The 57,671-nt window shown below is 51.9% G+C and carries 48 protein-coding genes and 1 other annotated feature (2 of these 49 cut by a window edge); of the genes, 9 read left to right on the forward strand and 39 right to left on the reverse strand.

The genetic code is table 11. The annotated features are described in order from the left end of the window. On the forward strand, positions 1 to 986 hold the 3' portion of the coding sequence (locus AB1S56_RS21335; protein ID WP_340870448.1) for a Glu/Leu/Phe/Val dehydrogenase dimerization domain-containing protein. It extends 55 nt beyond the left edge of the window; 986 of the gene's 1,041 nt are visible here — the last part of the coding sequence; its start codon lies beyond the left edge, outside the window; the stop codon is at positions 984 to 986. Positions 987 to 1,003: 17 nt separating this feature from the next. Here the strand turns inward: AB1S56_RS21335 and AB1S56_RS21340 are convergent, their stop codons facing one another. The 13 genes from AB1S56_RS21340 to AB1S56_RS21400 all read right to left on the reverse strand — a co-directional run bounded on the left by AB1S56_RS21340 (position 1,004) and on the right by AB1S56_RS21400 (position 20,039). Then, positions 1,004 to 1,963: an acetylxylan esterase gene (locus tag AB1S56_RS21340; protein ID WP_340870447.1), complete on the reverse strand. Its 960-nt coding sequence runs from the start codon at positions 1,961 to 1,963 to the stop codon at positions 1,004 to 1,006. A 68-nt stretch (positions 1,964 to 2,031) separates the two neighbouring features. Further along, the gene (locus tag AB1S56_RS21345) at positions 2,032 to 2,781 is read right to left on the reverse strand and encodes a TIM barrel protein (protein ID WP_340870445.1); all 750 of its coding nucleotides are present in this window, start codon (positions 2,779 to 2,781) and stop codon (positions 2,032 to 2,034) included. Between the two features lie 172 nt (positions 2,782 to 2,953). Continuing rightward, positions 2,954 to 3,952 (reverse strand): cell wall hydrolase, encoded by a 999-nt coding sequence (locus AB1S56_RS21350; RefSeq protein ID WP_340870442.1) that lies wholly within the window; start codon positions 3,950 to 3,952, stop codon positions 2,954 to 2,956. Between the two features lie 215 nt (positions 3,953 to 4,167). Beyond that, entirely contained in the window at positions 4,168 to 5,079 is a 912-nt protein-coding gene (locus AB1S56_RS21355) for an aminoglycoside phosphotransferase family protein (RefSeq protein ID WP_340870440.1), read from the reverse strand. Between the two features lie 702 nt (positions 5,080 to 5,781). Beyond that, the gene (locus AB1S56_RS21360; protein WP_340870438.1) at positions 5,782 to 6,027 is read right to left on the reverse strand and encodes a hypothetical protein; all 246 of its coding nucleotides are present in this window, start codon (positions 6,025 to 6,027) and stop codon (positions 5,782 to 5,784) included. 115 nt (positions 6,028 to 6,142) lie between these two features. Next, positions 6,143 to 6,664 carry a tail fiber protein gene (locus tag AB1S56_RS21365; RefSeq protein ID WP_340870436.1) on the reverse strand — a complete coding sequence of 174 codons (522 nt, stop codon included), beginning with the start codon at positions 6,662 to 6,664 and terminating at the stop codon, positions 6,143 to 6,145. Between the two features lie 19 nt (positions 6,665 to 6,683). Continuing rightward, complete coding sequence (locus tag AB1S56_RS21370) at positions 6,684 to 7,184, reverse strand: tail fiber protein (protein ID WP_340870434.1); 501 nt, start codon at positions 7,182 to 7,184, stop codon at positions 6,684 to 6,686. A 15-nt stretch (positions 7,185 to 7,199) separates the two neighbouring features. Then, the gene (locus tag AB1S56_RS21375; RefSeq protein WP_340870432.1) at positions 7,200 to 7,718 is read right to left on the reverse strand and encodes a tail fiber protein; all 519 of its coding nucleotides are present in this window, start codon (positions 7,716 to 7,718) and stop codon (positions 7,200 to 7,202) included. A gap of 30 nt (positions 7,719 to 7,748) precedes the next feature. After that, positions 7,749 to 12,350, reverse strand: a complete 4,602-nt coding sequence (locus AB1S56_RS21380; protein ID WP_340870431.1) for an S-layer homology domain-containing protein — start codon at positions 12,348 to 12,350, stop codon at positions 7,749 to 7,751. A 265-nt stretch (positions 12,351 to 12,615) separates the two neighbouring features. After that, a complete protein-coding gene (locus AB1S56_RS21385; RefSeq protein WP_340870430.1) occupies positions 12,616 to 15,546 on the reverse strand; it encodes an S-layer homology domain-containing protein in 2,931 nt (976 codons plus the stop codon). Positions 15,547 to 15,688: 142 nt separating this feature from the next. Next, on the reverse strand, positions 15,689 to 16,858 hold the full coding sequence (locus AB1S56_RS21390) for a response regulator (RefSeq protein WP_340870429.1): 1,170 nt from the start codon (positions 16,856 to 16,858) through the stop codon (positions 15,689 to 15,691). Between the two features lie 19 nt (positions 16,859 to 16,877). Further along, positions 16,878 to 19,382 (reverse strand): ATP-binding protein, encoded by a 2,505-nt coding sequence (locus AB1S56_RS21395; RefSeq protein ID WP_340870428.1) that lies wholly within the window; start codon positions 19,380 to 19,382, stop codon positions 16,878 to 16,880. A 6-nt stretch (positions 19,383 to 19,388) separates the two neighbouring features. Next, on the reverse strand, positions 19,389 to 20,039 hold the full coding sequence (locus AB1S56_RS21400; protein WP_340870427.1) for a hypothetical protein: 651 nt from the start codon (positions 20,037 to 20,039) through the stop codon (positions 19,389 to 19,391). 218 nt (positions 20,040 to 20,257) lie between these two features. Between AB1S56_RS21400 and AB1S56_RS21405 the strand changes: the two genes are divergently transcribed. From AB1S56_RS21405 to AB1S56_RS21415, 3 genes are all read left to right on the forward strand, one after another. Then, positions 20,258 to 24,487: a glycoside hydrolase family 9 protein gene (locus AB1S56_RS21405; RefSeq protein WP_340870425.1), complete on the forward strand. Its 4,230-nt coding sequence runs from the start codon at positions 20,258 to 20,260 to the stop codon at positions 24,485 to 24,487. A gap of 585 nt (positions 24,488 to 25,072) precedes the next feature. Next, a complete protein-coding gene (locus AB1S56_RS21410; RefSeq protein WP_340870423.1) occupies positions 25,073 to 25,753 on the forward strand; it encodes a DUF4386 domain-containing protein in 681 nt (226 codons plus the stop codon). A gap of 213 nt (positions 25,754 to 25,966) precedes the next feature. After that, entirely contained in the window at positions 25,967 to 27,388 is a 1,422-nt protein-coding gene (locus tag AB1S56_RS21415; RefSeq protein WP_340870514.1) for an RICIN domain-containing protein, read from the forward strand. 54 nt (positions 27,389 to 27,442) lie between these two features. Here the strand turns inward: AB1S56_RS21415 and AB1S56_RS21420 are convergent, their stop codons facing one another. The 6 genes from AB1S56_RS21420 to AB1S56_RS21445 form a co-directional block, all read right to left on the reverse strand. Continuing rightward, on the reverse strand, positions 27,443 to 27,661 hold the full coding sequence (locus tag AB1S56_RS21420) for a hypothetical protein (RefSeq protein WP_367903386.1): 219 nt from the start codon (positions 27,659 to 27,661) through the stop codon (positions 27,443 to 27,445). A gap of 172 nt (positions 27,662 to 27,833) precedes the next feature. Beyond that, positions 27,834 to 28,952, reverse strand: a complete 1,119-nt coding sequence (locus tag AB1S56_RS21425; protein ID WP_367903387.1) for an RNA-guided endonuclease InsQ/TnpB family protein — start codon at positions 28,950 to 28,952, stop codon at positions 27,834 to 27,836. Positions 28,953 to 28,978: 26 nt separating this feature from the next. Continuing rightward, complete coding sequence (locus AB1S56_RS21430) at positions 28,979 to 29,317, reverse strand: NUDIX domain-containing protein (protein WP_340873739.1); 339 nt, start codon at positions 29,315 to 29,317, stop codon at positions 28,979 to 28,981. Positions 29,318 to 29,416: 99 nt separating this feature from the next. Then, the gene (locus AB1S56_RS21435) at positions 29,417 to 29,968 is read right to left on the reverse strand and encodes a histidine phosphatase family protein (protein WP_340873738.1); all 552 of its coding nucleotides are present in this window, start codon (positions 29,966 to 29,968) and stop codon (positions 29,417 to 29,419) included. Positions 29,969 to 30,003: 35 nt separating this feature from the next. Further along, positions 30,004 to 30,459: a VOC family protein gene (locus tag AB1S56_RS21440; protein WP_340873737.1), complete on the reverse strand. Its 456-nt coding sequence runs from the start codon at positions 30,457 to 30,459 to the stop codon at positions 30,004 to 30,006. Between the two features lie 47 nt (positions 30,460 to 30,506). Further along, positions 30,507 to 30,734, reverse strand: a complete 228-nt coding sequence (locus AB1S56_RS21445) for a hypothetical protein (RefSeq protein ID WP_340873736.1) — start codon at positions 30,732 to 30,734, stop codon at positions 30,507 to 30,509. Between the two features lie 19 nt (positions 30,735 to 30,753). Between AB1S56_RS21445 and AB1S56_RS21450 the strand changes: the two genes are divergently transcribed. Then, the gene (locus tag AB1S56_RS21450; RefSeq protein WP_340873735.1) at positions 30,754 to 32,055 is read left to right on the forward strand and encodes an IS1380 family transposase; all 1,302 of its coding nucleotides are present in this window, start codon (positions 30,754 to 30,756) and stop codon (positions 32,053 to 32,055) included. Between the two features lie 173 nt (positions 32,056 to 32,228). Here AB1S56_RS21450 and AB1S56_RS21455 read toward each other — a convergent pair whose 3' ends face one another. The 5 genes from AB1S56_RS21455 to AB1S56_RS21475 all read right to left on the reverse strand — a co-directional run bounded on the left by AB1S56_RS21455 (position 32,229) and on the right by AB1S56_RS21475 (position 34,930). Continuing rightward, complete coding sequence (locus AB1S56_RS21455) at positions 32,229 to 32,543, reverse strand: hypothetical protein (RefSeq protein ID WP_367903388.1); 315 nt, start codon at positions 32,541 to 32,543, stop codon at positions 32,229 to 32,231. A 55-nt stretch (positions 32,544 to 32,598) separates the two neighbouring features. Then, positions 32,599 to 33,168, reverse strand: coding sequence for a hypothetical protein (locus AB1S56_RS21460; protein ID WP_340873734.1), 570 nt, complete (start codon positions 33,166 to 33,168; stop codon positions 32,599 to 32,601). 122 nt (positions 33,169 to 33,290) lie between these two features. Continuing rightward, on the reverse strand, positions 33,291 to 34,172 hold the full coding sequence (locus AB1S56_RS21465; RefSeq protein ID WP_340873733.1) for a pentapeptide repeat-containing protein: 882 nt from the start codon (positions 34,170 to 34,172) through the stop codon (positions 33,291 to 33,293). 53 nt (positions 34,173 to 34,225) lie between these two features. Then, complete coding sequence (locus AB1S56_RS21470; RefSeq protein WP_340873732.1) at positions 34,226 to 34,621, reverse strand: DUF4259 domain-containing protein; 396 nt, start codon at positions 34,619 to 34,621, stop codon at positions 34,226 to 34,228. Between the two features lie 15 nt (positions 34,622 to 34,636). After that, entirely contained in the window at positions 34,637 to 34,930 is a 294-nt protein-coding gene (locus AB1S56_RS21475) for a hypothetical protein (protein WP_340873731.1), read from the reverse strand. Positions 34,931 to 35,169: 239 nt separating this feature from the next. Between AB1S56_RS21475 and AB1S56_RS21480 the strand changes: the two genes are divergently transcribed. Then, positions 35,170 to 35,622: a hypothetical protein gene (locus AB1S56_RS21480; RefSeq protein WP_340873730.1), complete on the forward strand. Its 453-nt coding sequence runs from the start codon at positions 35,170 to 35,172 to the stop codon at positions 35,620 to 35,622. Between the two features lie 110 nt (positions 35,623 to 35,732). Here AB1S56_RS21480 and AB1S56_RS21485 read toward each other — a convergent pair whose 3' ends face one another. After that, entirely contained in the window at positions 35,733 to 36,560 is an 828-nt protein-coding gene (locus AB1S56_RS21485) for a reverse transcriptase domain-containing protein (RefSeq protein ID WP_367903389.1), read from the reverse strand. 146 nt (positions 36,561 to 36,706) lie between these two features. Here AB1S56_RS21485 and AB1S56_RS21490 point away from each other — a divergent pair, with 146 nt between their 5' ends. The 3 genes from AB1S56_RS21490 to AB1S56_RS21500 are packed head-to-tail and all read left to right on the forward strand — an operon-like array spanning position 36,707 to position 39,918. Further along, positions 36,707 to 37,945: a tyrosine-type recombinase/integrase gene (locus AB1S56_RS21490; RefSeq protein WP_367903390.1), complete on the forward strand. Its 1,239-nt coding sequence runs from the start codon at positions 36,707 to 36,709 to the stop codon at positions 37,943 to 37,945. Continuing rightward, a complete protein-coding gene (locus AB1S56_RS21495; RefSeq protein ID WP_340873785.1) occupies positions 37,938 to 38,924 on the forward strand; it encodes a tyrosine-type recombinase/integrase in 987 nt (328 codons plus the stop codon). Before AB1S56_RS21490 ends, AB1S56_RS21495 begins: the two co-directional genes overlap by 8 nt. Next, on the forward strand, positions 38,905 to 39,918 hold the full coding sequence (locus AB1S56_RS21500; RefSeq protein WP_340873783.1) for a site-specific integrase: 1,014 nt from the start codon (positions 38,905 to 38,907) through the stop codon (positions 39,916 to 39,918). Before AB1S56_RS21495 ends, AB1S56_RS21500 begins: the two co-directional genes overlap by 20 nt. Positions 39,919 to 40,000: 82 nt before the next feature. Here the strand turns inward: AB1S56_RS21500 and AB1S56_RS21505 are convergent, their stop codons facing one another. The 14 genes from AB1S56_RS21505 to AB1S56_RS21570 form a co-directional block, all read right to left on the reverse strand. Further along, positions 40,001 to 40,648, reverse strand: a complete 648-nt coding sequence (locus AB1S56_RS21505) for a reverse transcriptase domain-containing protein (protein ID WP_367903391.1) — start codon at positions 40,646 to 40,648, stop codon at positions 40,001 to 40,003. Between the two features lie 689 nt (positions 40,649 to 41,337). Next, complete coding sequence (gene asd, locus AB1S56_RS21510; protein ID WP_340873441.1) at positions 41,338 to 42,426, reverse strand: aspartate-semialdehyde dehydrogenase; 1,089 nt, start codon at positions 42,424 to 42,426, stop codon at positions 41,338 to 41,340. 106 nt (positions 42,427 to 42,532) lie between these two features. Next, positions 42,533 to 42,794, reverse strand: a binding site (T-box leader). Positions 42,795 to 42,882: 88 nt separating this feature from the next. Next, positions 42,883 to 43,596, reverse strand: a complete 714-nt coding sequence (locus tag AB1S56_RS21515; RefSeq protein ID WP_340873442.1) for an MOSC domain-containing protein — start codon at positions 43,594 to 43,596, stop codon at positions 42,883 to 42,885. A gap of 536 nt (positions 43,597 to 44,132) precedes the next feature. Beyond that, complete coding sequence (locus tag AB1S56_RS21520; protein WP_340873443.1) at positions 44,133 to 45,017, reverse strand: ROK family protein; 885 nt, start codon at positions 45,015 to 45,017, stop codon at positions 44,133 to 44,135. A 93-nt stretch (positions 45,018 to 45,110) separates the two neighbouring features. After that, positions 45,111 to 45,878 (reverse strand): 3-oxoacyl-ACP reductase family protein, encoded by a 768-nt coding sequence (locus AB1S56_RS21525; protein WP_340873444.1) that lies wholly within the window; start codon positions 45,876 to 45,878, stop codon positions 45,111 to 45,113. A 34-nt stretch (positions 45,879 to 45,912) separates the two neighbouring features. Beyond that, positions 45,913 to 48,159 (reverse strand): FAD-dependent oxidoreductase, encoded by a 2,247-nt coding sequence (locus AB1S56_RS21530; protein ID WP_340873445.1) that lies wholly within the window; start codon positions 48,157 to 48,159, stop codon positions 45,913 to 45,915. A gap of 7 nt (positions 48,160 to 48,166) precedes the next feature. Then, the gene (locus tag AB1S56_RS21535) at positions 48,167 to 49,336 is read right to left on the reverse strand and encodes a mandelate racemase/muconate lactonizing enzyme family protein (protein WP_340873448.1); all 1,170 of its coding nucleotides are present in this window, start codon (positions 49,334 to 49,336) and stop codon (positions 48,167 to 48,169) included. 25 nt (positions 49,337 to 49,361) lie between these two features. Then, a complete protein-coding gene (locus AB1S56_RS21540; RefSeq protein ID WP_340873450.1) occupies positions 49,362 to 50,207 on the reverse strand; it encodes a carbohydrate ABC transporter permease in 846 nt (281 codons plus the stop codon). A gap of 18 nt (positions 50,208 to 50,225) precedes the next feature. After that, positions 50,226 to 51,107 (reverse strand): sugar ABC transporter permease, encoded by an 882-nt coding sequence (locus AB1S56_RS21545; RefSeq protein ID WP_340873451.1) that lies wholly within the window; start codon positions 51,105 to 51,107, stop codon positions 50,226 to 50,228. Between the two features lie 70 nt (positions 51,108 to 51,177). Next, the gene (locus AB1S56_RS21550) at positions 51,178 to 52,524 is read right to left on the reverse strand and encodes an extracellular solute-binding protein (protein WP_340873453.1); all 1,347 of its coding nucleotides are present in this window, start codon (positions 52,522 to 52,524) and stop codon (positions 51,178 to 51,180) included. A 167-nt stretch (positions 52,525 to 52,691) separates the two neighbouring features. Continuing rightward, a complete protein-coding gene (locus AB1S56_RS21555) occupies positions 52,692 to 53,990 on the reverse strand; it encodes an extracellular solute-binding protein (RefSeq protein ID WP_340873455.1) in 1,299 nt (432 codons plus the stop codon). 12 nt (positions 53,991 to 54,002) lie between these two features. After that, positions 54,003 to 55,469: a helix-turn-helix domain-containing protein gene (locus AB1S56_RS21560; protein ID WP_340873457.1), complete on the reverse strand. Its 1,467-nt coding sequence runs from the start codon at positions 55,467 to 55,469 to the stop codon at positions 54,003 to 54,005. Next, positions 55,444 to 57,234, reverse strand: coding sequence for a sensor histidine kinase (locus AB1S56_RS21565; protein ID WP_340873459.1), 1,791 nt, complete (start codon positions 57,232 to 57,234; stop codon positions 55,444 to 55,446). Before AB1S56_RS21565 ends, AB1S56_RS21560 begins: the two co-directional genes overlap by 26 nt. Before the next feature lie 130 nt (positions 57,235 to 57,364). Further along, positions 57,365 to 57,671, reverse strand: the 3' portion of a protein-coding gene (locus AB1S56_RS21570; protein ID WP_340873460.1) for a zinc-dependent alcohol dehydrogenase family protein. Its footprint extends 701 nt past the window's final position; only the last 307 of its 1,008 coding nucleotides appear in the window; its start codon lies off the right edge, out of view; it ends in the stop codon at positions 57,365 to 57,367.

Genomic DNA, 57,671 nt, shown 5'->3' on the forward strand with positions numbered 1-57,671 from the left:
TAGGCTTCAAAGCGATCATTGCGGTTCATCATACGAAGCTGGGCCCCGCGCTGGGAGGCTGTCGGATGATGGATTATGGGAATGAAGAAGAAGCGGTCCTGGATGCTTTGCGCCTGGCAAGGGGCATGACGTACAAATCAGCGCTGGCTGGCATTCCATATGGTGGAGGCAAGGCAGTCATTGTTGGACGGCCGGGAACGGCAGTGAACCGGGAAGCCTGGTTTCGTTCGCTGGGCAAGCAGCTGCATAAGCTGAACGGCTTGTATATAACGGGTCTGGATCTGGGCTCGACCGTGCAGGATATGGATGGGGTGCGGGAGGAAACAGCCTATGTGACGGATACGACAGGCTCGCTGGGAGCGGACAATGAACTGACGGCCACGATGACCGCATATGGAGTATTTCTCGGCATTCGCGCCTCGCTCAAGCGGGCTTATGGATCGGAATCGCTGCGCAACAAGGTGATTGCCGTGCAGGGACTCGGCAAGGTTGGCTTCAAGCTGTGCCGTTACTTGCAAGAGGCAGACGCCAAGCTGATCGTTGCCGATATCGACGCCGCACGAGTCAGACTCGCTGCCGCCTCATTCGGGGCATTGGCCAGCTCGCCTGAGGCTATTGCCGCTGTCCCCTGCGACGTATTCGCGCCTTGCGCGCTCGGCGGCGTGCTGCACGAGGGAGCAATCGCGGCGCTGGACTGCGCCATTGTCGCGGGTGCCGCGAACAACCAGCTGGCAACACCTGAGGATGGCGAGCGAATTCACGGGCGGGGCATTCTCTACGCGCCGGACTACGCGATTAACGCTGGAGGCATCATCGTGACCGCCGCAGAGCTGGAAGGCGCGGATGCCGCTAAAGCGAAGTCCGATACGGAACGAATCTACGGCAGCCTGGAGCGAATCTTTGCCGAGGCGTCCCTTCGCGGACTGTCAACGGCAGCGGCCGCTGACCAAATAACAGAAGAGCTGCTTGGGAAGCAGCTCTTCTGAATATTTGATCCATTTCATCAGTCACGCAAGAAAAATTGCAGCGTCTTATCGATCGAGCCCGGCAGGTGCTCATGGCCAAAGTCTGGATAGATGACCAGGTCCTTCGGAGCCGTCATCTTGTTATAAGCCGCGAACTGCGTCGACGGCGGGCAGACCGTATCCATCAGCCCCACAAACATAAGCACTTCGCCCTGAATGCGGTTCGCCAAATATTGAAGATCGATATAACCCAGCTTCTCAAAAATATCGTTCTCACGCTCATGCAGCGGGTCAAAATGGCGGAAATAGGTGCGCAGCTCCTGATAAGCGTCCTTCGCCAAGTCCATCTCCCACGTGCGCTTGAAATCGCACAGGAAGGGGAAGATCGGCGCAAGCTTCTTCACGCGCGGCTCCAGCGCCGCACAGGCGATGGTCAGCGCTCCGCCCTGGGAGCCTCCAGCCGCGTAGACACGGTCCGAGTCCACCTCAGGCAGTGACATGGCGATGCCTGCGAGCTGCGCGGCGTCGAGATAAATATGACGGAACAGCAGATTGTCCGGATGATCGCTTAGTCCGCGGATAATGTGGCCGTTAAGCGTAATGCCTTTGACTCCGCCGACGTCTTCGGAGCTGCCGCCTTGGCCGCGGCAGTCCATTGCCAGGATGGAGTAGCCAATGGATGTATACACAAGCTTCTCATGCCAGTCTCCCGCATTACCGGAATAACCATGGAATTGCACCACAGCAGGATGCTTGCCCTGCGAGTTCCGCGGCCTTGCATATTTGGCATGAATACGCGCACCGCGCACGCCTGTGAAATACAGGTCGAAGCATTCAGCATGAGGAGTCTGGAATGCGCTCGGCACCAGCTCCACCTGTGCGTCAACGGCACGAAGCTCGGCAAGCGCCCTCTCCCAATACGCGTCGAAATCGGCAGGTCGCGGGTTGCGGCCCTGGTATTCTTTTAATCGGTCAAGCGGCATGTCTACTAATGGCATGAATGTTCTCTCCTTGTTGAATGTTAGATATAACGCTTTGTCACTTTAAAGCTATGCCTCTTCACATTCTAAACGGTTCTGAGCAGTTGCTCAAGCCCATCGGCCGGATTTGCCTGCGGAAAATATTCGAGCCCTACATACCCGTCATAGCCGGACTCCCGAATCGCGGCAAAGATGGCGTCATAATCCATCTCCCCGATATGAAGCTCGTGGCGCCCCGGATATCCCGCAGCGTGGAAATGGCCGATGCTTCCGCCCCCCTCGAGAATATCCGGAATAACCTCGCCCTCCGTAATGTACTGATGATAGATGTCGAACAGGAGCTTAACAGCTGGCTCGTTGACTTCCCGAATGATGGAGAAGGCCTCGTCCGAGCGGTATAGGAAATACCCCGGATGATTGACCTTAATATTAAGCGGCTCAAGCAGCAAGATCATGCCGGCTTCCGCCACAAGCGGCGCTGCCGCCTTCAAGCCTTCCACCACGGAGCGGTGCTGCACCTCTCTCGGCACATTCATCTCATTGCCCGTCGTCGTCAGAATACGGCTGCAGCCCAGGCTTCTCGCCACCTCAATCGTCTCCACAATTCCTGCCAGGTACTGCTCTCTCTGAGCGGGATCCACCAGGTTGTTATGCTTGGCCAGAAGCGTCGTAAGCGTCATACCCAGCTCGTCCTTCGTGCGACGAATGGCTTCCAGGTCCTTGTCCGTCCACGACCAGAACTCGAACGCCACCCCTCCGGCTTGATGAAGGGCACGAATCGCTTCAGCCGAGGGCTGCTTGTTGTACAAGGCGTCTATACATACGGAAAATTTCATTGTTATCCTCCTGTCGTAGGGCATCACCCGCGTTAATCTCTACAGTAACAGTCAACAACGACTATGACAATCTTTAATATAGGGGCGTTTGCCGGCAAAAAAGCCAGGCCCAAGGAGAATCTAAGATCCGCCTCGACGCCTGGCTCTTGCTGTCTATCTTCGAACGATCCGCTTACTTGGCAAAGCTGTGATGCCCGATCGTCACCACAACGTCCAAACTTTTGAAGAAGGAGCTTTTCGACACCTTTGGGTTGAAAAAATAAACGGCATTCTGCACATTGTTTTTACCATTCAATGCGTCCTTAGCCGCTCTCAGCACGCTGGCGTTCGGCTTGCTTTTGTCCAGCAGACCGTTATGAGCGGGTGGAAATTGCTTGCCGGAGTAGATGACGCCCTTGATCGTGCCCGGGAATCGGGCGTCCTTCATGCGATTCAGAATGACATTCGCTACGCCAAGCTGCCCCTCGTACGACTCGTTCCCCGCCTCAACCTGTGTGATCTTGGCTAGAAGCCAATAGTCCTCTTCCGTAAAAGCTTTGGCCGGTCTCGACAATACGGACGGGATGACGACTCGCACCTTCGCGCCGACCTGGAGCTCGGCTCCGGCATCCAGCTCGTTGCGAGCCAGCAAGGCCGCACTGCTGCTGCCTGTCTCCACGCTAATATCCGCGAGTCCGTATCCTTCCGTTACGACAGCCGCCTCAACGGTCGTGAGCTCCGCTGTATTCTCGGCGTCGTTCCACTTCACCTTCGCATGCAGCAGCTCTGCCGCATCCCTCAGCGGAATATAAATTCTCCCCTCCGCAATAAAGGGCGGCTCCGTCAGCAAGTACCGGCCTTCGTTAAAGTATACGACCGGAACCTCGTCCCCAAAAACAACCTTATCTCCTAGCTTCGTATGTAGCGTCGCTTCTTGCGTTGCGGCGTTCCAGGTTATCTTCGCGCCGAACAACTCGGCGACTCTAGCCGCAGGCAGGAACAGCCTGCCATCAAGCTTTCTAATGGGGTCGGCCAGCTTCAAGGCCTCGCCATCAAGCTTAATCGTGACGTCTGTCGCCACCGCCGCCTCGCCTTGCGCGGCCAATGCCGATAACGGCATGATGCTAAGCAGGAGCATCGCCCAAATCGCGATGATGAAGCGCCTGCCGCTTCGCTTGTATCCTCTGTCCATGACTACCTCCCGTTAATTGGAATGTTACCGGTCTTTCGTCATCCGAGCTCTGGCAAAATTATAACACGGTCAAATCGAGAAAAGGATTAACCTTTTCACAGAATTCGGGACAAGGAGGCGTATTCCGCTCACCAGTCAGACCGTTCAACCATAAAAAGCAGGCCGCTGGGGCGGCCTGCTTCAGGTGAATTTGTGAGGTTGTCGCAGGATAATTCCTAATCCAGAAGCTTGGCAAAGCGCTCCGTCATATGGATGCCTCTATGCCAATCATTCCCTACGTCTTCTATAGTCCAGCAGGCTTCAAGCACACCACGAGCTACGCCCCACATTGCAATTCGGAGTGGGTCAAGTTCTAGCCGATCTGCTATTATCGCCATTCGATTCCGCAACACCTGCTCGCTATCACCGCCACGATCCTCATAGTTCAATAGAAACTGAATAACATCGAAGTGGATATCGCCAACTAGACCTTTCGGATCAATAACAACCCATTGCTCATCGCCATGGCGAAGTATGTTTTCATGATGCAGATCACCATGCAGCAGAGTAGATTCTTTTGTCGTCGCGATGAGATAAGCCAGGCATTCCTCGGCATTTTCCACCCAGCTTTCCGGCAGGGGACCGGTAATGTGTACGTCGCTGAATCGCTCGCGGTATCGCTCAATTGCTCCAAAGTGCTGCTTCATGGACGGATACTGACTATTGGAAGGTGTTGAATGATGAAGGCGGCGAAATACTTGGCAAAAGATTTGGGTGGCAAACACGTCATCCTCTATTGTAGATAACGGCAGACCTGGGTCAGCCCCCTCCAGCAGGACTGCGCCACATTTTTCATCTGCATCAAGCACCTTAATCGCTCCACGACCCTCAAAAGCGCGAAGCACACTAATCTCTCTTGAAAGCTCGTCCTTCATGAAGGACGATTTAAAGACAGCGGGACTACCATCGCCGCGCTTTCCTCGGAGGACAAAGTTATAAGTTAATCGTGGATATGGCGCTTCCGGGTAAAAATCGAATCTTCTTGCAAAGTCGGACATTAACTCTGGCAGCGCACCAGCCCAGGCGACACCTTGCTCACCGTGGAGTTCTTGCATTCTATCTAAAAATGAATCTGGAATCACAATCATAATCGCAGTTGCTCCTTCCGGTGAAGTCGTTCAGACACCCGTCGCAACAACGATCTCTCATGTCGCTATCGCGCGCCAACAGGCCTCAACTGGCACATTAACGACTCCGCGTGTCGTTGATACACGATGTTAATGCTACTCCAAAGCAGCAGCGATTACTGGTGTCGTTATCGAGTGACTTTGCTGCAATTGCGAAATTTGTTGCGGACGGAGCAGGGTTTGAGCATTTAGACGTGCCAGGAACGTCTATTCCTGCGGATGGAGCTGAGTTTGTGCATTTAGACGTGCCAGAAACGTCTACTTCTGCGGACGGAGCCGGGTTTGTGCATTTAGACGTGCCAGGAACGTCTATTTCTGCGGATGAAGCTGAGTTTGGGCATTTAGACGTGCCAGGAACGTCTATTCTGCGAATGGAGCTGAGTTTGTGCATTTAGATGTGCCAGGAACGTCTATTCCTGCGGATGGAGCTGAGTTTGGGCATTTAGACGTGCCAGGAACGTCTATTCCTGCGGATGGAGCTGAGTTTGGGCATTTAGACGTGCCAGGAACGTCTATTGGCGCCGAAGTCGGCGCTGGTCCTTCGACGGCGCAGGGGCCGGCCCGGCGCCGGCTCCTTCACCGCCCTCGGGCCGGCCTCGACGCCAGCCCAGGCGGCAGCGGCAGCGCCAGCCTCAGCCTGCCGCCCGGGCTGGCGGCACGCGTTTACGACTTGTCCAGGTTGTCGCCGGAGGACCCGGAGGCCGGACCTGGACCCTTCTTGGCGCCGAAGTAGTCTCGGCGCGAGCCATCGCGGTACGGCGTGCCTCCGATGATCGCAAGCGCGATAACACTTAGGCACAGACCCAGGCCGAACCACAGCAGGGGGCTGCGACCGCGCCGTGAGGCCATAAACGCGCAGCAGCATGCTATAACTAACATTGGAATGATTAGTTCCCATATTGAATTCATTACGGAATCGCTCCTTCATCGTCATCATCATCTACCAATTATACCACGACAGATTGGAGTCCAATAGCAAGGACGGCATCCGATGTTATCGAATGCCGTCCCGTCCATGCATAAGTTATGGTCTTTGAGGATAGATGCCTTGCAAGGCGATGATATAATTGACGCCCAGATACGGCTGCATATTATTATGCGGCTGACTGCCGCCCGTCGGAGATAACGCTCCCGGATTCATCGCCGCATCGGGTGCCGTCCCATAGACGGGATACGCGCCGCGACCTTGCACGATGCCAGCCCAGACGGCATTTTCCGGGGAGCCGCTGCTGCCAGAGGTTGCATATTGGGGCACATGGGTATGCGCCGGCATCTCCGCAGGCTGCAGCGTCACATTCGGAGCACCCCCTGCTTCGCCTAATGCGTGGTGGCTAAGTCCAGCTCCCTGACCCTGCTGCATGGGCGCCCTTCCCCTCAAATCCGGAAGAGCGAAGGTTGTTCTGCCATCTCCGCCATACGTTGTGCCTAATAAGGAAAACAAAGCCGTATTCTGCGCAATAGCGATCAGCTGGCCATCGCACTTGGCCCAGCCCTTCGGTGCAAAATTTCCGGAAACCATTCGAATCTCGCCCACAAACGCTTCCATTGTTCAGCCTCACTTTCTCCTAATTATGCGTCGGGAAAAGCCCCACCACGCAGATGCAATAGTTCATGGCCAAATATGGCTGCATATTGCTGTGCAGCTGGCTTCCGCCTGCAATACCGATCGCGTCGGCTCGCAATGTCGTGTTCGCTTCAGGTGAGAAGACAGGTGTGCCATTGCCTGCCCTGCTCCAAACATTGTTGAAGGGAGTATACTGAGTGGAAGCCACATCGCTGGCCGATACAGTATGTGTGTGACTCGGTATTTCGTTCATAGTCAGCGCATGCGTCTCCTCCCCTCCCCTTTGGCCCCATTCGATTCCTTTGCCGGCATGCACCGGTGCCCGCCCCCTCAAGTCAGGCAATGCGAAGGTCGTTCTTCCGTCTCCGCCATACGTTGTTCCCAGCAAGGAGAACAACGCCTGATTCTGACTGATAGCCAGCAGCTGCCCTTGGCACGGCAGCCAATTTTTTGGTGTGAAGGCGAAGCCAAACAGCTTTATTTCTCCGATATAGGATTCCATCTTCTGAAGCACCTCCTAATTGGACTGAGGATAAATGCCTGTGGTCGCAATAATAAAGTTAAGCGCCAAATATGGCATCATGTTGTCATGCGGCTGGCCGCCGCCTGCACCTGATAAGGCTTGTGGATTCATATTGCCTGCCGCCGGGCTAGTGGAATACGTATTTTGCGTGGCATCGCCCGCCCAATAAGCGCCTGCAGGCCCTGCAGCGGTACCCGCAAGAGAATGAGCATGAGCCGTGTGCGTGTGCTGAGGAAGCTGGTTCTGCGTAAGCTCTACCTTCTCCGTCCCCGCCATCGCGCCCAATGGAAAATGTGTGCCGGACGTTGGCGCAACGCCTTGGCCTATGGGTAGACGACCAGTCAGATTCGGCACAGCGAATGTGGACAAGCCATCTCCGCCATAAATGTTGCCAAGCAGCGAAAACAACTCCTCATACTGCGAAATTGGAAGCAGGGCACCATTGCACAGCACCCAGCCCTCCGGAGCAAAGTTGCCTGCGAACATACGAATTTCTCCTACATATTGATCCATCCCCGCAATCCCCTTCCTTTAGAACAGAAATTAATTCATAAACTGGCCAGCCTGCAAAAGCTTGACGACTACGGAGGCCAGCTGCTCTCTCGTCATTGGCGCGCCCGGCAGCAGCTCGCTGCCGTTGCCGTTCACAATGCCTAGCAGTATCGTGAATGAAGCAGCCTTGGCCGACCAGTCCTGCAGATCGCCTTGGTCCTTGAACGCTGCCAGTGCAGCTGCCTGCTCCTCCTCCGTATAGGCAGGCTGCAGCTCCATTAACCGGAACGCGCGGGCTAGAATGACCATCGCTTCCTCACGCGTGATTTGCTCGTCAGGGCGGAAGGTGTGATCCTCATACCCGTTAATTAATCCAAATGCCTGAGCGGCCGCTACGGAATCGGAGTACCAGGCATCGCCTTCTATATCGCGGAACGTGCCTGCGCGATCCACGTTATACAGCCCAAGCGCTCCTGTCAGAATCGACGCAAATTCCGCCCGGGTTACGCTTCGTTCAGGTGTGAACTTGCCCCCGCCCGTTCCTTGGACGACAAGGCGTGAAGCCAGCTCATCGATGAATGGCTTACCCCAGCCAGCCACATCCTGGAAGGAGGTCTCATAAGCGATCAACATAAACACGCCTCCCGCAAAGCTGTGCACCCTCATCTGAAGCTGGCCGTCCCGGTATTCCATCCTTGTCGGCACATGAACAACCTGGTCATTCGGCAGCAGCAGAACAGCTGTTGTCGGCCTCTGTCCCTTCAGCGCCTCGTCTCCATACGTCACCGTCAAATAACCCTTCACACTATTTAGCTTCGTTCTGCCCTCGGCGCTCTGCCTGTATAGCTGGTAAACCATTGGATTTCCAAGCAAAGCAAACTCCTTATCCTTCGCTATGCGGTCCAGCTTGCCAGCCGTCGCCTCATCCGCCCTCTTGATCTCCAGCACGAGCTTGGAGTCTCCTGCGCTCCAGCCGCTCAGCAGCTCGTCGATTGCGTGGGAGGATAAACCGAGCCTTACACTGCCCATATGAACGATAAGCGTCTTGGCTCCTTCATCCAGCAGCTCCAGCAGCCTCTCATCAACGCCAAGCTCCGCGCTGTCTATCTTGTCGCCAAGCTCTATCACAATGACCTCATCCGTAGATTTCCCAATCACGTCAGACAGACGATCACCATCCAGCGTAATAACAATGACCTCACGCCCGTCACGAAGCTCGCTTGTGGCATCGACGCCCGGAACCCCGGATAAGCCTTCAAGGGTTACGACAGGCTTTGGCGGAGGCGGAGCAATGATAACAATCGGCGCATGATTCACAATAGTCACCACAGCGGGTGGAGAATCATCCGTCCCATCATTCGCCTTATACGTAAACGTCACGCTGGAATAGTGGCCCGGCTCCGGTGTGTAACGGAACTGCCCTGTTGCCGTATCGAGCGTTATCGTTCCTTTTGAGGGGGAATCCACAGTCGCATACGTTAGAGCATCGGACTCCACGTCGACCGCCTGAAGCTGGCCGTCAACAGGCTGCCCGCTATAAGTCGTGAACTGCAGCTCTTCGGCAGACGGCACATCATTCACCGAAGACACGGTAAGGTCCATATCGGCTGAGGAGGCGGCTGCCAGCCCGTCGGCGGCTGCCGTCCATTCGAAGGATGTGGTTCCGAACCAATGCGCAGCCGGCACAAATTGCAGCTTAGCCAGATCGGCAGGCACAAGCTTGTCGCCGGCTGCTACCATTGCGCCATCCAGCTGCAGATTTCCATTTGACGGAAGCGACAGAATGGTAATGGCATCTACCGGAATGCCATCGGCATTGGCATAGATGAAATCGGCCGTCTCGAAATCAATGAGTTGGTCCTCCATGCCCGTCACGCTGCTATTTGATGCAGTTGGAATGGAGCGATAGAGAATGGAGTCGCTAATGGCTGCCGCATTCACATTGCCGGCTTGGTCCTTAAGCTCCATATATACTGTTTTGGCTCCATAGCCAGGGGAAAGTGCCCAGCTCCGCGATGAAGCAGCCGCCTCCCATGCCCCCCATGATACACCGTCATTCGAGAGCCGCAGCTCCAGGTCCGTCGCGTCTGCAAAGGAGATATTCAGCATGACGTCCAGGCTTGTCGAAGCTGCTGCCCCGTCATGAATAGTGAGGCTCCCTGTGGGGGCCGTCCGATCGATGGTAAATGCCATTAATGCTTCATTGCCATAATCATCAATGACCCGAAGGGAATAGTGTCCATCAGCCGACACGATGGTTCCGCTGGTGAATGGCTCCCCGTTCAATGTCGCTGTCAGCACGGAGTCAGGATTGGCATCCCAGTAGGCCGGCGTTACCGCTGTGCCGTAGAACAAGCCATTCGTTACGCCGCTTATAACAGGAGGCGTTGCATCGATGCTGAATGACATCGCCGTCGTGTTGCCCGCCGAGTCGATGACGTTCAGCGAATAGCTGTTATCCGCCGATATCGTCCCTCCGCTTGCAAAGGGCGTACCGTTAAGCGTTGCGGAGCCTTCATTAAAGGTGACGGTAACGGGTGTATTTCGTTTGTCCCCATGGTTAACGCCGCTAATGATTGGACTCACCGTATCCAGCTCAATGGTATCCGACCAGTTGCTGATGTTGCCCGCTGAGTCGCGCAGCTGCATATACACCGTCTTCAAGCCGTCTCCCTCGGTCAACTGCCAGCTGGGCGATGGCTCCACAGCGGTCCAATCATCCTCCGTCCATCCGGAGCCCGTGTTCGACAATCGCATGGCTGCCGCATCGGCAGGCACAATTGTGAGTGTAACGTTTCGGGAGCTCGTAGCCTCCATACCGCCCTGAATCGTAATACTGGCCGGCTGTGGAGCCACCGTATCAAGTATTATGGAGTGGGAATACGAAGACACATTCCCTGCAGCGTCTCTGATGTCCAGGTGCACTACCTTACCGCCGTCACCATCCGAGAGTGTCCAGCCCCGCATAGCGGCTGCCGGCTCCCACGCTGCGACTGCCAGCTCTCCGGCTGAATTCGCCAGTCGCATCTCCATGGCGTCCCCATAGACAATCTGCAGATGGACAAGCGGCCCCGTGGCGTATGCAACACCATTGTTAATCGACAATGATCCCGTTGGCGCGGTCCTATCCAATGTAATGGCATCGCTGGCTGAGCTTATGTTGCCAGCAGCGTCCCGAAGCTCCACGTGGACAGTCTTGAGACCGTCTCCCTCGGACAGCGTCCACGAATGCGTAGCAGCCGCTGGTATCCAGCCGCTCCAGCTTACGCCGTCATTCGAGAATCTCATCCCCTCGGCATCGTCGTAGTCTATCAGTAGACTGACTTGGGACGAGCGGGTATAGTCCTGTCCGCCGTCAATGGACAGACCGCCTGCAGGCTTCGTTGTATCAAGCACAATCGTTGCTTGCCGCACACTGGATTCCAGTCCATCGGCATCCCTCGCTTTGACATGCACCGTCTTCGTTCCATCTCCCGGCGTGAGCGTCCATGGCACAGAGGGGGCCGCAACAAGCTCCGACCAGGTCAAGCCATCGTTCGACAGGAGCAGCTGCGATACGTTGTTCTCCGGGTCCCAATAGGCGACAGCCACCATAATCGACGTGGCATTGGCAGCAGGCGCGCCTTCATTCAACTGGACAGCGGAGAGAGACGGCGCCTCCGGCACATTCGATACTTGAACGGTTATCATTTGCTGAAAAGTATGGCCCGCGGAGTCGGTCACCTGCACTTGAAGGCTGTAGCTGCTCTTGGTCTCGTAGTCGAACACCTCCTGGCTCAGGAGCTCGTTGCCGACAATGGAGAAGCTGGAAGCGTCGCCGCCAGGCACAATTGAATAAGTAAATGTTTCTCCGGCATCAGGATCGGTGGCGCTGAAGGTGCCGATTGTTGTTCCTGTGGCTGTATTTTCCGCTATCGTGTTAGAGGTCAGTGATAGAGCTGTTGGAGGGAAATTCGGCGAGTATTCATAGAGGAGGTACGGAACGCCGGTATAATCAGGAAAGCTGTCGGCATCGTTAATTTCAAAAACATGAAAGTAGTCCGCCGCACTGGGGTCTGGTTCGTTTTTGTCCGCAAGGGTTGGGCCATCCAGCACGAATGTGGCGAAGGTGTCAGCGAGCTGCTCCTCGATAAAGGCCGTCACATCAAAGCTCGCGGTTAATGGAGGCTTCGATCCTCCGCCGCTGTAATAAGCAACATATGCGTCATAAGCTATCGTCTTGGTCTCGATTAGATCGGTTAACCTGTTCACTTCCGGTACATCGCTTAGCCCTCCCGAGGCTTCTGTCCAGTCATCGTCCTCCGAGCCGTACAGGTGGATATAAGGATCAATGGTAGACTGATTGCGCGCTACCCGGCCATTCAGCAAAGGAATAACCAGCTGCACGGATTTCAGCTTGCGCGCAGGATCAATTGTGCCAGCCAGCTGAAACTGGAGGTGCATCGCATGCTGCCCATACCCTTCCCAATAGCCAATATAATTGCTTCCCCCTTCCCCGTTGTACGAGCTTGAATCATCGTTAAACTTATCGAGCTCGGGATAAATGGTGCCTGATTCGCCGGCGGCGCTGACCATTATGGCCGAACCGATGGGGTTCAGCAGCATCAGCAGCATAGACGATGCCAATAAACTTGCCAGCTTGTTTTTCATCATTGCCTCCTTATCATTTTTTATAAAAAATGTATGCAATCTGCCAATCTATGATGCTGGTTTTCCTATTCCATAGATTAACATAAATTACCTAATAGGAACATACATTTTACCAGAAAATCCATATGTTATCGACTTTCCCTGACACAAACGGCCGTTCCATATGAACGGCCGCATGCTTGACTATGATAGGAGGCTGGAGGATGACGAGCTCTCGCTCCGCTATTATGTTTGATTGGTTCGTTTTGCTGTCCTCATCGTTCTCAGTCTAGTTGTCTAGCTTCTCTACTACGCGCACAATCAGCTTCATTGCTTCCGCTCTCGTGGCGGAAGCGCTAGGCGCGAATACGCCGGAGCCCTTGCCCTGCATCATGCCGCGTTCCTTCAGCGACTCCGCCGCACTCTTCGCCCACGCCGGAATAGCCGCATCGTCTGCAAAGCTTGTCGTCAGGGCAGACTGTCCTCCCAGCCCCAGCGCGGCTGCGATGACGACAGCCATGGCCGCCCGGGAGATCGGCTCGTTCGGACGGAAGGTGCCGTCCTCGTAGCCATTCACATAGTCGGCAGCCGCAGCAGAGGCTACAGCCTCCCTTGCCCAGTCGGCGATTGTCAGCCCATCGGCAAAGCCTGGATCCTCTTCCGTCTTCGGCAGCTGCAGCGCGTTCGCCAGCATAACCGTAAATTCCGCTCTCGTCACGGTACGCTCTGGACGGAAGGTGCCATCTCCGTAGCCGGAGGCGATCCCAAGAGCAACGGCCTTCTGGATCAGCTCCTGGGCCCAGTGGCCATCCGTATCGCTGAACGTCATGGCAGGGGATTGCATATCATCAACGGCCAGTACAGCAAATTTCGTAAAATGATCCACCTGCGCGGAAACCCGGTCCCCCTGAATCGTCGCGCCTGTCACTTCTACCCATTCCTTCGCCAGCTCGTCATAGTAGAACACGCCGACCCGCTGTCCGTCCTTCAGCTTGTCGGGATTAAAGCTGAAGCTGACGGTGACCGGATGGAGGAAATTGTCTGTCATGTCCTTGAGCAGCTCATATACAGCGCCGCTAAGCAGCGTGTGCCCCTGGAGCAGCTCCTCCGCTTTGACTGCTTTCTCGATGGTAATCGTCATCGACCGATTGGCCGCGCCCTTCGGTATTTGGACGGATGCTTCATGCCCTAGAGCAACCTCGCCAGCTTCTCCCGCTGGCAGTGTAAGCCGTCCAAGCCCGTTCGCTGGAGCTGTCGGAGGCGCAGGAGGCACATAACCAACCTCTGGCTCCGCTCTCTCGAAGCGCTCGTACACTCGAATCCGGCTTGTGTTATCCTGCTCTTGCCTTTCCGTCACGTAAAACCTTCCGTCAGGCGCTACAACAAAGGACTGCGGAAAAGCAATTTCCCCCTCGTTATCTCCCCAGGTCGCAAACAGCTCGCCGTCCGAGCTATACTGCCGAATGCTGCTGCGGAGCGGATCCAGCAAATAAACAGAGCCCTCTCCGTCAGCCTCAATGTTGTATCTCGGCGCAAACGGAGTCCAATGCCACTCCTCTCCCGCTATTGCCGTAGACCATTCCGACACGATCTCTCCGCTGACATCATAAGCTGCGATTAGACCCGTCCATTCGTACAATACAAACACATGGCCGTCGCTGCTTACAGCCATTCTTGCCGGGCTTCTAAGCTCAAACCCCCAATCATCTTCCCACTCCCATTCCTCTTCCTCTTCCTCTTCTACCACTTCTTCCTGCTCCTGCTCCTCCTCATTCTCATTCTCTTCTTGTTCCTCATTATCTCCACTGGGTGTGGCAGCTTCTAACGGCCATTGCAGAAGGAACTCGCCGTCAGCGTTAAACTTCTGAATGCGGTCAAAGTCCAGAACGTAGAGACTGCCTTCGGCATCCAGACCGATATCGCCCATTTGGCCGAACTGTCCTTCTCCCTCACCCTGCGTGCCCCAGTAGGCAATGAGCTCGCCGTTCGCATCGAGCTTCTGAATTCGATAATTTCCGCTGTCAGCGACATACCTATTGCCTTCACCATCAACGGCGACATCCGTCGGATACAGGAACTGGCCAGGGCTGCTCCCCGCCCCTCCTGAACCGTTCATGAAGCTGCCGGAGGCATTGAACTGCAGAAGCATGTGGCGGCCGGCTTCAAGAATATACAGCTTCCCCTCATCATCCACAACGCCCTCTCCCCACATTGGGCTCAGGCCTCCGTACTGCCCGAACGCGGCTTGGAACGCGCCATCCGGACCGAAGGTTTGAACACGCGAATTTTGCCCGTCCGCAATGTGTACATTCCCTTCAGCATCAACGGTTAATCCCCAGGAGAAACGGAATTGTCCCGTCTCGCTTCCTTCCGAGCCCCATTGGGCCAAGAAGCCTCCCTCGTCATCGAACTTCTGAATACGGTGGTTATAGCTGTCCGAGACATAGACATTGGCGCTGGCGTCAACCGCAATGCCCATTGGATTGAACAGCTGTCCGTCCTCGCTGCCTTGCGTGCCCCAAGACGTCAGAAATTCGCCTCCCGCACTGAACTTGATGACGCGATGCAGATAACGATCCGCTACATACACGTTGCCCTCCGCATCCACCGCGATTCCGTCCGGATTTAACATTTGGCCATCGTCAGCGGAGCCGTATTGTCCCCATTTCAGAAGGAGCTCGCCTGATGCATTAAACTTTTTAATGCTGCCATTCATATCCGATACGTATACGTTGCGGCTCGCATCCACCGCAAGCCCGACAGGCTCATTGAATTGATTGTCCGCCGTTCCCTGGCTTCCCCACTGCCCTATATACGCGCCATCCGCGCTAAACTTCTGGACCCGGTTATTGAGCTCGTCCAGCACGTATACATTGCCCTCAGCATCCACTTCCACCTCTGCCGGCTCATCAAACTGCCCGTTGCCGCTGCCGTACGTGCCCCACTTGAGCAGGAAGCGGCCTTCCTCGTCAAACTTCTGAATGCGATGGTTGTATTGATCCGCGACATATCGATTGCCCTCGGCGTCGACCGCCACATCGGTAGGAAGGTCGAATAAGCCATGGGTAGGCAGCTCGAAGCCTCCCTGCTTGACTACTTCATCCAGTCCCGTCACCATAGCTGCCCGCACTGTGGCAAGCTCTGCGCCCGGCGCGATCGTGCCGACGAATATGGCAATCGCAAGCCATCCACAGAACCTTTTATTATTTCGTTTCCGCATGCTCCTAATCCCCCAGATTGTTCATTTGTATCTGTAGCCGGGAACCAAGCCAGCCCCTCTGCCAGATACTCCTCCATTGTAGCGGCTTGTCCTTTTCACAAACTGAAAGAAACGCGCTTCATGTCAGGTTTTGAAGGAAGGATTAAGAAATAGGGCCACGCCCATTGCGAAAATATCCCATCGGGTCCGCAGCCACCTTGCGGTAATCCAGCTCCTCGGCACCCTCCGCGTCCAGCAGCTCCGCCATCATAGCGCAGTACTCCCGCGCATCCGCGCTCCTGCCCGAGAGCAGCAGCAGCGCGGCCAGCTTCGCGTGGAAGCGCTCATCCAACGGGTGCAGATGCACCAGCTTCTGCATCGGACTTAGCGCCAGCTCGTGCCGCGACTGCCCGGCATAGGCGTCGACCATCGCCTCCAGCAGCCCTGCGTAGCCAAGCTCCAGCTCCGCCTGCCGTGGCGCCGCCCAGCCATAGCCGCTGCCCGAGAGATAGCCGTCGCCATACAGCTGAATGGCCCTCACCAGCTGCGCAAGCGACCCCGTGCGCTCGTATTCACGCACCGCCAGCTCATATTCGGCTACGTCGTCTTCGATGGCGCATGGCCACTGAAGCCGATAGCTGCCTCCTGCCGTCTTCATCTGCTCGATCGCTCCGTGCAGACCGCACGCCTCCAGATCCTTGCGCAGCTGATACACCGTCGAATGCAAATTAGTCTGCGCGCGATCTGCGTCGCGTCCCTCCCACAAGGCATCCAGAATGTACGACTTGCCGACCGCCTTGTCCCGATGATGATGCAGGAGCGCCAGCAGCTCCCTGCTCTTCGAATTGCGGAACCGCACCTGCTCCCCCTTCTCCGACGCAATCGTAAAGGGTCCAAAGCTGCTTATGTTCCACTTGTGCTTATCCGTTGCCGGAGCCCCAGCCGCGCCCGACTGAGAATGGGGACCGCGCCGCTTCTCCAGCCTCTCGAGCGTACGCATTAAGTCCTCCGTCGTAAACGGCTTAAGCACATAATCGATGGCCTCCACGCCAAATGCGTCAAGCGCGTATTCCTCATACGCCGTCAAGAAGGAGACGTACACCTCCGGACGGATCTCCTTCAGTCTTCCCGCAACCTCAAGTCCATTCATTCCGGGCATCTCGATATCGAGGAGCACAAGATCGACCGGCTCCGATGTCGTCAGCATATGCTCCAGGAACAGCTTCGGACTGTCGAACAAGCCTCCTACCTGTACCCCCTCCAGCGTCTCCAGCAGCTTGCCCGCTCTTCGCAGCGCAGGCAGCTCATCGTCCACCGCAATGACGCGTATCATACCTATCCCTCCATCATCTCTATTCCGACACGGCCGTCCGCGGCACGCGAAGCGTGACCGTCGTCCCTACACCGGCTTCGCTGGCGATTACAAGGCCTGTGCCGAATTGCCGGACAAGCCGCTTATGAATATTGCGCAGGCCCACGCCGCCTTCTCCCTCCGGCTCGCGGGTAAGCAATGTCTCGCAGACATTAGCAGCCATGCCAGCTCCGTCATCCCTTACCATAATCACAACCTCCGATTCATCACGGCGAATGGCAAGGGTTAGGGTGCCGCCACCCTCCCGCTTCGTCACTCCATGCCTGACGGCATTCTCCACAAGAGGCTGCAGGGTCGTCGGCGGCAGGAGACAGTCCGCATCGGCTTCCACCTCATACCTGACGTGCAGTCGTTCACCGAACCTTGCGCGCTCGATTTGCAAATACGCCTCTGTCAGCTCAAGCTCCTTGCGCAGCGGCACCAGCTTCTGCTTGTTCCGGAAGTCGAAGCTTCCTCGCAAATATCGGCTGAGATGAATCAGCAGATCATGCGCCGTCTGGGGCTCGTCGAGCGATAGAGCAATAATCGTATTCAGCGCGTTGTACAAAAAATGAGGCTTAATCTGCGCCTGCAGAAACGCCATCTCCGAACGAACCGCATCCTCCGCCGAGCGCTTCATCTCCAGCAGCGTTCTGGCTCTCGCCCGAAGCTCATGGGGATCGAAGGGCTTCGCCGCAAAGTCATTAGCGCCTGCTTCGAAGCCGTACATCACGTCTGCCGGATCGCTTCTGGCCGTCGTCAGCAGAATAGGCAGCTCGGACAGGCCATAGCTCTCCCTGATTCTCCGGCAGGTCTCATAGCCGGACAAGCCCGGCATCATCACATCCAGAATGACTAGCCCGATACGCCCGTCATCCTCCTCCAGCGCTCGCAGCGCCTCCTGTCCGCTGGGCGCCGTCCGCACCTCGTAAGGCTCCCCCGCGAACAATGACGTCAGCACCCGCAGATTCACCGGATCGTCGTCGACGGCGAGAATCGCTGCCCCAGGCGCCGCTGCCGTGACGGCGGCTGGCTGCTCTGTGACAGGCTTATTCGCCGCCGCAACGGCAGGCATACCCTCTCGATACGGCTGAGTCGTCTCCCTCACCGCTCTATCCGCAATTGGCAGCGTGAAGGTAAACACGGAGCCTTCATGCTCCGTCGACAATACGGAGATGCTGCCGCCATGAAGCTCCACCAGCCGCTTCGTAATGCCAAGGCCCAGTCCGGTGCCGCCGTATTCTCTGGCTACTGGCGAGCCTAGACGCTCATACGATTGGAAGATGGTATCCAGCTTGTCCGCCGGAATGCCAATGCCGGAATCCGCGATGGCAATGTGCAGCAGGCCGCCCTCCTCCCAGCCGGAGACGACAATCTCTCCCTCCTGCGTAAACTTAACGGCGTTGCCAATCAAGTTGTACACGATCTGCAGCAGACGGTTCTCATCCGCCAGCGCCGGAGGCAGCGCATTAGGCCACTCCAGGCGGAGCGTCACCGGCTTCTGCCCGATGTAATGGCGGAATACCTCCTCCTGCGCGGACACCGCCGCTTGTACGTCGACCCGGCCAAGCTGGAGGCGGATTCCGTTATTTTTTAACAGGGACAAATCCAGAATATCGTTAATCAGATTGTTCATGCGCCGCGCCACCGACACCACTACATCCAGTTGCTCTGACTGCGCGCTCCCTATTGGGCCGAATTTGCCCTCGGACAACGCCTGGGACAAGTTCAGAATGCCATGCAGCGGCGTCTTGAGCTCGTGCGAGGTGTTAGCCAGAAACTCGTCCTTCAGTTGGTTCATCGCGATCAGCTCATTGGACATCTCTCCGATGGTGCGGTACGCATTCGTAAATCTGCGAGCCAGCTCCAGAGCCTCGATAAACACAAGCAGAATGAAGCCGTAAGGGACCAGCTGCGCGTCAACCGCAACAATCCAGCCCAGGCTGTACAAGATGTCATGCACCGCAGCCGCCACAAATACAAGCCAGCCCGTCAGCTGCAGCAGCGCTCCGTCCCTGCCCCTCCACAGGGCCAGGAAAAAACCGGTCAGTATATAAGCAAGAACGAAGAGGGAGACCATTCTGAAGTACCCAAGCAGGCTGGTGTAGATTTCCGCCGGGAGGAGCAGAGCAGCCAAGAAAGCCGCGCCGATCCATACAAGAACCTTGGCCAGCTTGGCGCTGAACTCTGCGGGATACAGCTCTCGCACGAACAAGACCGCCATCGTCACACCGCCGTAATAGGTTAAGTACTCCAGCATAATGAGCAGTCGAATAGAAACGTCAGGGTACAGCTCTACCAAATAAATCCCGCCTACTACCCACTGGCGAAGCGCGCCAAGCAGGCAGCAGATGCCGAAGTAGAGCGTAGACCGCTCCGAACGCCGCAGCAGAAATACAGATATTTGGTATAAGCCGAGCAGTGCGCAGCCGCCGAACACCGCCATACCGACGAAGCCGTCCCGTTTGTCCGAAGCCAGCATCTGCTCCTCGGAGCCCAGCGCCATGCTGAACTAGATGCCGCCTTCCGGATAGATCACGTTGGAAACCTCAATGAGCAGCTCAAACTCGTCTGCCTGAGGAACAAACGTAACGGTCTGCGGGTTGTAGGCCGATCTCGTCTCTTCCCTTGAAGGGCCAACGATACCCGCTCCCGCAACCTCCCTTCCATCCACGAGCACTTTGTAAGCAGGGGCTATGGCCGGTATTTGCAAGCCGAACGCTCCATCATGCCCACGAGTCAGCACCTGAAGCTTATACGTCGCATAACCGCGTCCCGGCAGACCGATCGTCTCCCACTCTCCGGGAACCTCAATAGTCACAGGCTCGCCCAGGCTCTCCTCTGGAGATCCCCCCGCCAGCCTCTCCCAATAGAGATCCCACTCCCCGTTCAGCCTTACAGGACCATCCTCCTGCAGGCTCCAATCGCGCAAATCCAGCACACCCTTGCTTGCCTTCGGCGCCAGTCGATCACCGCTGCCCGCTAGGCCCGGTATGACCATAGCGGCAATGAGCAGGAGCAGCAGCCCCATTAGGGAGGCCATCCGAAGCCTACGCTTGTCATTCGATATTGTTGTGGAGATCAAATCCTCATCCGCCTTCATTCTATGAAATAACCCTATCATACCGCACAGCGCGATGCCTGTGCAGATTTCCTTTCTCATCGTTGTGTCCCCCCGCGCCAATGGGGGCTGACTTAACAGTTTGTCAGCGCGGACTCCTTGCAGACTGAAAAGAAAGCGCAGCATGTCAGGTTTCTATTAGAGGATCTATTAACCTGCGAGAATCCGTCACAACTTGACAGATTTACATCATCGCCATTTCAGCAGCGGATCGTTATGATCTTCCCGTAAGCGATTACAATTTTGATAGGAGGAATGAAATGATGTCCGCAGGCTACAGAAGGAAAGGCAGAGTGATGAGAGGTATTTGTCTTGTTCTAGGCTTCGCCCTGCTGCTCAACGCGCTGGCTATTGCACCTGGCGCGGTCTCTGCCGCCGTAACCCCGCTCCCCGGTCCTGGCAATCCGCTGCTGTACGATGATTTCAACGGCGCCGGCTTGTACAAGGTGAATTGGTTCAACTGGTACAACCAGAACGGAGGCTCCGGCACATTCACGAAGACAACCGTCGATTCGAGGCAGGTCGGCAAGTTCACACAGACGCCTGCTTCGGCCAGCTCTTGGGCGAAGTTCCAGCCGATGAACGAGTCCGTGAATCTAACGGGCTACCGCTATTTCAACGTCACAATGAAGAACCCCGGCTACGCCGACTCCCTTATTCGCATTGCGCTTAACGACGGCTCAGCCAACTACAATCTGACAGGCGGCTGGGTGTCCATTCCAACCGACTGGACGACAAGCACCTTCGACCTGGACACGCTTGCGCCCAACCTTAACAAGAAGACCGCCAAGGTGGAAATTTGGCTTCGGCAAGCGGGCGGCGCTTACGGCGAGACGCTTATCGACGATATTTTTGCTTCGACGGGCAGCAGCGGCACCGCTCCAACGCTGACCGGCAGCATGACGGCTAATACGACGGGCACCTACAATCAGAGCACGCCGTTCACCTTCCGCGCCACTTACACAGACGCCGATAACCAGAAGCCTTTTGCCATGCAGGTGGTCATCGACAATACAACGACCTACGACATGATGGAGGTCGACAACGGCGATACAAACTTTACGGATGGCAAGGAATATTATTACATCACCAAGCTTCCCGTCGGCTCCCATTCCCATTACTTCCGCACAACGGATCTCACCTCCGATGAAGTGGCGACGACTTCCGTCGCGCAGCCTACGGTCGCCTTCTCGAATCAAGTCATTGACGTCGTCGTCAGCCAAGCCGGCTACAACGCGTCGGGCTTCAAGAACGCCAAGGTCACCTCGGATCAGCCGCTCACTGACTTGTCCTATCAGGTGAAGAGCGGCTCGACCGTCGTCGCCTCCGGCAATATGACATTTGAAGACGTCACCTGGAACAAACATGTCTATTCCATCGACTTCACCTCCGTGACCGCAACCGGCAACAGCTATACGGTCGTCAGCAACGGCATTACGTCCTATACATTCCCGATCCAGACCAATATATGGACGAACTTCAAGGATGAGATGACGGCATTCTACCGTCTGCAGCGCGCAAGCGTAGCGACTGAGGATGCCTACCCGACCGGCTACAGCAGCGTGGCTCCGTCCGCCAAGCTCTATCATCCGGCTGGGCATCTCGACGACGGCGCGTCGGCCGATGGATTAACGCATTATGATCTGACTGGCGGCTGGTACGATGCCGGAGACTACGGCAAGTATGCCGGCAACCAGTGGGTTGGCACCCAGATCGCGCTTGCCTATATCCGCCATAAGGATGCGGCCAGCTCGAAATTCGACAATGACGCTAACGGCTTACCGGATCTTGTGGACGAAGCCATATTCGGCAGCGAATATTTGATCAAGTTCGCTAACCAGCTGGGCGGAGCGCTGTACGACCTCAGGAACAACGCCGGCTCCTTCATCCACCCGCACAAAACAACGGACAACATTAACGGCACGGCGGATGACCGCAAGCTGGCCGGCATTGGCGTCGCGGGTTCGGCCAAAGCCGCGGCCACCTTGGCTGCAACGGCGCGCGCGATCCACACCGCCATCGCCGAAGGCGATGTCGTCTCCTCGGAGATCGCAGCGCTTGAGGACTTCGCCGATGACTGCGAAGCGGCCGCTCTTGTGTTCTACAACTACGTGGTAGCCAATCCAGAGGGCGTCGTCGGCTCCTATGCCACACGCGGCGGCATACCGAACGCCAAGCTGCTTGCTGACGTCGAGCTGTATTTGCTCACGAACGACGTCGCTTACAAAACTGCGGCAGCGACGAATATTAACACTCTGACGTTTGCCGACCTGTTCGCGACCAACTACTGGGATATGAGACCGATGGCGCTGGCTGAATTCTACCCCGCGGCCGACTCCACGACGCAAGCGCAGATCCAGAGTCTGCTCAAGCAGCAGCTTGACTTCTTCCTGTCGTCGACGGACGATACGCCTTACGGCGTGCTGAACCAATTCAAAAACTTCGGCGTTAACGAGCCGCATATGTCTTATGTCGGCGACGCGATGCGTTATTACGAGCTGTTCGGCGACCCTTCGGCGCTGCGCGCCGTCGAGAAAGGCATGTACTGGGTATTCGGCGAAAACCCCTGGAATATTAGCTGGGTATCCGGCATAGGCTCGGACTTCGTAACTTATCCGCATACAAGGTATGACGAGGGATCCAACACCAGCGACAAAGGCGGCATCGTCTTCCCAGGCGCCATGCTGAGCGGACCGAATATGAAGGATACCAAAGACAAAAAAAGCGTCAGTCCTTGGTACGAGGATCGTTCGCTGCACCTCGACGATACGAACCAATGGCGCTACAACGAGTTCAGCGTCAGCATTCAAGCCGGTCTGCTCTATACGGTCATGGCGCTTGCCGCCAATGAATCCGCCAGCTCCGCCGGAGCTGCGGCCCCCGTCCAGCTGCCGACCCTGTCTCCGGTTATCGGCGACTTCGTGCGGGGCAACGTAACCGTATTCGCGGGACCGGCGACGGGCTTGACGGATATCCAATACAGCACGACAGGCACCTCCGGCACCTTCCTGCCTATGACGCCATCCGGTCCCGCTTATTCAGCGGTCGTGGACGAAAGCGCAGCCGCGCCGTACGCCAACAAACGTGTGGATGTGAGAGGCACGGATTCACTTGGCAATCATACGTACAGCTCGACGCATTACACGGTTGCGGCTCCTCTGCCGGATCCGTCGACGCCGCTTCTGTACGATGACTTCGGCACTGGCGGACTGTGGGGCTCCACGGGAGGCAACAGCCGATGGGTGAACTGGTACACGCAGAATGGAGGGACAACAACCTTCGCCAAGGCAGAGGAGGATGGCCGCACGGTAGGCAAGTTCACGCAGACGCCGGCATCTGGCACCTCGAACGCGAAGTTCCAGCCTTGGCACGACAGCGTGGATCTATCCGGCTACCGCTATCTGAACTATACAGTGAAGAACGCAGGCTACCCGAATCTACGCATGAAGATTGAGCTGAACGACGGCTCTCGCACGTATAACTTAACCGGCGGCTGGGTTTCCGTGCCGACGACATGGACAGACCTTCAGATCGATCTTAACGCCCTGTCTCCTGCTGTGAACAAGCAGCGGACGACCATGTCCATCTGGCTGAACCAGACTGGAGGCACATATGGCGAAATGTTCATCGACGAGATCAAGGCGACCAATACAGCCAGCGGCTCGGCCCCTGCTCTGACAGGAGCATCTGTGGATCTGGCATCCGGCGATACGGATACAAGCTTCACGTTCGGGGTCACGTATACGGACGCCGACAATGACAAGCCATTCGCCATGGAGCTGGTGCTGGACGGCGTCATTCATGTTATGAACGAGGTCGATCCTGGCGATACGACCTACACCGACGGCAAGGCGTATACGTACACGACGAAGCTTCCTCTCGGCATCCATTCGTATTACTTCCATACGACGGATACGAACTCGGACGCCGTCAGCAGCGCCGTTCAGATCGGTCCGACTGTCAGCCAGACGCTGTTCTTCGATGACTTCTCCGACGGCAACGCAAACGGCTGGACAACGACCAGCGGAACCTGGTCCGTGCAGTCTGGCCAATACAGCGGTCAAGCGGGCAGCGGCAACAGCTACTCCATCACGGGCGAGTCCTCCTGGACCGACTATACGCTGGAGGCCAAGGTCAATGTGACCAACAACACCAACGGCAACAAGGACGCGGGACTCGTATTCCGCTATACCGATGAGAACAACTACTACATGCTGCTGCTTAAAAATAATGACAAGACCGGCAAGAAGATGGAGCTGATCAAAAACGTGGCAGGCGTCAAAACGTCTCTCGGATATGCGAATCCGAGCATCGCGGCCGATACGTTCTACACGTATAAGATCGTGCTGAACGGCGCTGACATCTCCGTCTACAAGGATGGAGCGCTCCAGTTCTCCGCTGCGGACAGCACCTTCGCAAGCGGCAAGATCGGCGCCCGAACCTATGCCAATACGAAAGCTTATTTCGATGATGTAACGGTGACGCATTAACCATCCTGCTGCGGCTGGATGACAGCAGCCTGAAGCTTAAATTCAATTGACACCAAAAAGCGGTAGCCATGGACGTTAGCAACGTCCTGGTCTACCGCTTTTTGGTTATTATCATGCTTGCCGCTGCTTCAAGCGTTCAATTTTAGCATAGGCATCGACGTCATGGTTAGATCTACATGTAAAAAGAACTTTACACTATGTATAGTTTAGTATACTATATGAAAGAAAAACGACTGACGGCGTCCTTGATAAAAACTTTCGCCATAGTCATCATCTCGACCGGGCTTCTAACGGTCAAAAACTTCCTTTAAACTAATCAAATCGGCCATCCAAAGTTGTAACGGTCATTTTCGAATGTTAGAACGATAATTGAGGTAAAGTCGGAGCGTTTAGGAGGGCTAAGCGTCAAGTTTGCCCGTTACAGGCTGGAAAGCGCTACATTCGAGCTCTAAGCGCATTTTTTGTCCGTTAGCGTTGTGGCGTTCGAACCACGTGAAAATGTTATACATTCTGGCGGTAAAAAATACAAATCATTGTTGAGAAGGCTTAATCAAGCAAGATAACAAGCAAAAAGGAGCTGTTATCATGAGAGCATACAGAAGGACAGCTATCTTCCTAGGGATATTGTTAGTATTGAATCTTGTATTTGGGATATTTAGTTCTGTCCCAGCGTTAGAACAACCAGACTATCTTTACAAATTGTCAGAGATTGAACTGCAGGTTTTGGTTGCGGTATTTTGTCAAGCAGCAATGGCGATCGTATATGTGCTTTTAACAGTCGTGTTTTATCCAATACTAAAGTCTTATAACAAAAACCTGGCAGCGGGATACTTTGGCTTCAGAATACTTGGAGCCGGATTTCTTTTTGCTGGAATCGGTTCACTGCTTCTCTTGCTCGTATTAAGTCAGACTGTTGCAACTGCTCATGAAGTCGATTCAACGTATTATGAGCTATTGGCCGAATTGCTTAGACAAGGCAGAGATATCCTGAATCACATTGCCATGATATTGCCATGGAGTATTGGCGGAATGATTCTTTACTTCTGCTTATACAGGAGTAAACTTGTTTCAAGCTGGTTATCTATTTGGGGTATGATTGGGTCTCTATTTACTTTTGCAGCGACCATATTGTTGATGTTAAACATCATTAAAATCGTGAACCCCATTTACTTTATTCTGAATGCGCCATTAGCCGTCTGCGAAATAGTATTCGCTATCTATTTGATTGGTAGAGGCTTTCATTCTATTGAAACACAATCTAATTAACGAGGAGATCGCTAATGAGTGTATAAATCCTGCAGCCTAGGACGTAAGTATTTAATCTCTGCGATACCGCAATTTTTACAAAAGTCGTAAAAATATTAGGATGTATTGGAAAGCAAGCTATGACACAATATTCATGGAAGCGCTTCCGTAAGCCATTGTTCATGATTACCCAATTCTAAGGAGGAATGAATAGTGACTCGTAAGATACGCTTTTTGAGCGTCTATTTGCTGCTGCTCAGTTTGGTCGGCGCATTATTCGCCATTCCCGCTTCGGCTGCCCCCGTTACCATTGACAACGGCATTCAATTCAAGGACACCAGCGGCAACCCCATTCAAGCCCATGGCGGCGGAATGCTGAAATCTGGCAGCTACTATTATTGGTTCGGCGAGAATCGGGATGGCACCAACTACGTCTCCGTCTACCGGTCCACTGATCTGAAAAATTGGCAATTCCGGGCACATGTGCTCAGCAAATCATCGCATGCCGAGCTGGCCACGGCGAACATCGAACGGCCAAAAGTCATTTATAACGCTTCTACAGGCAAATATGTGATGTGGATGCACAAGGAGAACGGCGTGGATTACGGAGAAGCTCGCGTAGCCGTAGCCTCTGCCTCCAATATTGAGGGGCCTTACACCTACCATGGCAGCTTCCGTCCGTTGAATTACGACTCTCGTGATATGACCGTCTATAACGATAACGGGACCGCCTACCTTATTTCCGCGACACAAGTGAACGCAGACCTGAACATCTATCGTTTGACCTCTGATTTTCTCGGCGTTGATTCGCTGGTAACTACCCTATGGGATAATCAATATCGCGAAGCACCTGCTATCTTCAAGCGCGGCAGCACCTACTTCCTTCTCACATCTGGTGCGACGGGCTGGAATCCGAACCAGGCCAAATACGCGACGGCAACCAGCATCGCTGGGCCTTGGAGCTCGCTGTCGAATGTCGGCAACGCCAATACTTATCAATCGCAATCGACCTACGTGCTTCCGGTAGAAGGCACCTCCGGCACCTCCTATCTGTATATGGGAGACCGCTGGGCAGGCGCTTGGGGCGGACCGGTGAACACATCGGAATATGTATGGCTGCCGATTACCTTCCCGACTTCTACCTCCATGTCCCTTAACTGGTCTGATCAGCTCACCATAGACGCTGCAGCAGGCACGATTACCGGTACAAACAATCCGCCCGTTAACACGACATCGTGGTACAAAATCACCAATCGAAACAGCAATCTCGTTCTTGGCGTGACCAACGGCTCGACAAGTAACAACGCAGTCATCGAACAATATTCCGATGGCGGCTGGACAAGTCAGCATTGGCAATTCACTGATGTAGGCGGCCGTTACTACAAGATCAAAAACCGCAACAGCGGCAAGGTGCTCGACATCCCGAGCTCTTCTACTGCTGACGGTACTAACGTGATTCAGTATACGGACAATGGCGGCTTAAACCAGCTCTTCCGCGTGCTGAGCACTGGCGACGGGTACTTCACAATTATGAACGTCAAGAGCCGCAAAGTCATCACGATCACAGACAGCTCAATCTCCAACGGTGCAGATGCCATACAGATGACGAACGATGGCGGAACTGATCAGCATTTTACATTCCAGACCACGAGCTAGCTGAAGCAGCCAGCACGATAGAGCCCGCGAAGATCGCGGGCTCTTTGACTTATGCTACCACTTACTGATGTAGCCCGTTTTTTTCAGATAGTGCTTAGTGAAGGGATTGATATTATCGATGGGTTGATCCAGTGAAAAATATTGCAGTTCATAACTTTCATGGTCATTAATCCTCGGATGTCCCAGTACCTCTTGGGCTTCAAAGATGGCCATCACATTGTAGATTTCATCACCGTTTGGATATTTGTAATACATCTCCTTGCCAGACAACATCGTAGTCAATGACCCCCACTTAACTAACGTTTGAAGTGGGAGCTTGTAACGACCCGATCGTACGAACGTCTTGCGACTCCGATCTTTTGGCGTTCCGAAGAACGTGGTGTTACATCCTCGAGTAAGTCTTCGCCTACCAATGGGCAGATTGACAGCTGCCCTGCAAGCCTAGTCATGCTAAGCCTGCACCTTCAAGAAGGTACTCTTTTCCCTTCAAACAGAGATTCATGGCGCCGATCCGGTCATCATTGCTTGCATATCCGCATGCCTGGCAACGAAAGCGATGCCTGCGTTTATCCCGGTTTTCTTTGGCCGTGTGGCGGCATAGGGGACACGCTTGCGAAGTGTGCTTCGGATCCACGGCTATCACCATCGATCCTGCAAGCTTCGCCTTATACGTCACCATCTGACGCAGCTGATAGAAAGCCCACGATACCGTCACATACCGATGCTTCAGCTGTGCCTTTTCCGCCCTGCGGCGGATCCCTGTCAAATCCTCCAGCACAAACAGCGTATTCGCCCCATATCGGGTAACGAGTGCCTTACTTACCTGATGGTTCACATCGGTCATCCAGCGGTTTTCTCGTTCTCCGATTTGCTTCAGCCTGCGGCGGGACGAAGCCGTTTGTTTGCGTTGCAGCTCGGAACGCAATCGTTGGTAGTTGGCTCGTTTGTGTTTGAGCTCCCTTCCTCGAAAAAACAGCGTTCTCCCCTCGGTGTCATACACCGTAGCTACAAAGTTGATGCCCAGATCAATCCCTGCAACGTGTTCAATCTCCTTAAGCTCAGGAGAGGCCATTTCCTTAGACACTGGAATATGCAAAAACCACTTCTGTTTTTTGCATACCAGCTTGGCTGTACCGAATGTCCATGTGCCGTCGAAATAGGTCTCCATTCCTTTGGCTTCGAAGGGGATCTTAATGCGGCCTTGCAGCGTATTGACGGAGAATAGCTTTGCGCTTAGCGAGTAATCCCGTCTCCAGACGAGATCGTATTCCGGCTTCTTAAATTGTACGAGAGTCCAAGCATGCCCACTGCTCAAGATGGTCTTGTATTTAGCCCGTACCGTTTTCAATACCGACTGCGCCATTTGAGAACGCAGGCCCATCGCGCTGCGCAGGGTTCGATACGTCATTCGGTGCAGGGCAGACTGCCGGCGCTCGCTCGTCTCAAACACAAGGGCAGAGACAAAATTACAGCCTTGACGATAAGCGATCATCGTTTGTTGCAGGGCCATCATTTGACTGTCTGACGGTTTGATTTTGATTTTCGCCGTCACGGTAACGATCATACGTTCGCCTCCTCACTATACTAATTTTAGCATAGTAGGGAGAACAAGAACACACCAAATATCATTTCGGCTAACGCCGAACGCCCATTCCTCCCCCGCTTATAGAAGACGGGAGTATCCTGGGCGATATTGATGAATGTATACGATTTAGCCGTCAATCCAGCCTCCTCGTGCAGCTCACGGGCAGCCGCTTCCTCAAATGATTCTCCCAGCTCAAGTGCTCCACCTAAAGTTCCCCAGTCATTGCTGTCAGTTCTTCTCTGCAGAAGTAATTGACCTTGCTCGTTGAATACAAGCACACAAGAACCAGCCATAATTAATGGCCTTGTGCCCACTAATTTTCGTAAATCCATTATGTAGCTCATGACCACTCCTCCGATTTCAAACCATACATGAAACGATCAACCTATCTGCCATTCATAAATTCATAATCTCTAATTGTACCTTCCAGCTTCTTAAATTATTCAAAGTCTTTGTACCTTCTCTAACGTCGTGCCATGAAATTGCAGCTGATAGATATCAGGCATTGTTGTCGACTTCCAAAATTCAATGTTATATTGCTTATCAAAATAACTAAGCATCAATGTCATAATGTCCCCATGGGTGCCTATAACAATGCTTTTGCCTTTATAATTACGTAAAATATAGTGCAAATCATGAATTGCTCTTGTTTGCGCTGTATGGCTGCTTTCACCATCAGGGTATTGGAAAGTAAAATCCGAATAGAGTCTATGCTTAGCTTCATTGAAATTCACTTCACCAATTTCACCAAGCTCTCTCTCCGTAAGACCCTCGAATAAGATTATTTCTTTCTGCAACTCATCCGCCAAGGGTGTTATCGTTTGGATCGCCCTTTCATATGGACTCGACAATATATAATGAATATCAAGGCTTATTAATTTTTCTTTGACCCTTATTGCTTGCAGCCTTCCCTTCTCCGATAACCCTCTTGTTCGCTCCTGACCGTTGATATAAATCGACTCCGCATGCCGTACAAAATAGATTTTGGTTTTCACAACGCTCAGCCACCTTCTTATTGCTGCCTTACAAGCTACCCGTTAGACCTACTAGTATTAAAATCTGCTTTAATCTCATCTTTAGGATCCCATATAGACCAAGCTGCCTCCAAGAAGTTCCCTTCATTATCCCTAAAATAAAAATACTTCGCTTCTCCAGCTCCCATGGTATTTAGCTCTTCAACCGGTATCCCTTTATCCTTCAGCCGTTTGTGTGTATATTCAATATCTGGGCAATTAATGGCCATGATCGGATATGGTTTCCCATTTCTAATGATCTCCAAGGACTGCTTATCCCTTGTTTCAATAAGCAGCAAGGCTATTGCGTTCTGATGTGGATGATGCAATACCGCAATTAATGATCCGCGATCCTCAAATTTATTCATGAGTTTGAAATCCAAGTTTTCGGTATACCAAGCAATGGACTCGTCAAGACGAGTTGTCGGAACGTATACATACCCAATTCGCAAAAATGAAAAGGCTTCGCTCATCAGACACACTCCCTTTATTTCTCAATAGTTAAATTTCAATAATTTAATTAATCCGGGACATTAAAAAAAGTCTCATCAACTATTATCAATAATTTATTTGTGGCTTCTTTACTTGCTGGTTCTTGCACTAGCAAAAAAAAGATATCACGCAATTCATCTATTCTTGCTAATACCTTTTCTTTTGATCCTGAATTACGAAAGTAAAGCCTCATAAAAATATAAAAAAGTGCCCTAATCTTTGGTAGAATGGTGTTTGTCGGAACAACATCACCCAAAGAGAGGAGCACCTTTAAGGTGAAGTCTACCACAAAAATCGCTACTTTGAAAACGGAATTTTCTATGAGAAATGCTACAAATTTTGCAGGTGCTAAGGCCATACTTGCATTCCTTGAAACGATCCGTTTGAAGCAAGTGTTAAAGACGCTTGGCTTGGCCAAAGCGGCTAACGCCATTTTCCCCACTCATCACATCATTCAATATCTAATCATTGGCTGGCTCCTGGGCTGCGAAAGGCTCTTTCATTTTAACACGCTTCAGGCTGACGCCTTAGTAAAGCATGCCCTTGGCGGGCGATTGCCTCACCACTCCTTGCTAAACAAGGAGTTGCTTCGACTTGGCGCGGCACATGACGAGCTTGCTCCAGCGCTTCGAAAGCTGAATGTAGATATCCTTTCACCGGTACTACCCGACTCCCTTATTCTCGATCTGGATTCCACGGTGGAGACCGTGTACGGCAATCAACAGGGGGCGGCGGTTGGCGTTAATAGCCACAAGCGTGGACGCAAAAGCTACCATCCCTTGCTGGTATACGAAGGTCAGACCAAAATGCTAGTGAACGCCGCACTCCGTTCCGGAAACACCGGCAGTTCGACCGATGTTCTTCCTTTTGTGAAGGGGACCCTCGACCTTCTGGGTTCAAGGAAGGTCCGCTACATTCGATTCGATAAAGGGTTCGGCGGAGAAGAATTCTACGACTTTTGGGAATCTCGCCAAATCGGCTATGTTGGCAAATTAAAATGGACAAAACGCCTCGCCCAGCAAGTGGAGGAGTGCAAACATTGGACACGATTCGTCGATGAAGATTGGATCATCGAGGGAATCGTACTTTGCTACAAAGCCAGCACGTGGGAGAAGACTCGTCGTGTGGCTGTCATTCGAAAGATGCAAACTTACGAAGATGATCATCCATTACTAAAACTGGACACATTCTGGCAGTATGAAGCGATGGTCACAACAGAAGACTGGAAAGCCATCGATATATGGCGATTCTATAACCGACGCTGCTGCATGGAGAACTACATTAAGGAAGGCAAAAACGGGTTTGCCATCCATCGTATTCCGACGCAATCCTTTGCTGCCAATGAGATTGATCTGTTACTAAAGCTGCTGGCATACAATTTGTTCGAGCGATTCAAGCTGCATTGTTGCGACCCGATTCATCGTTCGTTTACCATCCAGCGGTTTCGTCGGGAGTTTATCCATTGTGCTGGCGTGCTAGTTCAAAGTGGTCGTATTCTCAAATTGAAAATGGCTGAATCCTTCCCCAATCGATGGGCATGGCTTAGCATGGAACGAAAAAGTATTTTATTGGAATGAACAATAATCCCAAAATTAGTCTTGGAAATCCCATTGCCCCTTCATGTGGGGAGGGGGATTTTGTAACTGTTTTTTGCATCCAAAACCAATTTTAATATTTTCGTCACCCCAAAACTGGTTGATATTTCCTAAGTGTGCGATCGACAGTGATTGATTTTATGAGCTTTCGTAATTCAGGTTGATTTATCTTCTCTCAATGCAATAAATAAATTGTATATGCTAATATCCAGCTCGTCATTAATTCCCTTATATGAAGTTAGTTCCGAATTTGTTGCTGCTTTAGAAACGTCTGAAATCATAGACCTATAAGTATAATCATTCACTATCATACTAAAGCTTCCCAGAACATTATTTAATTGCATGACATATGCTCTATCAATTGCATCCTGGAGCCCCTTTTTTTGTCGTTGCGATTCCACCAGCAATAAACTCATTATCCCGAGGCATATGGTCAAAATAATTATAATGTACTTACTTTTTATCTTCATAATAAACTCCTAAAAAAAATTTGCATCCACTATAATGCCGTTAGACTTTCATGGCTCATTCGAATTTAATTTTCACAAGTTTGTTAATATCTTTTAGTTGGCTCTCCTTCAAATACGTAATTAGACAATCTTGGCCTAGTGACGCTACAGTTATTCTACGTTCCTTCCTGTTTTTTATAAGCTCTTGGAAATGATACATAATAATCGGATCTAGCCAATCCGCGTCTACATTTAAATCCCATCTTATCTTTGTTCCTTCATAAATAAATGAGACCCACGCTTCATTAGCTTCAATATCTACATAGTCGGTGAGGTCCTCTATGTCAATGCCAGTCAAATTCTTTAATCTTTCAATAATTCTAATATAGTCTCCATGATCTTCAATACATTCAGTATCTAAATGCCAAACATCATCGGATACATGATAGAATTGATTATTTATATAGACTTCTCCACCCATAGTAATAAGCAATAGTTGATAGGGATCTTCTACAAATTCTTGTTCGGAATGTTGTTCCAGCAAAAGCGTCGGATCAATTCCATGCTTTAACCTAATCCCGCACTCCGCGAGCTTACTTAGCTGAGATTCAAAAGACACTTCTTTCTTCTTAAATAACCTAAACACTTACAACACCTACTTTTAGATATCATTGCTATGTAATGTTTTTACGAATAGAATCTTGACCGTTGGGAGAGTGAGGGAGTGCCACACGGCAACCCCATCGAAGTTAGACTACATATTTTTCATTAGCTTACATACCAATGTGTTGGATGTATAAGCAGTGGCGGCAATTTTGTGTGAGCGTCTCCCTTTGCAGCATTTAATTGAGCTTGGGTAAGAAAGATACTTTTGGAAAGGTCAGCGCCTCTAATGTCAGCATCCCGGAAATCTGCCCCGATGAAATCAGTTCCACTAAGGTTGTTTCCTCTAAGGTCAGCAGCAATAAGATATGCTCCTCTCAAGTTAGTTCCTCTGAGGTCCAATCTTCTGAGGTCGGCACCAATAAGGTCTGCGCCACGACCAATGGTCTTCTGAAGCTTAGACCGAGCCGTGTGTCCCGAACGGGCCTTGAGTCTGCTCCGAGCCTCAGATCGAACAAGCTCACTGGTCTTTATGAGTAGAGTGTTCACGGAAGCTCGATGTTCTGCCATGTCTAGTTTCATGAGAGAGTCAGGGCTGAGGTATGTGAGTTGTTGGGTTTCTTCAAGCATGAATTGAAGCTCATTATGGATAGACTGGGCCTGATGTAACGTGAGCGCTTCTGCCAGATACCAGAGCATTTCGTGAAGCTGCATCATGATTATGAATACTTTGAACATCTGCTTCGCGAATTCAGGGGCTGTCCCCCAGTCTTGTCCGCCGAAGCTGATTTGGGAAACCTTTTGTCCCGCGCCAAAGCAGTCAAAAGCTATACATCCTTTAAGGCCACGTTTGCTGAGACTTTCGTGGACACGACAGCGAAAGTCTGGCTGCAGGTTGAGGCAGGGTCGGCCGGCCTCCTTGTCGATGGGGAAACCTTCCGAAACTGAGAAGTTCAATGCAACACAGCACAATCCAAAACATTTTTCGCAGTCAGCCCGAAGATTATCGCGACTTGTATCGTGTAATGAATTTGGTAGATTCGACAACTCCATACACTTCCTTTAATTCTTACTTGTCATCATCCTATCATTTGATTTTCTTACGATACTCTACCTTCCAATTCCTTAATCGCACGAATCCAATCCTCATAATGATCAGATTCCTCCCATAGTTCTTTAAGCTCTGAGTCTGCCAGAATCTTTTTTAAGGCCAATCTAGCAGAATCTAGTAATTGGTGGCCAAACCCTTTATGTTCACTGATCCATACTTCAAGCTCATCTTCATATTTTTCTTTCCCGGTGTTGCCTTGCAATGCTGCCAGAATTTCAATTGCCCCAATACCAATGGAAGCCGTGTCAGCATCTATATCATCTTCATCGAGTACCATTTCAATAGCTTCGGATATCCTATTCAAATCTTTGATTTCCAATAACTCTGCTACCCAATCCAGTACAGTATCATTTTCGAGATTTCCGGATCCCCATGCTCCCATCATTAACGCCCTCACATTCTATTTTTTGCTGCTCCCATTGCCACGATTGGATGACTTATATTTCTGGCCCTTATCATCGTAAGTAATCCATTCCCCTACTGGCTCACCCTTGTCGAAAAATCCGGAGCGCTTGATCGTTCCATCCTGCCGATACCACTCCCAGTATCCGTCGGGATTGCCTTCGGCCATCTTCCCCTTTGACCAAATGGATGTCCCATTTGCATGATATTTGATGGTGACGCCATCCCTTTCTTCCATCTTCTTTTCTTTCACACCGTTAGGATGTATCAGGTCACATTTATTATTTTCCATCGTATGCCTCCAATGAATGAACAAATTTAATTATGTTATGCTTATCTTGTCAACAAGCCCAGTTATTATTCCTGATGCTGACACGCGGGCTTTATCACTTATCGGTAGCATACTAAAGGAGGTATTTTCTGTCAATTCCATGATAACAGGATGACACAGCAGGTTCTACAAAAGTTAGGACTACGGTTTACCCGTGACATGGGGTTACAATAGGGAAAAGAAGCTGGGGAGGCAAGCATATGACAAACGCCACATGGGCCCGTGCTGCTGCGTATGCAGTATCCAAAATAGCGGCTGCAGGGTTGGTGTATTGGGGTTTTATTTTCATTGTGAGCGGGCGGGATTATGAGGAGATGCGGGGGATCGGTCTGTACACCCCCGTTTGGTTGTTGATTTTTGTTTATGCCATACTTTTTTCCATGACAGTGGATGCCATTTTGTGTAAATTAAAAGCCGGCCCAGGCAAAACGTTTATCTCCATTCTGATCTATATGGCTGGAGGCTATGCTCCTTTCATCATTATGTTTCAATCGCAATGGATATTAGGTCTCATTGCCGGCTTTTATGGCATATGCTGCTCACTGGCGTTTCTGTGTGCGAGCTATATTCTCCGCAGACTTTGGCCTGCGAGCGCCGGGATTGGTCTACTGCTGCTTGCAGGGATTGTTTATCTTTTCACAACGGCTAACTGATGCTTCTTCAAAAATAATAAAGTAGGGAAACCACTCTCATGGCTTCCCCCTTATCGAACCGTACGTGCCCTACTAAGGCATACGGCTCACCAACGTGTTTCAACATGTGATCAATAAGTTGCTAGTCGCTGGGCATATTGCATTTTACGAACGCGCTCGGGAGTGTAATACTCCTCGCCGCGTTCTTTTGCTTTTTGCACTTTACGTTGTTGTTTTGCTGCCTGACGCGTCTTCATGTAATCTAGGTAATCGTCAAGGGAGTAGCCATATTGCTCATGGAGGTACAGCCAGTGCGCAGGAATGAGTCCAATACGAGCAAAGAACTCGTTGTTCCACTTCGTTTTCATCGCATGTCCCTTCCTTTGACTTGGATGTTTGTGTATCATGGCGACTCGTAGCCTCTTCCTTATATACCCATCCACGTCTAGTAGGTTATTACGACATGCATTTACGAAGCAGCGGCTTTCTTGCCCGTACCTTCTGTTTTCCTCCATCGCTTTGAACAAGTTCAGAAAGTAATTCACCTTCCCACGTATGACGGGATTTACTCTCTCCAACCACTCCTTTTTGTTGAGGGTCAGCGTCTTCTTCGTTTTGGCTTTGATCTTCTGTTTGAAGTCCTTCCACGTGCTGTCCTTCGGCTTGGCTATGAAGTAGCGCTTTCCATCTTTCTTGCGTTCCCGCCAATGCTGGAATGTAAAGCCCAGAAAATCAAAATCGTCGTCATTGAAATTTACCGTTTTCGTTTTCTCTATGGCTACTTCGAGCCCTAGCTCTTGTAGCTTCGTTTGGGTAATTTCCGCGGCTCTCTTGATCTCCTCTTCTGTTTTGGCAAAAAGCAAGAAGTCATCTGCATAGCGCACGAATCGGATGCCATGCTCCTCTAGCTCCCAATCGAGCTCGTTTAGATACAGGTTGGCAAGTAGCGGCGATATCACGCCCCCTTATGAGAAGTAACTCGTTATGCAAAGTAAACCCCACAAGCCTCTGGTAGAAAAGGGATTTGTTCCAGATTACTTTGCATAATATCCGAAATGTTTAGTAGGAGAAGAACCTTCTCACTACACATTTCGGGGGTATCATCATGGAAATCCTACCTTTTCGAGAGTTAACGACCTGTCTCGAGAAAGAACTGTACCGTCTGCATTACAACGAGCAGACGATCAAGTATTACAGATCGATGTGGCGACGAATTGCCAGCTATTTGGAGTCGGAAAGCATTCATCACTTTTCCGAGGAGGCCGGACTTCGCTTTCTCGAACGGGAGTACAATTATTTCGAACTCGAGAAAGCCGGGAACCTTACACAGTCCATCATCAATGTCTTCCGGGTAGTTAGAATGCCTGGAGATTACCAACTGCATGGCTGCATTCTACGCCGATATTACAAGCAGAAAAAGTTATTACAAAGTATGGCGTACGAAGAAATGCTCCAACGCTACTGCATGCACTGCGAAAGGAAGGACTATTCAAGAGCAACACAGCAACATTACAGGAAGGCCACTGAAAAATTTTTGAGCTTCTTGGAATCTAAGGGGATTTCAGACTGTGCGGCTATCTCCGCTGCCAGCTTGAACGACTACATCAACACCTTACTCGGATACAGTTACAAGATGGTCGAGCAACAACTTTGCGCGCTTCGTTCTTTTCTTCGTTTCCTTCACAACAACCAGCTTCATCCGCTGGATCTGACTGCAGTCATCCCGTCCATAAATGCGAGAAAGCAAAGCCGTATTCCTTCCGTCTGGTCACCAGAGAATGTGACGAAACTGCTTGAGGCAATTGACAGAGGCAACCCAGCCGGAAAACGGGATTATGCTATGATTCTCATCGTTGCTCGTCTGGGGCTAAGATCCATAGACCTTAAACGATTGAAGCTGGAGAATCTGAAATGGCAAGAGAATCGTATCACGCTTATGCAGTCGAAGACTTCGAGAGAGCTACATTTGCCGCTTTTACCGGACGTCGGTTGGGCGATTATTGACTACCTCAAACACGGGCGTCCGAAAGTGGATTCTCCCTTTGTATTTTTGCGGCATCTTGCACCGCTTGAGCCTTTCGCAGACGAGCACCATCTACACCGGATCATTGAGAAATACATGAAGCTAGCCAAGATCCCAATGAGTCCCCAGAAGAAAAGAGGAATGCATTCTTTACGGCATACGCTGGCTAGCCGGCTTCTTCAAGAGAATACTCCTTTGTCTGTCATCTCCGACATATTGGGGCATGTGAGTTCGGACTCGACAGCCGTTTATCTGAAAGTTGATGTAGAGATGCTACGCGAGTGTGCCTTGAACCCTGAGGGGGTACTCCCCCATGCCTGAATACATCTACAGTAGTCCATTCCAAACCTACATCCGGGAAGTGATCTGCCAAAAACAGTCGCTCGGCTACAAATACGACAGTAGCGCCCGGTCACTGTACAAATTTGATCAATTTTGTTTGGAATATGGCTACACCGAGTCTGTACTCTCTAAAGAACTCGTTCAAGCCTGGAACCAGAAGAGGCCAAATGAAGCCCAGGCAACCCTCCGTAACAGAGTCGTGGTGGTCCGGCAGTTAGCGTTGTATATGAGTCGGCTTGGCATCCAAGCTTACATACTGCCCAAAAACACCTTGCCAAAGGAACCACGATACATCCCATATATATTCAGCAATGAGGAACTCGCGGCGATTTTTAGGCAAGCTGATGCTTGTTATTACCGTCCCGAGGTTCCCAACAGACAATGGATTATGCCACTCTTATTTCGTATGCTTTACGGATGCGGTCTGCGGATTTCAGAGGCCCTTCATCTTAAAATGCGGGATGTGGACTTGGAAAACGGTGTGCTAACCATTCTGGATGGGAAGTTCGATAAAGACAGGCTCGTCCCCCTTTCTCATGAGCTTCTTCAGCGATGCCATACCTATGTGAAGCAGGTTCATATGTTTTCGGGTGCGGACGTCTATTTTTTCCCGAACCCGAACGGACAAGCAGTCACTCACAACAATGTGTACAAGAACTTTCGAAAATTCCTATGGAAGGCTCGAATTTCCCACGGAGGGTGGGGAAAGGGACCACGCATCCACGACTTCCGCCATACGTTTGCCGTCCACTGCCTGCGTCGCTGGGTTCTGGAAGGAAAAGACCTAACCGCTTATTTGCCAGTCCTTAAAACGTACTTAGGACACCATTCGTTTAGCGATACATCCCAATACTTGAGACTAACCGCGGAGCTTTACCCGGATATTACGACAAAGGTGGAACATGCTTTCGGCCACGTGATCCCCGCTAAGGGAGGCGATGATCTTGAAGCCGACTGACTTTGCCAAGGTGTTATCCCGCTATTTATCTGCTTATCTTCCGGGACAGCGGAATATGAGTCCTAATACGATCTCTTCCTACCGCGATACGTTTAAGTTGTTCCTCACGTACTGCAAACAGAACGGGCTCTTGATTGAACGGCTTACCTTGGCGCAAGTAGATGAGGCACTTGTTCTCGCCTTTCTAAAGTGGCTCGAAGAGGAAAGAAACAACGGCATTTCTACGCGGAACCAACGTCTGGCTTGCATCCATGCGTTTTTTCGCTATGTACAGACGGAACATCCTGTCGGTTTAGTCATCTACCAGAAGATCCTAGCCATTCCAATGAAAAAGACACCAAAGCCGACGGTGAAACATCTTACCCCCGATTCGTTGCAACTCATACTGGCGCAGCCCGATCTGGAAACGCCCGGAGGCCGCAGAGATGCGACGCTGCTATCCGTTTTGTACGATACGGGAGCACGGGTACAGGAATTGGTTGATCTTCGTGTCCGAGACGTTCGCTTAGACCCGCCACCAGTTCTAAGTCTGACTGGCAAAGGACGAAAGACAAGACATGTCCCTATTATGTCAAACACGGAGGCTATACTCCGGCAGTATATGGTCGAGAACCGCTTGCTACACAATGGCGAGCAAGACCGGCCGCTTTTCTGTAACCGCCAACATAGCAAGATGACGCGGGAAGGTGTCGCCTTTATCTTGGATAAATATGTTGCTCGTGCTCGTGCAGTCTCTTCCGCCATTCCAGATAAGGTGACTCCACATGTACTGAGACATACTAAAGCGATGCATTTATTACAGGCCGGGGTAAATCTAATTTACATTCGAGACTTGCTCGGACATGTTGATATTGCGACAACGGAAGTGTACGCACGGGCAGATACAGAGTTAAAAAGAAAGGCGTTGGAGCAGGCCTATCCCAACATGGTGGTGGAGGGGCTTCCCCAATGGAACCAAGACGAGGGCCTCATCGAGTGGCTGACCAGCCTTTAGCTTGACCCGGTATTATGCAAAGTAAAATTGCGGTCAACCCCTGATCTATCCTAGGTTCGTACTGTTTACTTTGCATAATACTTTACTTCTCATAAGGCGGATTATGCAAAGCTTTGCATAATCCGCCCTGGGGGGTGCCAGAGTCTACCTCGTGGTATTTTCCTTCTTCCATGTACCCTGCCTTCAGCCATTTCCAGATCATGTCTAACACTGTTCCATCCGCTATATATTTCGTAAGCACTCGCATAAGACTCTTGTGCGAAATGTTATCGAAAAAGCCCTTGATATCGCAGTCGTAAATGTAATTGTGATCTGTCTCGACGTTCCATAGGATGATCTGTGCTACCCGTTTCGCCCCATAGTTGGGTCGGTATCCGCATGACCAACGATGGAAGATGAGTTCTTCACACTTTGGTTGAAGAACGTTGACAATGGCTTGCTGTACGATCCGATCTTCGATATTGGGTATACCTAGCGGTCGCAATTTCCCGTTCTTCTTGGGTATATACCGTCTGCGCACGGGAGATGGGACATACTCCTTCGCCCTCAGCTTGTTCAGGAGACTGGCAAGATTGTCCTCCAGTTTCCTCCCGTACGTTTCCAGTGTTACTCCGTCGATGCCTCCGGCTCCTTTATTTGCCTTGACTTGTTCCCACGCTTCATAAAGTCGCCTCTCGAACAAAATCTGCCCGTAGATGCTGTGCCACTTTAGCTTCAACTCTTGATTCATGTCTATCTCCCACCTTTCATTGCGCCCATTCCGTTCGTTCTTACCGCAGTATCGTTACGGTTGTTCGACGCTACATTCAAGTGTTCGTTCACGAGGTCGTTCCCCTTCCGTTCAGCAGACGTTTGGTCGCCTGCCTACTTCCGTACTATGAGAACGTCTGAATTCTCTGACATGAGTATCACTTCGGCGAAGCCTTATAGATACCCATCCTTTGCAGGGAGGACAGAGAACCTCACGGGGTCATCCTATCTTCCTTCTGAACATACCCAGCACCTTCACATGATAAGTCACTGTTGCTCGTCTGGCTCTTGGGGCAACAGTTTGCCGTGTAGCAGGCTTCCCGTTATTTACGCACAGTCGCCGACTTACCCCGCCGCTGCGTGCTTCACGCTTTCGCATTTGGGTCTGCTCATCCGCCTACGGGTCTCTCGACTATCCGCATCTCCTTCAGACAAGTACCTCGCGATTCCTGCCCTAGATTAGGCTTCTCAAGCTGTACCAGAACTCTTGAGGAAGGACTTACACCTTCGAGAAAAGTTTTCGTTCCAGGCTCTCGGCTCGTTTTTACTTTAGGTATCGTTACCGCCGCCTGTAATTGATCACTCATAGCGCATAAGCGCTAGTGATACGACTGCCCGTCGCACGTAAAAAAGGCCGCCCATGTCGGGCAGCCTCCTGTTGGTTCAATATTAAGCCTTCGCCACAATGTAGCCTTCCGCTTTCAGCAGCTCAGCGATCAGCACTGCGCCTCCTGCAGCGCCGCGAAGGGTATTGTGCGACAATCCTACAAATTTGTAGTCGTACAGGGAATCTTCACGGAGACGTCCTGCGGACACGCCCATCCCGTTCTCGACGCCACGGTCCAGGTTCGTCTGTGGACGATTCTCTTCCTCAAAGTACGTAATGAACTGCTTCGGTGCGCTAGGCAACTCCAGCTCCTGCGGACGGCCCTTGAAGCTGCTCCAACGCTCCAGAATCTCCTCTTTGGATGGCTTGTTCTCGAACGATACGAATACCGTCGCCAGATGGCCGTCCGTTACAGGTACACGGATACATTGCGTTGTAATGTGCGGCTCGCTTGCTTTGACGATCTGACCGCCTTCTACGCTGCCCCAGATGCGGAGCGGCTCCTGCTCGCTTTTCTCCTCTTCCCCGCCGATATACGGAATAACGTTGTCGAGCATTTCCGGCCAGTCGGTGAAGTTTTTGCCCGCTCCCGAGATGGCTTGGTACGTTGATGCGACTACCGTCTTCGGACCAAATTCCTTCAGCGCATTCAGCATAGGCACATAGCTTTGGATCGAGCAGTTCGGCTTGACGGCGATAAAGCCAGTGGAGGTGCCGAGACGTTTTTTTTGCGCTTCGATAACCTCCAGATGCCCTGGATTGATCTCTGGAATAACCATAGGCACATCAGCCGTCCAGCGATGAGCAGAGTTATTGGATACTACAGGCGTTCCTGTCTTCGCATATGCTTCCTCAAGCGCCTTGATCTCATCCTTCTTCATATCCACCGCGCAGAAGATGAAATCAACGCCAGCCGCTACCTCTTCAACCTTGGACGCGTCTTGCACGACAATAGACTTCACAGCGTCCGGAATCGGCGTCTCCAGCTTCCATCTGCCTTGCACGGATTGCTCGTATGTTTTGCCTGCGGAGCTCGCGCTCGCGGCGATTGCCGTGACTTCAAACCATGGATGTCCATCCAGCAGTTGAACAAACCGTTGTCCAACCATACCCGTACCGCCAACAATACCTACTTTCAACAGCTCTGCCATTTATAATCTCCTCCTGATCTTCATCCTATTAATGATACATTACATGTGACCTCTGTTAGCTTTGCGACCGAAACAAAAAAAATCCCACCCCCAAGACTTCTTCAGCCTCAGGGACGAGATTCGATATCCTCGTGGTACCACCCTTGATTCGCTGACATGTCGCCATGCCCGCCTCTTCGAGTACGGCATGAACTACCCATGCTTATACTCTAGCTCTGTAACAGGAGCTCCTGTCGCACCATCTCCCGAACGGGTTCCGGCGCGCTGCTCAGAGTCTTTCTTCAGTAACGTCTTCTTTGCCCCTTCTCAGCTGCCGGGGCTCTCTGCGAAAGAATTCATTTACCTACTCGTCTCGTCGTCGCATTTGATTCATTGTTGGAATTATCTTAACAAATATATGCGAGGAGGTAAACCTCCTTTTTTTGAAAAATGATTTGTTAATCGCGATTACGATACCTACACCAGTCTAACCTCGTCGCCGAGCCCAATGCGCCCCGTCCTCACGACCGAAGCGTACACCCCGAAGTTCAGATCCATCTCTTCCTTCACCTTCTGCAGCACCCGCTTGTTCATCTGAAGCGTCTCCGGGTCGATCATGACCAGGCTGCAGCGCTCGCAGTATCCGTCTACCTGAAGCACGACGTCCCCAATCGCAAGCTGGCTGCCGATCCAATCCCCTTCATGGAGCGCCTCATCTTGCAGAGCGACTATAAAATTGCCGCGAAACCTGCGATCGTCCAGCTCCTGCCCGCACATGGCTTCAAGCTTCTTCAAGCTTGCATCGGTAATAAGCAGTATGCTGTCGCCATCAACTGACATCAAGTCCGGATTCTCGGGATGGGGCTCTCGCAGCCGAGACATCGTAATCGTCGTTGACGTCTTGCTCTGAATTTCATCCAGCAGCTCCTCGTCCCAGCCAAAGCTGCGTCCATCCGCAGCCTTTACTCGAATGCCACCATCGACAAAGGCTGCCTGATAGGTCAGCATACTAGGAATATTCCGAGCCGTAATGAACCGCGACCAGCCTGACTTGGTCTCGTCATAGAACGCTCCGAACCGATCGCCCTTCATCCCATATGTCTCAATTTCACAGAACTCCAATCGTTCCCCGCCGAATGATTTAACAGGATAACGATTAATACCGCTAATTGCTCCTACCGTTCTGGACATCTCCTTGCCTCCGTCATCCTATGTTAGAGTGAACTGCCCTGCCCCCAACCGAAATGACTTCCAATTCGCCTTGCCGTTTCTTCGGGGCTCAGGTTCGTATTGTTAATTCTTACATAGTTTACCCTCGTAAGCTCCCCTTCAAGCGAATTCAGCCGATACTTGTCCAAATATATTGTCGGATCTTGTTCGTGAGTTGCCACATCTCCGGGCTCTTGTCATTTCATTTTTAACAGCTGATAAATAAGTCCAGCAATCACAGGAAAGAAGAATACCACTGCAATAAACAATCCACTATATACGGAAATGAGTAAAAGTATCACACAAATCATTATTAAAATTAGATGCTTCACGAAAGATAGTTCACCTCAAGATTCAAGATAAAAGATCAAGGGCGAAGAAGAATAATAAAGTGCCCGACCGTTGGTAGAATGGTGTTTGCGAAGACAACATTTCCCAAATAGAGGAGCACTTGATAAGGTGAAGTTTACCACAAAAATATCAGACTTGGAAACAGCATTGGTCTCAATCAACGCTTTCTATCTTCCACTCCCTTCCATCGTCTGCAATCCAAGCGCCAGCGCTCCGCATAAACCGGCATTGTCTCCTAATGCGGGAGGAACGATATAATCATCGATGTTATCTACAATGGACTTGGCACTAACATAGCCATTCAAATTGCTTTGAACCTCTTTTCGGATCAATGGGTAAAGCTGCTTCTGATGCATGACGCCGCCGCCTAAAATGATTTTCTTTGGGGACAACATCAGAATGGAAGCTGTCACCGATTGTCCGATATAATAAGCTTCCATTGACCATGCCAAATGGTCGGCAGGTATATCACAGCCTTTCCTATTCCAGCGCTTCTCGATCGCCGGACCGGCGGCCATGCCTTCCAGGCAATCCCCATGATACGGACAGTTCCCTTCAAATCGATCTTCCGGATGGCGCCTTGTTAATAGATGCCCTCCTTCCGGATGCACAAGACCGTGAACCAGCCTGCCTTCTGCGAACACACCTACGCCGATTCCAGTACCTATCGTATAATAGATGCAACTGTCCAAGCCCCTAGCAGAACCCCACATGGATTCTCCAAGCGCGGCGGCGTTGACATCCGTGTCCCATCCAAACGGTACGTCGAACACTTGCTTCAAGCTCTTCAGGAACGGAAAGTTCGCCCAACCCGGCTTCGGAGTTGTCGTTACACATCCATAGTAAGAGCTGGATGGATGGATATCGATCGGCCCGAAGGATCCGATTCCGATACTATCCACATTATTGTGTTCAAAATAGGAAATGACTTGCTCAAGCGTTCTTTCCGGTTCGCTTGTCGGAAAACTTATTTTATCTTCAATTATCCCTTGTTCATTACCGATGCCACAAATAAATTTTGTCCCTCCGGCTTCAATAGCACCAATCCGCATCTTAGCTCTCCTCCCCAATCTAAAATAGCTCCCATCCTCATTAAGGACAGGAACTATTCGACTCCACCTTCATTCTTATTCGTCAAACGTAGTTCAACTCATATACATTCCACCATTGATATGAATGGTATGCCCCGTGATATAACGGGCCAGCTCGGACGCCAAGAACAAGGCGCTGCCCGCAACATCCTCCGGCGTGCCTTCTCTGCCAAGCGGGATATGCTCAACTGCCTTATTTCTGGCTGCAGGAGGCGTGAAGGTATCGTGGAATGCAGTCTGGCCGATAAATCCGGGCGCCAGCACGTTCACGCGAATGCCGCTTGATGCCAGCTCGGTCGCAAGTCCTTTTGAATACGTCTGAATGGCCGACTTGCTCGCGGCATAGATCTGCGCGCCGCTTCCCCCTCCGTTAAGGACGGCAACAGAAGCCATGTTGATGATGACGCCTCCGCCGATTCGTTTCATCCCCGGAATGACATGCTTGCAAGCGAACACGGTGCTCTTGAAATTGACATCCATCACCGCATCATACAGCTGTTCCGTCATGTTCTCGTTTAATCTGCGTTCAATTAAGTGACCAGCGTTATTGACGAGTATATCGATCGGCTGTTTAAATACATTCTCAACTTCATTTACCAGACGTTCTATTTCGGCGGTGTTGGACAAATCTGCTCCGAACCGCGCTGCGTCTCCCCCGTTGCTCACAATTCCGCGGACGACATGTTCAGCTGCTTCTCCGTTGTTCAGATAATGCACCGCCACCTTCGCGCCGGCTGACGCCAGCAACTCGGCTATCGCTCTTCCAATTCCCCCGCTTGAGCCTGTTATGAGCGCCAGCTTGCCTTTCAGACTAATCTCCATACTCTCATGCATCTCCCTCCATATTGCTTGACCGCTATCTCACTCGAATTTCGACTACCTCCGCATGGCTGCTGCCGTTCGTAGCGGTAATCACGAGGCGTATGCGATCTGCGGCAACTGCCTTGTCCAAGGCATGCACCCGTTTACGCTGACGGTTGTTACGCTCTTCGAACAAGGTCAACCATTGACCGTCTTCGAGCCGTTCGATCCGGTAATCACGGACAAGCTCCGGCATGACCTCAAATGGCGTGCGATGATGATGCAGATTGATCAAATCCTCGTTCACATCATCATTAAAGATGAGATGGATTTCCCGAATGGGCACGGCTTCGCTCCATTGCAGCTCAAGCCATGGCTCGCTGCCGTCATGCATGCTTTGCGACAACCACATGTGCGGTCCCCCGTATGGACGCTTGTACCCGTCTATCACCTTGGATGGATGGAATGCCTTCGTCTCGTTAGACAGCTCGAAGCAGAACGGCTTGCGTACAACCCGTTTCATATTCCACTGAACGACAGGCTGATTCTGATCCAACGACTCCATGCCGCGCGCGACGTTCAGCTTCTTCTCGCGTACGAATGACAATATGCCCGTGTGCGGGGTGTGGGATAAGTACAAGTTGACCTTCTCATTCTCGCGTACGATCAAGAAAGCATTTTGCGCTTCTGTCGGATTCCAGTTCAATTGGAACGACACCCATTGCTTCTCGCCCGCCTGCACGGTTTGAACGCAATGCGCCTGCCTGTTTACCGGGATATAATTCTCCAATTTACCGGTATCCCATAGCTCAAGCGTAACGGTCGTGTCCTCTTCAGCATCAAGCAGCAGACGAATCGTTCCGATTCCCGAATCGACAGGCAAGATCAATCCGGCGTCGCTTGTCAGACGGAATTGCTCATCTGCTTCCGTAACTGCAATTCGGTCCAAATAGCTGGAAGCGGTGACCGCAGCACGCAGGCAGAGATCATCTGACGCGGTATTGCGCAAGCCGATAACCGATGCATCCTGCCACAGCAAGGTTTGTTGCAGCTCTTGCATATGCTCATTGAATAGTGTTCTTGGCGTAATCTCCTTGGATGCGCATATCGCCGCTGCGGTGCCTGCCGCTTCGCCCATCGTCGCGCAAGTCCCCATGACGCGCGTCGAGCCGAAAGCGACATGCGATGCGCTAATATTGCGTCCTGCGAACAGCATGTTGCGAACATTGACGGAGTACAGGCTTCGGAATGGGATGTGATAGATCCCGTCGGAGTGATAATGCATGGAAGTATACCCTGACGCATACATGCCCTCAGGCGGATGCAGATCGATCGACCAGCCTCCGAACGTGACATTATCCTCAAATTGCGTCTGTTTTTCGAGATCATTTTTGGTCATAACATAGTCGCCGATAAACCGCCTGTATTCCCTTCGACCTGGAACGCTGCCGACCCACTCCAGCGTCATGTTATCCGCATCGAACTTCCCAGAGTTCTTGATATAATCCCATATCCCGTAGATGACTGCCCACAATTCGTCGCGAATCCGCTCGTTATCATGAAGAGTGTCCAGCTCTCCGCCCCATTCGATCCACCAATAATGACAGCCCGAGTCACCGCTGTTCAGTACGCGTTTCATCGGGATCGGCGTTTGGGTAATATCCTTGGCGAAGCTTGGCGGGATATATTTCACCGGATGGCCGGCGTCCTTCGTATAGAATAGCAGCGTGCTGCCTAGAGTGATGTCATCCGCGACTTCCGGGGCCCAATCTTCGCCGTACTCCTCTCTTGATTCGCGCCCAATCCGATATTTGGCTCCAGCCAGAAACCCGACAAGGCCGTCGCCTGTACAATCGAGGAAGACCGGTCCCTCGAAGCGGATTCTCCGCTCTGAACCCATCATCCAGCCGGTAACGGCATGAATGACCCTGTCATCCTCATCGCCATCCGCTTCCACCTCGTGAACGTCAGTATTTAGAAACAACTGGATATTCGGTTCGCTGTATACCGTCTCCAGCACAATCAGATCCCATAGATACGGATTGCCATCCGGGTTCCGGTATTGATTCTCCACGAACATCTCGCCCATGATCCCGCCTTCACGCGCATACCGGTTCACACCATGGCCCGTTGCCCCTACTACCCATACCCTGACCTCGCTGCTGGAATTGCCGCCCAGCACGGAGCGATTCTGAATCAATGCCACCTTCTTGCCTAATCTGGCAGCCGCTACAGCAGCGCAGACACCGGCCAACCCTCCGCCTACGACCGTCACATCACTACGTACTATTTCATATTTCATTGTTTGATCACTCCTTAACCGATGTCGAAATTGCATATTGATCGACGGTGGAGCTATTGAGCTCTACGCCGAGTCCCGGACCGTCCGGTACAACCAGCGCACCGTCAGCGAAAGTAGGAAAAGGCTCGATCAGCGCTTCTCTGAGCGGATTAAGCAATCGATTATATTCATAGAGATAAGCGTTGCCGTACGCTGCCATCGCTTGAACGGCCGCTGCAACCTGAATGCCTGAGCCTACCCCGTGGAGCGCGATCTTCACCGAAAATGCTTCGGCGAGCTTGGCTATACGGTCCAACCCCGTGAAGCCGCCTGCACGTGTCACATTCGGCATGATGATATCGACGGCGCCTAACCGCAGCATGTCCCGAAAGCCTTGGGGAGTGAATTCGTTCTCGCCGGTGGCGAGCGGAATCCGAATGGCGCGATGGATAGCGAGAAGCCCTTCCGCATCTTCCGGCGGAATTGGTTCTTCGAACCATAGGATATTGAACGCCTCCAACTCCCGCGCAAGCGTGATTGCCGTACGCACGTCGTAAGCGCAATTCATGTCGACGAGCAGCTTGACATCTGGTCCCACCGCATCCTGCACGGATGCAAGATGCTTAAGATCCGTCTCGATCGATCGGCCTGCTTTCACCTTGATGGCACGAAATCCTTCGTTTACGTATTCCAACGCTTTCGCAGCCGATTCTGCCGGTTCATCAAAAAAGTACACAGGACTTGCATAACAATCGATTCGTTCGCGATGACGTCCGCCAAGCAACGCATGGATCGGCATTCCCGTCATTCGTCCCTTCAAATCCCAGCAAGCCATGTCGATGGCGCTCATAGCCTCCATGGCAAAGCCCCGCGTGTTGCCCATTCGGTTCAACGTGCCGTACATCCGATCCCAATGCACGGATGTGGCGAACGGGTCCACACCGATCAGCATCGGCGCGAATACTTCCTCGATGATAACGGCAGGAATGCTAGAACTTGGCAATCCCCAAGCTTCGCCGACTCCGACGTATCCGTCGTCCGTCGTAATCCTGACCAATGTGCTCGCTTGGCCGAACCGCGGCCTTGATGCGAAGGAAGCGCCCGGGAACAGCAGAGATGGCGGCACCTTATCGCTCCCTCCGAACAGCTTCGCAAAGCTGGCTTCCAGTTGTATAACTTCTATTCGCTCAATACGCATCGGCTCTTTGCTCTCCTTTAATCTGTTATCCTTTGACCGCTGTACTGGATATGCCTTGAATAATGAATCGCTGACCGATCAGGAATACCGCAATCATCGGGATAATGCCCGCCGTGGCTGCCGCCATCATCCCGTTATAGTCGACATAATGTTCGTCAATGAAATTCTGAAGCCCTAGTGGGATCGTGAACAGCTCCTTATCCAACAGGAATACTAAGGCGTTCTCATAATCATTCCAATGCCAGGAGAAGTCGATAATCGCGAAAGTTGCAAGCGCCGGCTTGGCCAGCGGGAGCATCAGTTGGAAGAAAATCCGAAAATGTCCTGCTCCATCGATCATCGCAGATTCGGAAATGTCCATCGGAATACCAATAAAAAATTGTCTAAGCATAAACACGCCGAATATCGTGAACATCCCTGGCAGAATTAAGGCAAGATGCGTATTGTAAATGCCCAGCCACTCGAACATAAGAAATTTCGGCACGAACAAGATTTGAGGCGGTATCATCATCATGGATAAGTAGAAAATGAAGATCGGCCCCCGACCCGGGAAATCGACCCTGGCGAAGCCATACGCCGCGAATGCCGCAAGCAGCGTGGCGCCAAACATGCTGATCAGACTGATTTTAATCGAATTCCAATAATAGACGGCGAAGCTCTCTCTGCCTGTCCATACCTTGATGTGGTGATCCAGCAAGATCTCGGCAGGAATCCAGCGAATCGGGTATAGGAATACCTCCTGCGGGCTTTTGAACGAAGCACTGATCATCCACAGGAAAGGAAGGATCATCGCAATGCCGAAGACGAGCATCAGGCCGGTAAGCAGCAGCTTCTTGAAGCTGTCCTTGCGCCGTGTTGTCATTGTAGCCATCCTAATCTCCTCCGACCATTAGTAGTGAACCCATTTCTTCTGCGCTGCCCATTGAATGACGGTAATGATCATGATCAGCAAAAACAATATCCAGGATATAGCAGCCGCATATCCCATCTCGTAATAGCGGAACGCTGTCTTGTAAACGAAGAGCGACAGCACATGCGAGCTTGTTCCGGGTCCTCCATGCGTGATCGCCTCGATGATGCCGAATGCCTTGACGGTTGTGATGAAACCCGTAATGAGCAGGAAGAGCGTGGTCGGACTCACAAGCGGCAGCAAGATGTGCCGTATCGTCGTCAAGCGTTTCGCTCCGTCAATCTTCGCCGCCTCCAGCAGCTCAGGCGATATCTCCTGCAGCGCGGCAAGATAAATGATCATGTTGTACCCCAGCAGGAACCACACCCAAATCATATCAAAGGCGAACATCGGCGTATCGATCGTCGAGAACCAGCCCGGCGGGTTGGCGATGCCAATCGAGCGCAGGAATGCATTGATCGGGCCGTCCTTGGCATGAAACAGCAGCATCCACACAAAAGCCACCGCCACGCCGCTCGTAATGTAAGGCAAGAAATACATGGCGCGCAGCATATTTTTCAGATAGACGCTCTGGTTCAGCAGGACAGCCACAATAAAAGCGAGAAAGATACTGAGCGGAACGGCAGCCAGGAACACAAGCGTATTTGTCAGCGAGTCATAAAAAACGGGATCCTGAAACAACCGGATAAAATTGTCAAAGCCAACGAAGCTGGCGCTGCGGGTCGTAAACTGCCAATCCGTGAACGTAACCGCGAGCGAAAACATAGCAGGCAAGAAGAAAAAGAGGAGGATTCCCAGCATATTAGGCGCAATAAAGAGATAGCCGACGAGCTGCTGCCTTTTCATCCAACTGATTCTCAAGCTAGGTGACTCCCTTCTATCTAATCGTGGAGGGAGCGGCAGCACCGCTCCTTACACGACAGAGCATCGATTATTTGGACTGCTTTATAAAGTCGTTGTGGCGCTTGACGATATTGGCCACGGTGTCGTCAAGCGACTGCGCATGCGTGAAATACTTCTCATATTCTTCCTTCCGCATGTCGATCACTTGCTGCTCCAAGTTCAGCGTGAACTTCTCCAGGTCGTCCCGCAGCAGCACCTTTTTGACGGAATCCAGGTCGTAGGTGTCCTCTACACCTTTCAATAACAGCTCTAGCGCCAATTCTCCGTCCGCATCCTTAGAAGCCGGCAGTCGTCCGCCCGCAGCCTGAGGAAGCATGCCGCCGTCCGCATACCACTTCAGGAACTTCCAAGCCGCTTCGACATTTTCCGATTTTGCATTGATCGATATGGCGTCGCCAACGCCTCCGATCGTCTTGAAGTCGCCTTGCTCCGTGGTCACCTTAGGAATCGGTGCGAATGCGATCTTGAAGTCGCGCGGATAGTCCTTCATGTTGTTGGCGAAGCGGAATATCCATTCGCCGGCATAGAACATGGCAGCCTTGCCGCCAAGGAAATCGGCTTCAATCGGCATTTTATTCGAGATCTGCTCGCCCATCGGCGGCGTTGTCTTATCTTCAAACATCATCTCATTCAGAATCTCCAGATAACGGCGTGCGTTCGGATCGCCCAGATTCGACGTCCCATCAGGCAGAATGTTGCCCTTGGCAGCGATCGAGCCGTCCATGATGAAGTCTAGTTCGCGCAGGGTCTGCACCATACCCCATCGATCATTTGTCCCTAACTGCTTGGCGTAATCCTTAACATCCTCCCAAGTCCAGTCATATGGCACAGGCAAGCCCGCTGCGTCCAATGCGTCTTTGTTCAACCACATAAAATAAATGTTCTTCTTCGTCGGCATCGCATAGTATTTTCCCTCCACCTGCCATGCCTTGGCGTCGGGGCCGATCTTGTCATCGATGTCGTAATCCCCGAATTGGGCGAGGTCGACAGCATTGCCGGCCTGCACCCGCTTCTCCAATCTTGGGAGCAAATAGCTGGCATAGAGATCGACGCCTTGGCCGGTCATGAGAGCGGTGTCCAGCTTCAAGTTGCCGGCGTCGTCATTCACATATCGAACGTACTCGACCTGAATATCGGGGTTCTCCTTGTTCCAATTATCAACGACCTCCTGCGGTCCCGCTTCGGCAGGTACGCCACCCCAGAAGGTCAGCTTGATCGGTTCGCCGTTCCCCTTGTTCGCAGACGAATCGGTTTGCTTCTCATTGCCGACTGCTGTAGGCGCAACCCCGTTATTGCCTCCCGTGCATGCGGATAATAACAGTACGTTCACCAGCAATACGAGCGTGATAAGGCCAAGCTTAGATTGTCTCTTCATCTTTCAACCCTCCATGTAATTGTTGCTTGCAATTACACTATAGCAAGCCGAGCGCTCTCGAATAATGAATAGATCCAATGCTTGTATGGAACATATCACTCCGATTATGCAGGCGGAGAGCACAAAAAAACCCGGCATCGCCGGGTCATTGAAACATATTATTGTGTTTAAGTTTCGCTAAGCAATTGATTGTGCCGCATGGCCATCCGTTCCATCGTCTCGTCCAAACTCTGAAGCCCCATGAGATATTTTTCATATTCTTCCCGACGGATATCGATCACCTGCTGATCCACCTTAAGCTGATAAGTAGGATAATCATCGCCGAGAACGCGCAGCAGCGAAGGGACGTCATACAGATGTTCCCTATCCCCGAGCAGAAGCTTCAGGGCCTGGTCCCGGTCAAATGCGCGGCTCGCCGGAATGCGGCCTCCGCTGATCGTCGGAAGCATCCCTTCATCCGCATACCATTTCAGGAACGCCCAAGCCTCCTTTGGATGAGGAGAACGAGCGTGAATCGATATGGCGTCCCCCAGACCTCCTAACGCGCTGTAGCCGGTCTGCTCTTCTTCGATTCGCGGTTCAGGGGCAAAGGCGATCTTGAAGCTGCGCGGGTACTGTTCCGTATTATTAGCGAAGCGGAAGATCCATTCACCGCCGAAGAACAGACCGGCTTGCCCGCTCAGAAAGATCGGTTCGACCGGCATCTTGTTCGCTATCTGATCGCCATACTGAGGCGTCGTCCGATCCTCGTGCATCATCTCGTACATCGACTGCAGATAGCTGCGAATGTATGCATGATCGAGATTGGATTTCCCGTCCGGCTTGACGTAACCAAGCAACGACATTGAACCGTCCATGGGATAATGAAATTCGCGAAGGGTCTGTACCATTCCCCAGTCGGCGTGATCTTGCAGTATACGTGCATAATAGCGAACATCTTCCCATGTCCAATCTACAGGAACGGGCAAGCCCGCTTGATCGAGCAGGTCCTTATTCAGCCAGAAAAAATGACGGTTCTTCTTCGTCGGGATTGCATAATACCGTCCGTCGATTTGCCACTCCTCGGCCTCTGGACCCATCATCTCATCGATGTCGTAATCGTCGAATTGGTTGAGAGCCAGCGCCGTACCCGCCAGAACGCGACTCTCTAGACGCGGGATCGTGTAACTGGCGAACAAATCGATGCTTTGCCCCGTCATAAGCGCCGTATCCAGCTTCATATTCCCCGAATTATCATTGACATAGCGTACATACTCAACCTGAATGCCCGGATTTATCGCGTTCCACCTGTCGACAACCTCCTGCGGTCCTGCCTCCGCGGGTACGCCGCCCCAGAACGTCAATCGGACAACGGGGTCCTCCCCCGGTACGGTATCGCCGAGCCAATCTTTTCCGGACGAGTCGCAGCCCGCCAGCAAACATAGAATCAACGCAAGCAAGCATAGCCTGTATACCTTGTTCGCCATAAGCCGACTCCCCTATCGTTGTCCGACATTTTTCCTGTAGTCACCTGGCGTAAGCCCGGTAAGTCGCTTGAATATCCGGTTGAAATAATTGGTATTCATAAAGCCGACTTTCTCTGCGATATCGTTGATCGATAGGTTGGTTCGCTCCAAATAATGGACGGCTCTTTCGAATCGGATCTTATGCAGATAACGAATCAGCGTCTCGCCTGTCTTCTTCTTGAACAGGTTGCTTAAATACGTCTCATCCATTGCTACATACTTTGCCATCGACTTGACCGTAATCTGCTGTCCGTAGTGCTGTTGAATATACTGGCGGACCTTGTTAATTTCGTGGTGGTCCGTCTCATCTATCGTCCGATCAATCCAATGCCGCATATCGGATTTCATATAAGCGGACAGCCGCTTATAGAGCTCCTCATGGTTGACGCATGAAAGCAAGCTCTCCCGTCGATACTCGGCGCTTTCCGCAATCCGTCTGAAGGTCGCGTCCAGTCTGCCACCCGTTTCCATGACCGCTTGCAGGGGCATGCGCTGCTCCCTCATCCGATCCCACATATTCTCTAGATGCCTCTCGCAAGCGTCGATGTTTCGCTGCTCGAATAACCGAATCAGATCCAGCTCCAAACTCCAGGTTACTGCATGCTTCGGCTCATCCTGGAAGCTGTCGGCGTAGTCGACTGCCTCCTTGCGTCCTGTATACCAGCATTCGCCAAGCTGTCTCATCATGCCTCTCCATACCTGTTCCAGTTGATTCGCCTTTATCTCAGGCGAGAAGATCATGGCGTACGGAACGACGGAGCGAGACCGGAATTGAACTGGACGGATCGACCACAGAAAGACGGTCGTTATGCCTAACTCGGTAAACAATTGCGTTGTACAAGCATGTCTTGAATCTATTAAGTGAAGCGCTCGCAATTGTTCGATCGAAAACGAGGCTTGCCCATGCAGAATCACGATCATCCTAAGCGTCGATTCGCGAGCTCCCTTGAACGGGTGGGTCCCGCCAGCATGTTCCTGGGCGGGGGCTCCGGCATGCCGCATCTCCTCCCATATCGCCCTATAATACGTCATGGCTTCCGAGTTGCGGTCAGACATCGCATGCTCAAGCTCGTCATGTATCTTGCATAATGCCTCACGCAAGGACTGCACGGTCATCGACAGCTTCAAGATGTAGCTGGAAGCCCCATATTCAAGCGACTTCTGTACATAATCGAATTCATTCATGCAGGTCAGCATAATAAATTTGCTCCCGATCCCGGCTGAACGGGTCTTCACCAGGAGTTCCACCCCGTCCATAAACGGCATCATGATGTCGGAGATGACCAGATCAGGCGATTCCGATTCGATGATCGTGAGCGCTTCCACGCCGTTCGAGGCTTCCCCGATCAGACGCATGTTCATATCATCCCACTGGATGATCTCCTTAATCGACTCGCGTAGAAAGAGCTCATCTTCAACGAGCAGTACGGTCCAAGCCATCTTCGACACCTTCCTTGTAGGGGGTAGACAGCAATAACGGGAGGCACAGCCGTACGACCGTACCTGACTCCGTAGTTGTCAACTCGAGCCATCCTTCGGACCGGAACAGAATCGACAGCCGTTCCCTCAGGTTGGTTAATCCGATCCCCGTACGTGATCTCATCTGCTGGGAATCGCCAGACCGTTTGGCTGAGACACCGTTGTCCGCGACCTCGATATGGAGCTTTTCTCTTGCAGCATATACACGAATGGCAATCCTTCCATCGCCGTCAAGGTTCGCAATACCGTGATAGATCGAATTCTCGACAAGCGGCTGCAGGGAGAGCTTCGGGACAAGCGAATAGACCAGCTCGTCCGGCACATCGTATTCTAAGCGAAATTGATTGTTGTACCTGAACTTCTGAATAGAAACATAGGCCTCGAGCAGCTTCATTTCATCACCTAGATGAATCAATTCGATGTCCGTGTTGAGACTGGTCTCGAGCAGCTTGCCAAGCGAGATACAGATCTCAACGATGTCGTCGTCCTGTTTGCGCATGGCGATGAACTTCACGGTGTTTAACGTATTGAACAAAAAATGGGGATTCATCTGTGATAGCAGCATCTGAAATCGAACAGCCTCTTTCTGTACCTGCTCTAGCTTGAGCTTATACACCATTCCGTTCATGTCCAGAATCATCCGGTTGAAGGCACGGGTCAGCTCCAGAATTTCACCTTGGTAACCACGCTCAGAGACGTTCACCTTCAGATTCTTGTCTACGACGTCCCGCATCTTGTTGCGAAGAGTCTGCAGCGGTCTTGTGATGGAAGAAGAGATGAATAGCGTAATGCCCACGAACAGCAGCACAATGAACAGGAAGACGGTAAGTGCTTGTTCCTTCAAACGCTGCACGTCCCGGAACAGGACCTCCTGAGAGATGGCATTCGCGATGAACCAGTTCAAGGCAGGCACATAGCTGAACGTAACGATGGTCGAAGCTTCAGGGTCGATGAAGGAGACGCTCTTTCCTGTCGACCTGTCTCCGTCCAGCATCCGTGCCACCGTATAAGGCGAGATCGGCTGCTTAACGTCGGATTGGAGAATTGTCTTTCCGCTTGTGTCGAGAATATAGTACGTTTGGGGCAAATGGGACCGTTCCCTCATGCTGTTGAACCAGAGGGTATAGTCGATGCTAATGCGGGCAAGGCCATACGAATCCCCGCTCGGTTCGCGAAGTTGCGCGAATAAGGATAACAGCCGAGGGCTGCTCGAATGGTCGGAAAGCACGTAGTTTGTTTCATCGGTTACCCATTGATAAGCGGAGGATGCGCTCATCTTCGAGCGTGCATCCGATACAAAACGATCATAATCCAGCCGCTCGCGCGGCAAATAAGAGGTGTAGATGTGCCGATGATAATCGGCCAATGTATAGTGAACCTGAGGGGAATGATACAGGAACAACGTATTGTCGATCGTATTCATCTTTTCTTCGAGCAGGTGCTGCCGATCCAGCGCATGGACTTCCTCCGGCGACCTGAACAGGCGGACCATTCCGGAATCCTTCTCCAACAGAATAAACGCTTTCATCACGACGGACATCAGTTCGTCGAGCGAAGCGTTCATGTCTTCGATTTCCTTCTGGTTCTTCGCAATCAATTGTTCCTGCATCGAGTTCTCGATCATCTGGAAAACGTACAGGGACAGCGCAGTCAAAGGGGCGAAAATAAACAGCATGAAAGCAAGAAACAACCGATATTTTAAAGAACCCGGTATGAATCTGTTCATCGCCATCGCCCCTCTGCCGTCCGAGCTTTCTCTAAGTATACCAGATCAATCGATTTGCGAGAAAGATAAAAGCAAAACAACTAGGATTCGTTCCATGCTATTCTGTGAAATCTGCTATCCGGCCGAAGCCTTATGGCTGAATTTGCACCTTGTACTGATCAGGATCGCGGGGGCCGGCCAAGAACTGCGCAGCCTCCTCCAATCCGATTGTATCGGAGATGAGCGGTTGTACCTGAATGCGACCCGCAGCGAGCCAATGCATCGCGGGGACAAATGTATGGTTGATCGCCATCGAACCGAGCAGCGTCCAATCCCTCTTGAATAGCTCAAAGGGGCTTAGCGGTATCTTCGCCTGCGGATCGGTCACCCCGAACTGCAGATAGGTGGCGGCAGGACCCATAAATGAGAAGGCTCGTTCGATTACGGCAGGTATGCCT

The sequence above is a fragment of the Paenibacillus sp. PL2-23 genome (genome assembly GCF_040834005.1).
Taxonomy (GTDB): domain Bacteria; phylum Bacillota; class Bacilli; order Paenibacillales; family Paenibacillaceae; genus Pristimantibacillus.

Coding starts and splice junctions, on each gene's coding strand:
- AB1S56_RS21340 (WP_340870447.1), bottom strand. CDS start 1,963: ATGCCATTAGTAGACATGCCGCTTGACCGATTAAAAGAATACCAGGGC.
- AB1S56_RS21345 (WP_340870445.1), bottom strand. CDS start 2,781: ATGAAATTTTCCGTATGTATAGACGCCTTGTACAACAAGCAGCCCTCG.
- AB1S56_RS21350 (WP_340870442.1), bottom strand. CDS start 3,952: ATGGACAGAGGATACAAGCGAAGCGGCAGGCGCTTCATCATCGCGATT.
- AB1S56_RS21355 (WP_340870440.1), bottom strand. CDS start 5,079: ATGATTGTGATTCCAGATTCATTTTTAGATAGAATGCAAGAACTCCAC.
- AB1S56_RS21360 (WP_340870438.1), bottom strand. CDS start 6,027: ATGAATTCAATATGGGAACTAATCATTCCAATGTTAGTTATAGCATGC.
- AB1S56_RS21365 (WP_340870436.1), bottom strand. CDS start 6,664: ATGGAAGCGTTTGTGGGCGAGATTCGAATGGTTTCCGGAAATTTTGCA.
- AB1S56_RS21370 (WP_340870434.1), bottom strand. CDS start 7,184: ATGGAATCCTATATCGGAGAAATAAAGCTGTTTGGCTTCGCCTTCACA.
- AB1S56_RS21375 (WP_340870432.1), bottom strand. CDS start 7,718: ATGGATCAATATGTAGGAGAAATTCGTATGTTCGCAGGCAACTTTGCT.
- AB1S56_RS21380 (WP_340870431.1), bottom strand. CDS start 12,350: ATGATGAAAAACAAGCTGGCAAGTTTATTGGCATCGTCTATGCTGCTG.
- AB1S56_RS21385 (WP_340870430.1), bottom strand. CDS start 15,546: ATGCGGAAACGAAATAATAAAAGGTTCTGTGGATGGCTTGCGATTGCC.
- AB1S56_RS21390 (WP_340870429.1), bottom strand. CDS start 16,858: ATGATACGCGTCATTGCGGTGGACGATGAGCTGCCTGCGCTGCGAAGA.
- AB1S56_RS21395 (WP_340870428.1), bottom strand. CDS start 19,382: ATGGCGCTGGGCTCCGAGGAGCAGATGCTGGCTTCGGACAAACGGGAC.
- AB1S56_RS21400 (WP_340870427.1), bottom strand. CDS start 20,039: ATGAGAAAGGAAATCTGCACAGGCATCGCGCTGTGCGGTATGATAGGG.
- AB1S56_RS21405 (WP_340870425.1), top strand. CDS start 20,258: ATGATGTCCGCAGGCTACAGAAGGAAAGGCAGAGTGATGAGAGGTATT.
- AB1S56_RS21410 (WP_340870423.1), top strand. CDS start 25,073: ATGAGAGCATACAGAAGGACAGCTATCTTCCTAGGGATATTGTTAGTA.
- AB1S56_RS21420 (WP_367903386.1), bottom strand. CDS start 27,661: ATGTTGTCTGGCAAGGAGATGTATTACAAATATCCAAACGGTGATGAA.
- AB1S56_RS21425 (WP_367903387.1), bottom strand. CDS start 28,952: ATGATCGTTACCGTGACGGCGAAAATCAAAATCAAACCGTCAGACAGT.
- AB1S56_RS21430 (WP_340873739.1), bottom strand. CDS start 29,317: ATGAGCTACATAATGGATTTACGAAAATTAGTGGGCACAAGGCCATTA.
- AB1S56_RS21440 (WP_340873737.1), bottom strand. CDS start 30,459: ATGAGCGAAGCCTTTTCATTTTTGCGAATTGGGTATGTATACGTTCCG.
- AB1S56_RS21455 (WP_367903388.1), bottom strand. CDS start 32,543: ATGAAGATAAAAAGTAAGTACATTATAATTATTTTGACCATATGCCTC.
- AB1S56_RS21470 (WP_340873732.1), bottom strand. CDS start 34,621: ATGATGGGAGCATGGGGATCCGGAAATCTCGAAAATGATACTGTACTG.
- AB1S56_RS21475 (WP_340873731.1), bottom strand. CDS start 34,930: ATGGAAAATAATAAATGTGACCTGATACATCCTAACGGTGTGAAAGAA.
- AB1S56_RS21480 (WP_340873730.1), top strand. CDS start 35,170: ATGACAAACGCCACATGGGCCCGTGCTGCTGCGTATGCAGTATCCAAA.
- AB1S56_RS21490 (WP_367903390.1), top strand. CDS start 36,707: ATGGAAATCCTACCTTTTCGAGAGTTAACGACCTGTCTCGAGAAAGAA.
- AB1S56_RS21495 (WP_340873785.1), top strand. CDS start 37,938: ATGCCTGAATACATCTACAGTAGTCCATTCCAAACCTACATCCGGGAA.
- AB1S56_RS21500 (WP_340873783.1), top strand. CDS start 38,905: ATGATCTTGAAGCCGACTGACTTTGCCAAGGTGTTATCCCGCTATTTA.
- AB1S56_RS21505 (WP_367903391.1), bottom strand. CDS start 40,648: ATGAATCAAGAGTTGAAGCTAAAGTGGCACAGCATCTACGGGCAGATT.
- asd (WP_340873441.1), bottom strand. CDS start 42,426: ATGGCAGAGCTGTTGAAAGTAGGTATTGTTGGCGGTACGGGTATGGTT.
- AB1S56_RS21515 (WP_340873442.1), bottom strand. CDS start 43,596: ATGTCCAGAACGGTAGGAGCAATTAGCGGTATTAATCGTTATCCTGTT.
- AB1S56_RS21520 (WP_340873443.1), bottom strand. CDS start 45,017: ATGCGGATTGGTGCTATTGAAGCCGGAGGGACAAAATTTATTTGTGGC.
- AB1S56_RS21525 (WP_340873444.1), bottom strand. CDS start 45,878: ATGGAGATTAGTCTGAAAGGCAAGCTGGCGCTCATAACAGGCTCAAGC.
- AB1S56_RS21530 (WP_340873445.1), bottom strand. CDS start 48,159: ATGAAATATGAAATAGTACGTAGTGATGTGACGGTCGTAGGCGGAGGG.
- AB1S56_RS21535 (WP_340873448.1), bottom strand. CDS start 49,336: ATGCGTATTGAGCGAATAGAAGTTATACAACTGGAAGCCAGCTTTGCG.
- AB1S56_RS21540 (WP_340873450.1), bottom strand. CDS start 50,207: ATGGCTACAATGACAACACGGCGCAAGGACAGCTTCAAGAAGCTGCTG.
- AB1S56_RS21550 (WP_340873453.1), bottom strand. CDS start 52,524: ATGAAGAGACAATCTAAGCTTGGCCTTATCACGCTCGTATTGCTGGTG.
- AB1S56_RS21555 (WP_340873455.1), bottom strand. CDS start 53,990: ATGGCGAACAAGGTATACAGGCTATGCTTGCTTGCGTTGATTCTATGT.
- AB1S56_RS21560 (WP_340873457.1), bottom strand. CDS start 55,469: ATGGCTTGGACCGTACTGCTCGTTGAAGATGAGCTCTTTCTACGCGAG.
- AB1S56_RS21565 (WP_340873459.1), bottom strand. CDS start 57,234: ATGAACAGATTCATACCGGGTTCTTTAAAATATCGGTTGTTTCTTGCT.